At 67.7% G+C, this 57,499-nt stretch carries 53 protein-coding genes and 1 pseudogene (2 of these 54 only partly in view); 30 read left to right on the forward strand and 24 right to left on the reverse strand.

Features of this window, described 5'->3' with window-relative positions; genetic code table 11:
- The 8 genes and pseudogenes from SBI80_RS24470 to SBI80_RS24505 all read right to left on the reverse strand — a co-directional run.
- Positions 1 to 24: the 5' end (the start) of a TIGR03085 family metal-binding protein gene (locus SBI80_RS24470; protein ID WP_318977444.1), read on the reverse strand. It extends 600 nt beyond the left edge of the window; only the first 24 of its 624 coding nucleotides appear in the window; its start codon is at positions 22 to 24; its stop codon lies beyond the left edge, outside the window.
- Between the two features lie 8 nt (positions 25 to 32).
- Positions 33 to 1,853 carry a glycoside hydrolase family 15 protein gene (locus SBI80_RS24475; protein WP_318977445.1) on the reverse strand — a complete coding sequence of 607 codons (1,821 nt, stop codon included), beginning with the start codon at positions 1,851 to 1,853 and terminating at the stop codon, positions 33 to 35.
- Entirely contained in the window at positions 1,846 to 3,258 is a 1,413-nt protein-coding gene (gene zwf, locus SBI80_RS24480; protein ID WP_318977446.1) for a glucose-6-phosphate dehydrogenase, read from the reverse strand. The genes SBI80_RS24475 and zwf overlap by 8 nt, the downstream gene beginning before the upstream one ends.
- The gene (locus tag SBI80_RS24485) at positions 3,255 to 4,634 is read right to left on the reverse strand and encodes a mycothione reductase (protein ID WP_318977447.1); all 1,380 of its coding nucleotides are present in this window, start codon (positions 4,632 to 4,634) and stop codon (positions 3,255 to 3,257) included. The genes zwf and SBI80_RS24485 overlap by 4 nt, the downstream gene beginning before the upstream one ends.
- A gap of 38 nt (positions 4,635 to 4,672) precedes the next feature.
- On the reverse strand, positions 4,673 to 5,218 hold the full coding sequence (locus SBI80_RS24490; RefSeq protein WP_318977448.1) for a hypothetical protein: 546 nt from the start codon (positions 5,216 to 5,218) through the stop codon (positions 4,673 to 4,675).
- 62 nt (positions 5,219 to 5,280) lie between these two features.
- On the reverse strand, positions 5,281 to 6,081 hold the full coding sequence (locus tag SBI80_RS24495) for a class II aldolase/adducin family protein (protein WP_318977449.1): 801 nt from the start codon (positions 6,079 to 6,081) through the stop codon (positions 5,281 to 5,283).
- 153 nt (positions 6,082 to 6,234) lie between these two features.
- Positions 6,235 to 6,977, reverse strand: a pseudogene (locus SBI80_RS24500) (methionine ABC transporter permease).
- On the reverse strand, positions 6,974 to 7,990 hold the full coding sequence (locus SBI80_RS24505) for a methionine ABC transporter ATP-binding protein (protein ID WP_318977450.1): 1,017 nt from the start codon (positions 7,988 to 7,990) through the stop codon (positions 6,974 to 6,976). Before SBI80_RS24505 ends, SBI80_RS24500 begins: the two are co-directional and overlap by 4 nt.
- A gap of 130 nt (positions 7,991 to 8,120) precedes the next feature.
- Here SBI80_RS24505 and SBI80_RS24510 point away from each other — a divergent pair, with 130 nt between their 5' ends.
- The 3 genes from SBI80_RS24510 to SBI80_RS24520 all read left to right on the forward strand — a co-directional run bounded on the left by SBI80_RS24510 (position 8,121) and on the right by SBI80_RS24520 (position 11,359).
- Positions 8,121 to 9,032: a MetQ/NlpA family ABC transporter substrate-binding protein gene (locus SBI80_RS24510; RefSeq protein ID WP_318977451.1), complete on the forward strand. Its 912-nt coding sequence runs from the start codon at positions 8,121 to 8,123 to the stop codon at positions 9,030 to 9,032.
- Positions 9,029 to 10,387 (forward strand): LLM class flavin-dependent oxidoreductase, encoded by a 1,359-nt coding sequence (locus SBI80_RS24515; protein ID WP_318977452.1) that lies wholly within the window; start codon positions 9,029 to 9,031, stop codon positions 10,385 to 10,387. Before SBI80_RS24510 ends, SBI80_RS24515 begins: the two co-directional genes overlap by 4 nt.
- 129 nt (positions 10,388 to 10,516) lie before the next feature.
- Entirely contained in the window at positions 10,517 to 11,359 is an 843-nt protein-coding gene (locus SBI80_RS24520; protein WP_318977453.1) for an alpha/beta hydrolase family protein, read from the forward strand.
- Here SBI80_RS24520 and SBI80_RS24525 read toward each other — a convergent pair whose 3' ends face one another.
- The 4 genes from SBI80_RS24525 to SBI80_RS24540 all read right to left on the reverse strand — a co-directional run bounded on the left by SBI80_RS24525 (position 11,360) and on the right by SBI80_RS24540 (position 14,048).
- A complete protein-coding gene (locus SBI80_RS24525; RefSeq protein WP_318977454.1) occupies positions 11,360 to 11,710 on the reverse strand; it encodes an ArsR/SmtB family transcription factor in 351 nt (116 codons plus the stop codon).
- Between the two features lie 2 nt (positions 11,711 to 11,712).
- On the reverse strand, positions 11,713 to 12,960 hold the full coding sequence (locus tag SBI80_RS24530; protein ID WP_318977455.1) for an MFS transporter: 1,248 nt from the start codon (positions 12,958 to 12,960) through the stop codon (positions 11,713 to 11,715).
- A 122-nt stretch (positions 12,961 to 13,082) separates the two neighbouring features.
- Positions 13,083 to 13,298 carry a hypothetical protein gene (locus SBI80_RS24535; RefSeq protein ID WP_318977456.1) on the reverse strand — a complete coding sequence of 72 codons (216 nt, stop codon included), beginning with the start codon at positions 13,296 to 13,298 and terminating at the stop codon, positions 13,083 to 13,085.
- Between the two features lie 189 nt (positions 13,299 to 13,487).
- Positions 13,488 to 14,048, reverse strand: a complete 561-nt coding sequence (locus tag SBI80_RS24540; protein ID WP_318977457.1) for a TetR/AcrR family transcriptional regulator — start codon at positions 14,046 to 14,048, stop codon at positions 13,488 to 13,490.
- A 119-nt stretch (positions 14,049 to 14,167) separates the two neighbouring features.
- On the opposite strand from SBI80_RS24540, the gene SBI80_RS24545 reads away from it, so the two are divergent.
- Positions 14,168 to 15,175 (forward strand): amidohydrolase family protein, encoded by a 1,008-nt coding sequence (locus tag SBI80_RS24545; protein ID WP_318977458.1) that lies wholly within the window; start codon positions 14,168 to 14,170, stop codon positions 15,173 to 15,175.
- A 62-nt stretch (positions 15,176 to 15,237) separates the two neighbouring features.
- The gene (locus SBI80_RS24550) at positions 15,238 to 15,585 is read left to right on the forward strand and encodes a DoxX family protein (RefSeq protein ID WP_318977459.1); all 348 of its coding nucleotides are present in this window, start codon (positions 15,238 to 15,240) and stop codon (positions 15,583 to 15,585) included.
- On the opposite strand, the gene SBI80_RS24555 is transcribed toward SBI80_RS24550, so the two are convergent.
- Together SBI80_RS24555 and SBI80_RS24560 are read right to left on the reverse strand one after the other, a co-directional pair.
- Positions 15,582 to 16,766, reverse strand: coding sequence for a MalY/PatB family protein (locus SBI80_RS24555; RefSeq protein WP_318977460.1), 1,185 nt, complete (start codon positions 16,764 to 16,766; stop codon positions 15,582 to 15,584). The genes SBI80_RS24550 and SBI80_RS24555 overlap by 4 nt on opposite strands.
- Before the next feature lie 134 nt (positions 16,767 to 16,900).
- On the reverse strand, positions 16,901 to 17,557 hold the full coding sequence (locus SBI80_RS24560; protein ID WP_318977461.1) for a TetR/AcrR family transcriptional regulator: 657 nt from the start codon (positions 17,555 to 17,557) through the stop codon (positions 16,901 to 16,903).
- A 336-nt stretch (positions 17,558 to 17,893) separates the two neighbouring features.
- Here SBI80_RS24560 and SBI80_RS24565 point away from each other — a divergent pair, with 336 nt between their 5' ends.
- From SBI80_RS24565 to SBI80_RS24600, 8 genes are all read left to right on the forward strand, one after another.
- Positions 17,894 to 18,748, forward strand: coding sequence for an NmrA/HSCARG family protein (locus tag SBI80_RS24565; RefSeq protein WP_318977462.1), 855 nt, complete (start codon positions 17,894 to 17,896; stop codon positions 18,746 to 18,748).
- A 176-nt stretch (positions 18,749 to 18,924) separates the two neighbouring features.
- Positions 18,925 to 20,784: a molecular chaperone DnaK gene (gene dnaK, locus SBI80_RS24570; protein WP_318977463.1), complete on the forward strand. Its 1,860-nt coding sequence runs from the start codon at positions 18,925 to 18,927 to the stop codon at positions 20,782 to 20,784.
- Positions 20,781 to 21,401: a nucleotide exchange factor GrpE gene (gene grpE / locus SBI80_RS24575; protein WP_318977464.1), complete on the forward strand. Its 621-nt coding sequence runs from the start codon at positions 20,781 to 20,783 to the stop codon at positions 21,399 to 21,401. Before dnaK ends, grpE begins: the two co-directional genes overlap by 4 nt.
- 36 nt (positions 21,402 to 21,437) lie before the next feature.
- Positions 21,438 to 22,616, forward strand: coding sequence for a molecular chaperone DnaJ (gene dnaJ / locus SBI80_RS24580; RefSeq protein WP_318977465.1), 1,179 nt, complete (start codon positions 21,438 to 21,440; stop codon positions 22,614 to 22,616).
- A 27-nt stretch (positions 22,617 to 22,643) separates the two neighbouring features.
- Complete coding sequence (locus tag SBI80_RS24585; protein ID WP_318977466.1) at positions 22,644 to 23,030, forward strand: heat shock protein transcriptional repressor HspR; 387 nt, start codon at positions 22,644 to 22,646, stop codon at positions 23,028 to 23,030.
- Positions 23,031 to 23,060: 30 nt separating this feature from the next.
- Positions 23,061 to 23,795 carry a GAP family protein gene (locus SBI80_RS24590; protein ID WP_318977467.1) on the forward strand — a complete coding sequence of 245 codons (735 nt, stop codon included), beginning with the start codon at positions 23,061 to 23,063 and terminating at the stop codon, positions 23,793 to 23,795.
- A gap of 262 nt (positions 23,796 to 24,057) precedes the next feature.
- Positions 24,058 to 25,470, forward strand: coding sequence for a mannosyltransferase (locus SBI80_RS24595; RefSeq protein WP_318977468.1), 1,413 nt, complete (start codon positions 24,058 to 24,060; stop codon positions 25,468 to 25,470).
- Positions 25,471 to 26,086: 616 nt separating this feature from the next.
- Entirely contained in the window at positions 26,087 to 27,382 is a 1,296-nt protein-coding gene (locus SBI80_RS24600) for a mannosyltransferase (RefSeq protein ID WP_318977469.1), read from the forward strand.
- A gap of 59 nt (positions 27,383 to 27,441) precedes the next feature.
- Here SBI80_RS24600 and SBI80_RS24605 read toward each other — a convergent pair whose 3' ends face one another.
- On the reverse strand, positions 27,442 to 29,547 hold the full coding sequence (locus SBI80_RS24605) for an acyltransferase family protein (protein ID WP_318977470.1): 2,106 nt from the start codon (positions 29,545 to 29,547) through the stop codon (positions 27,442 to 27,444).
- 205 nt (positions 29,548 to 29,752) lie between these two features.
- Between SBI80_RS24605 and SBI80_RS24610 the strand changes: the two genes are divergently transcribed.
- Positions 29,753 to 31,018 carry a mannosyltransferase gene (locus SBI80_RS24610; RefSeq protein WP_413232804.1) on the forward strand — a complete coding sequence of 422 codons (1,266 nt, stop codon included), beginning with the start codon at positions 29,753 to 29,755 and terminating at the stop codon, positions 31,016 to 31,018.
- Entirely contained in the window at positions 31,011 to 32,228 is a 1,218-nt protein-coding gene (locus tag SBI80_RS24615) for a mannosyltransferase (RefSeq protein ID WP_318977472.1), read from the forward strand. Before SBI80_RS24610 ends, SBI80_RS24615 begins: the two co-directional genes overlap by 8 nt.
- On the opposite strand, the gene SBI80_RS24620 is transcribed toward SBI80_RS24615, so the two are convergent.
- Genes SBI80_RS24620 through SBI80_RS24630 form a run of 3 tightly spaced genes read right to left on the reverse strand, consistent with a single transcriptional unit; the run spans position 32,215 to position 34,972 of the window.
- Complete coding sequence (locus SBI80_RS24620) at positions 32,215 to 33,117, reverse strand: aldose 1-epimerase (RefSeq protein ID WP_318977473.1); 903 nt, start codon at positions 33,115 to 33,117, stop codon at positions 32,215 to 32,217. The two genes, SBI80_RS24615 and SBI80_RS24620, sit on opposite strands and share 14 nt — an antisense overlap.
- Before the next feature lie 18 nt (positions 33,118 to 33,135).
- Positions 33,136 to 34,302 (reverse strand): FAD-binding oxidoreductase, encoded by a 1,167-nt coding sequence (locus SBI80_RS24625; protein WP_318977474.1) that lies wholly within the window; start codon positions 34,300 to 34,302, stop codon positions 33,136 to 33,138.
- Between the two features lie 16 nt (positions 34,303 to 34,318).
- A complete protein-coding gene (locus SBI80_RS24630; protein WP_318977475.1) occupies positions 34,319 to 34,972 on the reverse strand; it encodes a GAP family protein in 654 nt (217 codons plus the stop codon).
- Between the two features lie 242 nt (positions 34,973 to 35,214).
- Between SBI80_RS24630 and SBI80_RS24635 the strand changes: the two genes are divergently transcribed.
- Complete coding sequence (locus tag SBI80_RS24635; protein WP_318977476.1) at positions 35,215 to 36,204, forward strand: antibiotic biosynthesis monooxygenase; 990 nt, start codon at positions 35,215 to 35,217, stop codon at positions 36,202 to 36,204.
- 100 nt (positions 36,205 to 36,304) lie between these two features.
- Entirely contained in the window at positions 36,305 to 37,702 is a 1,398-nt protein-coding gene (locus SBI80_RS24640) for an amidohydrolase family protein (protein ID WP_318977477.1), read from the forward strand.
- 7 nt (positions 37,703 to 37,709) lie between these two features.
- On the opposite strand, the gene SBI80_RS24645 is transcribed toward SBI80_RS24640, so the two are convergent.
- Positions 37,710 to 37,994: a YggT family protein gene (locus SBI80_RS24645; RefSeq protein ID WP_318977478.1), complete on the reverse strand. Its 285-nt coding sequence runs from the start codon at positions 37,992 to 37,994 to the stop codon at positions 37,710 to 37,712.
- 248 nt (positions 37,995 to 38,242) lie between these two features.
- On the opposite strand from SBI80_RS24645, the gene clpB reads away from it, so the two are divergent.
- On the forward strand, positions 38,243 to 40,789 hold the full coding sequence (gene clpB, locus SBI80_RS24650; protein ID WP_318977479.1) for an ATP-dependent chaperone ClpB: 2,547 nt from the start codon (positions 38,243 to 38,245) through the stop codon (positions 40,787 to 40,789).
- A 73-nt stretch (positions 40,790 to 40,862) separates the two neighbouring features.
- Here the strand turns inward: clpB and SBI80_RS24655 are convergent, their stop codons facing one another.
- Positions 40,863 to 41,537: an SDR family NAD(P)-dependent oxidoreductase gene (locus tag SBI80_RS24655; RefSeq protein WP_318977480.1), complete on the reverse strand. Its 675-nt coding sequence runs from the start codon at positions 41,535 to 41,537 to the stop codon at positions 40,863 to 40,865.
- Positions 41,538 to 41,646: 109 nt separating this feature from the next.
- On the opposite strand from SBI80_RS24655, the gene ttfA reads away from it, so the two are divergent.
- Genes ttfA through SBI80_RS24690 form a run of 7 tightly spaced genes read left to right on the forward strand, consistent with a single transcriptional unit; the run spans position 41,647 to position 49,173 of the window.
- The gene (gene ttfA / locus SBI80_RS24660; RefSeq protein WP_318977481.1) at positions 41,647 to 42,453 is read left to right on the forward strand and encodes a trehalose monomycolate transport factor TtfA; all 807 of its coding nucleotides are present in this window, start codon (positions 41,647 to 41,649) and stop codon (positions 42,451 to 42,453) included.
- A 47-nt stretch (positions 42,454 to 42,500) separates the two neighbouring features.
- Positions 42,501 to 43,277, forward strand: a complete 777-nt coding sequence (locus tag SBI80_RS24665; protein ID WP_318977482.1) for an SDR family NAD(P)-dependent oxidoreductase — start codon at positions 42,501 to 42,503, stop codon at positions 43,275 to 43,277.
- Complete coding sequence (locus SBI80_RS24670; RefSeq protein WP_318977483.1) at positions 43,278 to 44,177, forward strand: hypothetical protein; 900 nt, start codon at positions 43,278 to 43,280, stop codon at positions 44,175 to 44,177.
- Positions 44,170 to 44,820, forward strand: coding sequence for a TrmH family RNA methyltransferase (locus SBI80_RS24675; RefSeq protein ID WP_413232805.1), 651 nt, complete (start codon positions 44,170 to 44,172; stop codon positions 44,818 to 44,820). Before SBI80_RS24670 ends, SBI80_RS24675 begins: the two co-directional genes overlap by 8 nt.
- 45 nt (positions 44,821 to 44,865) lie before the next feature.
- Positions 44,866 to 46,029: a glycoside hydrolase family 76 protein gene (locus tag SBI80_RS24680; protein WP_318977484.1), complete on the forward strand. Its 1,164-nt coding sequence runs from the start codon at positions 44,866 to 44,868 to the stop codon at positions 46,027 to 46,029.
- Entirely contained in the window at positions 46,026 to 48,005 is a 1,980-nt protein-coding gene (locus tag SBI80_RS24685; protein WP_318977485.1) for an acetoacetate--CoA ligase, read from the forward strand. Before SBI80_RS24680 ends, SBI80_RS24685 begins: the two co-directional genes overlap by 4 nt.
- Positions 48,006 to 48,057: 52 nt before the next feature.
- Positions 48,058 to 49,173 carry an XdhC family protein gene (locus SBI80_RS24690; protein WP_318977486.1) on the forward strand — a complete coding sequence of 372 codons (1,116 nt, stop codon included), beginning with the start codon at positions 48,058 to 48,060 and terminating at the stop codon, positions 49,171 to 49,173.
- 3 nt (positions 49,174 to 49,176) lie between these two features.
- Here SBI80_RS24690 and SBI80_RS24695 read toward each other — a convergent pair whose 3' ends face one another.
- Positions 49,177 to 51,144, reverse strand: coding sequence for a C39 family peptidase (locus tag SBI80_RS24695; protein ID WP_318977487.1), 1,968 nt, complete (start codon positions 51,142 to 51,144; stop codon positions 49,177 to 49,179).
- An 88-nt stretch (positions 51,145 to 51,232) separates the two neighbouring features.
- Here SBI80_RS24695 and SBI80_RS24700 point away from each other — a divergent pair, with 88 nt between their 5' ends.
- The gene (locus SBI80_RS24700) at positions 51,233 to 51,433 is read left to right on the forward strand and encodes a hypothetical protein (protein ID WP_318977488.1); all 201 of its coding nucleotides are present in this window, start codon (positions 51,233 to 51,235) and stop codon (positions 51,431 to 51,433) included.
- 226 nt (positions 51,434 to 51,659) lie between these two features.
- Positions 51,660 to 52,568, forward strand: coding sequence for an LLM class F420-dependent oxidoreductase (locus tag SBI80_RS24705; protein ID WP_318977489.1), 909 nt, complete (start codon positions 51,660 to 51,662; stop codon positions 52,566 to 52,568).
- Here the strand turns inward: SBI80_RS24705 and SBI80_RS24710 are convergent.
- Positions 52,565 to 53,266: a DedA family protein gene (locus SBI80_RS24710; RefSeq protein ID WP_318977490.1), complete on the reverse strand. Its 702-nt coding sequence runs from the start codon at positions 53,264 to 53,266 to the stop codon at positions 52,565 to 52,567. The genes SBI80_RS24705 and SBI80_RS24710 overlap by 4 nt on opposite strands.
- Positions 53,267 to 53,345: 79 nt before the next feature.
- Here SBI80_RS24710 and SBI80_RS24715 point away from each other — a divergent pair, with 79 nt between their 5' ends.
- Complete coding sequence (locus SBI80_RS24715) at positions 53,346 to 54,359, forward strand: alcohol dehydrogenase catalytic domain-containing protein (RefSeq protein WP_318977491.1); 1,014 nt, start codon at positions 53,346 to 53,348, stop codon at positions 54,357 to 54,359.
- 81 nt (positions 54,360 to 54,440) lie between these two features.
- Positions 54,441 to 55,478: a class II fructose-bisphosphate aldolase gene (gene fbaA / locus SBI80_RS24720; protein WP_318977492.1), complete on the forward strand. Its 1,038-nt coding sequence runs from the start codon at positions 54,441 to 54,443 to the stop codon at positions 55,476 to 55,478.
- Between the two features lie 56 nt (positions 55,479 to 55,534).
- On the opposite strand, the gene SBI80_RS24725 is transcribed toward fbaA, so the two are convergent.
- On the reverse strand, positions 55,535 to 56,257 hold the full coding sequence (locus SBI80_RS24725; RefSeq protein WP_318977493.1) for an Rv0361 family membrane protein: 723 nt from the start codon (positions 56,255 to 56,257) through the stop codon (positions 55,535 to 55,537).
- 103 nt (positions 56,258 to 56,360) lie between these two features.
- Between SBI80_RS24725 and SBI80_RS24730 the strand changes: the two genes are divergently transcribed.
- The gene (locus tag SBI80_RS24730) at positions 56,361 to 56,777 is read left to right on the forward strand and encodes a DUF3151 domain-containing protein (RefSeq protein ID WP_318977494.1); all 417 of its coding nucleotides are present in this window, start codon (positions 56,361 to 56,363) and stop codon (positions 56,775 to 56,777) included.
- Here the strand turns inward: SBI80_RS24730 and SBI80_RS24735 are convergent.
- On the reverse strand, positions 56,774 to 57,499 hold the end of the coding sequence (locus SBI80_RS24735) for an FUSC family protein (RefSeq protein ID WP_318977495.1). The gene runs 1,023 nt beyond the window's last position; only the last 726 of its 1,749 coding nucleotides appear in the window; its start codon lies beyond the right edge, outside the window — the gene reads right to left on this strand; the stop codon is at positions 56,774 to 56,776. The two genes, SBI80_RS24730 and SBI80_RS24735, sit on opposite strands and share 4 nt — an antisense overlap.

Here is a 57,499-nt window from a genome sequence, read left to right on the forward strand (position 1 = left end):
GCGTTCCCGTTGGGCAACGGTCATGTTCGGTCCTATTCGTCGAGTGCGCGGTCGAGGTTGATGGCCGCGCTGATCAATGCGAAGTGGGTGAAGGCCTGCGGGAAGTTGCCGACCTGGTCGCCGGTGGCGCTGACCTGTTCGGCATACAGCCCGACATGGTTGGCGTAGGTGAACATCTTCTCCAGAGCCAATTGTGCGTCGTCGTGGCGGCCTGCGCGAGTGAGTGCCTCGACGTACCAGAACGAACACAGCGAGAACGTACCCTCCTCGCCATCCAGACCGTCCGACTCCGGGCTGTACCGGAAGACCAGGCTGTCGGTGACCAGTTCCTGCTCCACCGCCTCGAGGGTGGACAGGAACTTCGGGTCGGCGGGGGACAGGAACTTCACCATCGGCATCAGCAGCACGCCCGCGTCGAGCTCGCTACCGCCCTCGGTCTGCGTGAAGGCCTGTAGCTCCTCGTTCCAGCAGCGGGTCATGATCCGCTCGTATATCTCGTCGCGCACCCGGGACCAGCCGGCGAGGTCACCGGGCAGTCCGCGCTGCCGGGCCACCCGGATGGCTCGTTCCAGCGCGACCCAGCAGAACAGCCGGGAGGTGGTGTACGCCTGGTCTTCTCCGCGGACCTCCCACATCCCGCGGTCGCGGCGGTCCCAGTTGTCCATCACCCAGTCGACGACTTCGACGACGTCACGCCACGCGTCGCTGCTGATGCCCGCACCGTACTTGTTGAACAGATAGACCGAGTCGATCAGCTCGCCGTAGATGTCGAGCTGCAGCTGATCGACCGCCGCGTTGCCGACACGCACCGGCTTGGAATCCCGGTAGCCGCCCAGGTGATCGAGTTCGACCTCCTCGGTGGGACGGTTGCCGTCGATGTCGTAGAGCACCCGAAGCGGGCCGAGGCCGTTCTTCTCCCGGCGTTCCTCGCCGAGGCGCTCGGACAGCCAGCCGATGAAGGCCTTGGCCTCGTCGGTGAACCCGAGGCGCAACAGGGCGTAGAGACTGAAGCCGGCGTCGCGCACCCATACGTATCGATAGTCCCAATTGCGGCTTCCCCCAATGAATTCGGGAATGCTGGTGGTGGGTGCGGCCACGACGGCCCCGGTGGGCTCGTGGGTGAGCAGCTTGAGCGTGATCGCCGAACGGTGCACCATCTCACGCCATCGGCCGACGTACCGGGACTGGCTCAGCCAGGAGCGCCAGTACGACGTCGTGGCGTCAAGCAGCGAATCGGTCAGGTCGACGGTGTTGCACGACGGCAGGTCCTCGCCGTCGAGGATCTCGAGCACGAACAGCGCGGTGTCGCCCTTGGTGAGTTCGACGTCAGCGGTGACCGTGGTGTTGTCGTCCTCCTCCTCGATGGTGAGGTCCACCGACGCGATGAGGCCGAGACGCACGCCGTCACCGGTGATCAGCACGCCGTCGCCGCTGTCCTCGGCGTGGCAACGCTGCCGGCCGTAGTCCGGTCTGGCGTCCACCCGCATTCGCAGCTGGATCTTGCCGCGCACCCCGCTGACCCGGCGTACGACGCGCTGGCGGTGCTGAGGATCGCCGACTCCGAGCACGGGCATGAAGTCGTGCACCTCGGCGACCCCGTCCGGGGTCAGGAAGCGGGTGATGAGGACGGCGGTGTCCGGGAAGTAGAACTGCTGAGTGCGCGAGACCTCGCCGATGGGGGAGAGCTGCCAGCACCCTCCGCGTTCCTCGTCGAGGATGGCGCCGAAGACACTCGGTGAATCGAAGCGTGGTGAGCAGAACCAGTCGATGGTGCCGTTGGTGCCGACCAGCGCGCAGGTGCGCAGATCGCCGATCAATCCGTGATCGGCGATCGCGGGCCAACCGTCAGGCATCGGGCAGCCGCCAGCCCCGAGGACCTGCCAGGGCGATCGCGTCGTCCGGCCCCCAGGAGCCGCGCGCGTAGGGCTGCGTGGCAGGCGGGGCGTCGAGCACCGGTTGGCAGATCTGCCACAGCCGGTCGACCTCGTCGGCCCGGGTGAACAGCGTCTGGTCCCCGCGCATCACGTCGAGCAGCAGCCGCTCGTAGGCCTCCAGCGGGGTGTCCTCCGGGTCCTCGTCGGCCAGGTCGAGTTGAAGCTGCAGTGGCATCAGTTCGAGGTCCGGTCCCGGCCGCTTCGCCATCAGTTCGACGTCGAAACGCGGTGAGTCGCTCAGCTCGAGCACCAGCTGGTTGGGTCCGAAGCCGGGCTCGCCGAAGCGGCCCGTCGGCGGGGTGCGGAACGTCAGGGTGACGGTTCGGCGGGTGGCGCCGAGTGCCTTGCCGGTGCGCAGCAGGAACGGAACGCCCTGCCATCGTTCGGTGTCGACGAACGCCTCGAGGGCGACGAACGTCTCAACCGTCGAGTCGTCGGCCACCCCCTCCTCGTCGCGGTAGCCCTCGTACTGCCCGAACACCACCCGCTCGGGGTTCAACGGCTTCATGGCGGCGAAGACCTTGGACTTCTCGTTGCGCAGCGACGTCTCGTCGAGGTGCACCGGCGGTTCCATCGCCACGAAGCCGAGCACTTGGCACAGGTGTGTCGAGATCATGTCGCGAAAGCAGCCGGTGGACTCGTAGAAGGAGCCACGGCCCTCGATCGTCAACTCCTCGGGTACGTCGATCTGCACCGAGGCGAGATGCTCGCGGTTCCAGGCGGGTTCGATCAGTCCATTGGCGAAGCGCAGCGCCAGGATGTTCTGCACCGCTTCCTTTCCGAGGAAGTGGTCGATGCGGTACACCTGATCTTCGGCGATCACCTTCTTCAGCGCGGCGTCCAGTTCGCGGGAGGACTGCAGGTCGGTGCCAAACGGCTTCTCCACCACCACGCGCGCGCCGTCGGTGAGGTGTTCGCGGCCGAGCATGCCGATCATCGACTCCATGGCGGTCGGGGGCACCGACAGGTAGATCAGCGTGCGGCCGTCCTCGCCGAAGCGCGAATGCGCCTCGCGGACGGCGGCCGCCAGGTCCGCACCGTCGTCGGCATCGGAGACCTGAAAGCGCAAGCGCCCCAGGAGATCGTCGACGACGGTGGAATCGAGGTCCTCGACGGACTCCTGCAGGCTGCTGCGGACCTGCTGGCGGAACTCGTCGTCGGAGCCGGGTGAGTGCCGCCCCGAGCCGATCACGGCGTACTCCTCCGGCAGACGCGCGGCCGCGGCCAGCCGGTACAGGCCGGGAAACAGCTTGCGCTTGGCCAGATCTCCCGTGGCGCCGAAGAGCACGAAGACGTGCGGGCCCGGGCGCTGCTGGCCGCTCATGCGGCGGCCGGGGTGTCGAGGAGGGCGTTCTCGACGACTTCGGTGAGCGCGGGATGTATCCAGTACGGGCGATTGGCGAGATCGCTTGCCGTAATCCGGAATTCGATGGCCACGACGAACACTTGGATGAGCGTCGAAGCCTGCGGGCCGATCACGTGCGCACCGACGATCAGGTCGGTGGCGTCGTCGACCAGCACCTTGCAGAATCCGTCGGACTCTTGCATCGCCCAGCCGTAGGCCACGTCGGAGTAGGGGGTTCGGCCGACCCGGTAGTCGAGATGGCGCTCGCGACACTGCTGCTCGGTCAGGCCCACCGAAGCCATCTGCGGGGCGGTGAAGACCGCCGACGGCACGTTGTCGTGGCTGATGGAGCGCAACCGGTCCGGGTGCACGAGGTTGTGGGCGACCACCTCGGCCTCGCGATTCGCGACGTGCTTGAGCGGGACGCCGACGCTGACGTCACCAAGGGCGAAGACTCCCTCGGCGCTGGTGCGGCAGAACTCGTCGACCTCGATCCTGCCGCGCTCGTCGACGTCGATGCCACCGGCGGTCACGTGCAGGCGATCGCCGTTCGGCGTCCGTCCGACGGCCACCAGCAGCAGGTTCGCGGCTACCGTGCTGCCGTCGGCCAGTGTGAGCAGGAGGTCACCGGGGGTCCCCTCCAGGCGCGTCACCTCCGTGCCGAGACGCAGGTCGTAGCGCTCGCGCATCAGCTCGGTGAAGGTCTTGCGGACCTCGTCGTCCTGCGGCCCGCCGAGCAGGACGTCTGACTGGTCGATGACGGTGATCTGGCTGCCCGCGGCGGAGAAGACGTGGGCCAACTCGGCCGCGATGTAACCGCCGCCGAGCACTGCCAGCCGGCGCGGGACGGCGTCGATGCGCATGATGGTGTCCGAAGTCTCGTACGGCAGACCGGAATCCGCGACCACTGGGGGAATGACGGGGCGCCCGCCCGCGGCGACGACGATCCGGTCGGCCGTCAACTCCTGGACCTCGCCTTCCCGATCGGTGACGGTGAGCCGACGGGGGCCGGTGAAGGTGGCGTGGCCGTCGTAGTAGGTGACGTTGGGAGAGTCCTGACGGTCCTTGCGTCCCTCATTCGAGGTGGCATCGGTGCGGCCGAACACGCGATCGCGGACGTCGGTCCACCGCATGCCGTCGAGGCGGGCCGAGACGTCGAATTCGGGTGCCGCATTCACGGTGTCGACGACGTCGGCGGTATGGGCGAGCATCTTCGACGGGATGCAACCGTAGTTCAGGCACGTACCGCCGGCGCGGCGTTCCTCGATGATGGCGATGTCCCACTCGGACATCGCCGCGTTGATGACGGTGTTGCCGGAGCCGGTGCCGATGATTGCCAGATCGTGATGCTTCACCGGGCCTAACTTCCCGGCGGGGGGCATCGGCTAAACCCTTAGAACGCCTCGACTCCCTGGATGGCCACGGTCATGCCGTGCCGGGTCGCGTCGTTGGTGAAGCGGGTGCCGTTCTCGGACGCCGCGATGGTCCACCCCACGGCGGAGTAGGTGCGGTAGTCCAGGGTGACGACGGGGATGTCGCCGAGGTTGCCGACGATCCAGCGCAACTGACCGTCGGCAGTGACCTGGACGCCGTTGGCCGGTGAGCCGTCGACCGCGGGCGGATTGGTGAACGGCGCTTCACAGCCGACGCTGGAGGCGCTGAGCTGACAGCGCGTCTGGCCGGACTTCGTGGTGATGAAGACGTAGCCGTTCTGTGGTGCGAGCGCCTCGGCGGGTGGCGGCGCGGCCCTCGGTGACGGGACGGGCGGTGGGCTCGGTGAGGCGGAGGTGGGTGTGGTGCGCGAGGGCAGCGAGGTCGGAAAGCTGGGCTCGGTGGGGTTGCCGCCGTTGCTCTGGGGATTGCCGGTGAGCGTGGTCTGGCAACCGGCCAGCAGCGTTCCCACCGCCAGCGCGCTCGCCGCGATCAGCCGTGCCTTCATCGTCACCAGGCTACGCAGGTTGGGGCGCGAGTTACTGCAGTGACTCGCGCCGAATCGCGGGGTCAGTCGAACAGGTCGGGCTGTTCGCGGGTGATCTTGGCGAACAGCGGCTGGAAGCTGAACCAGCCGGCGAAGTGGCTGCCGACCTGACCCCGCGTCAGCGCGGCCATCTCGTCGTCGATCAGCACGGGGGCGCCGGCCGCCTCCGCCATCAACTGCGCCTGGCAGGACCGCTCCATGGTGATGAACCACCAGGCAGCCTCCTCGACGGAGTGGCCGACGGTCAGCAGGCCGTGGTTGCGCAGGATGGCCGCCTTGCCGTCGCCGAGCGCATGCGCGATGCGCTTGCCCTCCTCGGTGTCGAGGACCACCCCGGAGTAGGCGTCGAACAGCGCGTGGTCGCCGTAGAAGGCGCACGCATCCTGCGTGATCGGATCGAGCAGCCGACCCAGGGTGGACCACGTCTTGCCGTACACCGAGTGCGAGTGCGCGGCCCCGATCACGTCGGGGCGAGCGGCGTGCACCTGCGAGTGGATGGCGAACGCCGCTTGGTTGACGGGGCGGTCCCCGTGCACGATCTCGCCGTCGTGGCGGACCAGCAACAGGTCGCTCACCCTGATGTGCCCGAAGTGCATGCCGAACGGGTTGACCCAGAAGTGGTCCGTGAACTCGGGGTCGCGGGCCGTGATGTGCCCGGCCACGCCCTCGTCGAAGCCGAATCTGCTGAACAGCCGGAAGGCGGCGGCGAGGTTCTGCTTGCGGTGCAGCCGCTCCTCCTCCACCGTGCGGTCGGTGCGGGGCAGCAGGGCCGCGGTGTTGCCGCCGGCAAGCCTCTTGGCGTCTTCGACTCCGTCGTCGGTCATGGCGTCGATCGTACGGCCGTCAGCGCAGCGGCAGCAGGATGTCCTTCACGCTGGGGTCGGTGGCCAGGTACTGCTGAACCGCCGGATCCCCAGCGGAACACCGGCGTTGCGGCGGTCTCGCGGATGTCGCATCCCTGGCGACGGCCTTTCGTCTCAGACGGCGGTGGCGCGTCTGCGGGGGATGCGGACGGCGCCGGCGGCGAGTCTGCGATGTGGGGTGGTGAAGCGGACCAGCGCGTCGCCGATGAGCTGGACCGCGGCGACGGTGACGACGAGGATGACGATGGTGGCGAGCATGACCCCTTGGTCGAACCGCTGGTAGCCGTATGTGACTGCCACGTAACCGATTCCACCCGCACCGATGGTGCCTGCGATGGCGGAGTACTCGATCATCGCGATGACGTTGATGGTCAGTCCGCCGAGAATGGACGGGACGGCCTCGTTGAGTTGCGCGGTGCGGATGATCTGCAACCGGGAGGCACCCGAGGCGCGCGCCACCTGGACGACGGCGGGCGGCACCGAGCGCAGCGAGTTCTCGACGATCCGGGTGAAGAAGGCGATGCCAGCCAACGACATCGGCACCACCGCGGCGGCGATGCCGATGTTGGTGCCGGTGATGAAGCGCGTGAACGGCATGATCGCCGCCATCAGGATCAGGAAGGGCAGGGATCGGCCGATGCTGATGTGATCCAGCTCAACGTGGTGTGCAAGGGCTGGTTCTCGAAGAGGCCACCGGGTGCGAGGTTGTGCACCGCCGCTCCCAGCGGCACGCCGACGACCACCACGATGGCCATGACGATGCCCACCATGATCAGGGTGTCCAGCAGCGCGGGCAGCAGCAGTGCGGGTAGCTCGCCGACGGGTACCTTGGCGTTGGCCAGGAGCGTCTCGGTCATGCCACTCCCTCAAGTCGCGTCGGTACCGACTGCACGCGGTCGGTGTCCGCGGACAATCCGTAGCGGACCAGGACGTCGCGCACCCGATCGCCCAGCTCGGCGGAGGCGCCGAGGGTGACGCCGCCGATGCTGGTGCCGCCGACCACCTGCACCGACGCGCCCAGCACCGACAGGGGAACGCCGAGGTCCTGACTCGCCCTGCTGATCCAGTCCGGCGGGACGTCGGGTGCATCGTAGATGACATGCCAGACCCGTTGTCCTGCAGCCGGATCAGCGTCCACGCGATGGGGTCGCAGTTCGGCGCCCAGCGAGGATGCCGGATCGGTCAGCAGATCGACCAGGCGTCCGGACTCCACGATCGTGCCGTGATCCAAGCGGGCCACCGAGTCGGCGATCTTGAGCACCGTGTCCATCTCGTGGGTGATGAAGACGATGGACAGATCGAGGTCGTCGCGCAGCTCCCTGATCAGCTCGACGACGGAGTCCGTGGTCGTCGGATCCAGACCCGCCGTCGCCTCGTCGGACAGCAGGACCGACGGCCGCAGGGCCAGTGCGCGAGCGATGCCGACGCGCTGCCGCTGCCCACCGGAGAGCTGGAAGGGGTAGTGCCCCGCCCGCTCCGAGAGTCCCACCCGGTCCAGCAGCTCGGCGACGCGCCTGGCGATCTCGGCCTTGGTGACGCCCAGGTACTCCAGTGGCAGAGCGACGTTCTCGGCCGCGCTGCGGCGTTCCATCAGACCGGCAGCCTGGAAGACGGTGCCGATGCGTCTGCGAGCGACCCGCAACTTGCTGGTCGACAGCGTGGTCAGGTCCTCGCCGTTGACCACCACCGAACCGGAGGTGGGTGGCGTCAGGAGGTTGATGCATTGCGCGAGCGTGCTCTTGCCCGCCCCGCTAGGCCCCACGACAGCGAGGATCTCTCCGGCATCGACGTCGAAGGTGATGTCGTCGAGCACCACGGTGTGCTGCTCACCGTGACCGTAAACCTTGGTCAGATTGGTCAGTTGGATCACCGGGGAAGGCTCCCAGGGCTGCTCGGGATGAGACAGTGTTGCGATCAGCACGAGTGCAGCACCGAGTGATTGGCGCCAGGCTGAGCGAAAACCTGTTGACTCCCGCGTCGTCCTGGTGAGCTGTTCGACGATGAGCATCGATGAATCGACGACCGACGCCGGCACGCACGGCTTCACCATCGCCAGACGGCGCCGCTGGCCATACCTCTTGGTTGCCATCGTCGTAATCGTGGCGGCAGCAACCTATTTCCTGTTCTTCCGATCCGGCGGCTCGACGTCGGCCAATGAAACGGCCGGGGCCACCCTCGAGGTGGTGTACCTCGACTCCAACCCGGCCGAGAAGCGCATCATCGAATACATCGCCAAGGAGATCGCACCCTCCTACGACGTGAAGGTCGCGGCGGTCGGGCTCGGTGACAGCACCCAGATCAACAGTGCGATCAGCGATGGGCGCTACGCGGGCACCATCTTCCAGCACCGGCACTGGTTGCAGCAGGTGCTCGACGCCAATCCGAGCTTCAAGGAGCAGGCCGCGACCGGGCCGTTCTTCCACTGGGTCTTCGGCATCTGGTCGGACAAGTACCGCACGCCGCAAGAGATCCCCGACGGGGCGAGCGTGTCGCTGCTCGCCGATCCGGCGAACAATGCCCAGGGGATCTGGTATCTGGCGCAGGCGGGGTTGATCACTCTCAAGCCGGGCGCCGACATCACCGCTCTCACACAGAACGACATCGCGACCAATCCCAAGCATCTCAAGTTCACGCTGTTGGACTTCGGAGCCCAGCCGCGTGCCCTTCCCGACCTGGATGCGATCGTCGGCTATGCCGAATCGTTCCTCGCCGCAGGTGTTTCCGAGGACAAGCTGATCTTCGCGCCAAAGTCTCCCGACGAGTTCGCCTCGGTCCTGACCGTTGGCTCCAACTACGTCGACACGGCCAATGTGCAGAATCTGATCAAGGCGTTCAAGGATCCGCGGGTGCAGACGTTCATCGCCCAGGACCCCGAGGTCAAGAAGCTCGCGCTGCCGGGTCAACCGGGATGACCGGCGGCCGGGAACTGCATCTCGGGGTCAACGTGCTGTCCGACGGCATGCACCCGGCGGCGTGGCAGCACCCGAGTGCCGACCCGACGTGGTTCACCGACCCGGCGTATTGGATCGACGTCGCCAGGACCGCCGAACGCGGCACCCTGGACGCGCTCTTCCTGGCCGACAGCCCGTCGCTGTTCCAGGAACCCGAGAAGCCTTTGGTAGCACCCCCGCTGGCGCTGGACCCGATCGTCCTGCTGTCCACCCTGGCTTCGGTCACCACCCACCTCGGGCTGATCGGCACGGTGTCCACCTCGTTCGAGGAGCCCTACAACGTCGCGCGTAGGTTCGCCTCGCTGGACCATTTGAGCCGCGGCCGGGTGGCGTGGAACGTGGTGACCAGTAGCGACCCGTTCGCCTGGAACAACTTCGGCCGGGCCGACCGCCCGTCCGAGCAACCGAATCGGCGCGAGAGATACCGCCGCGCCGGTGAATTCATCGACGTGGTGCGGGCGCTGTGGGATTCGTGGGACGACGACGCCGTGATCGGTGACAAGGCGACCGGAGCGTTCAGCCGGGTCGGCGCGATCGGCACGATCGGACATCGCGGTGAGTACTTCAGCGTCGACGGGCCTCTCACGCTGCCTCGCTCACCGCAGGGCCATCTCGTGCTGTTCCAGGCGGGTGGCTCCAGCGGTGGCCTCGACCTGGCGGCGCGCTATGCCGACGGGGTCTTCGCGGCGCAGGCGTCGCTGCCGGATGCGCTGCGCAACGCCGACGACCTGCGGGCCCGCACCGTCGCCTACGGCAGGCCGCGCAACGCGATCCGGATCATGCCCGGCCTGTCCTTCGTGCTGGGCAGTACGGAGGAGGAGGCGCAGCGGCGCAACCGCGAACTCAACGAGCTGGCGGGTGAGCGCAGGCTGGCGCACCTGGCCGGCCAGATCAGCGTCGACGTCTCCGAACTGGAATGGGACGAGCCGCTGCCGTCGTGGCTGCTCGACGGTGCCGAGGCCACCGGGGGATCGCAGGGCGCCCGCGACGTCGTGGTCAACCTGGCACGTCGGGAGAACCTCACCGTTCGGCAGATCCTCGACCGCGTGATCACCTGGCACCGGTTGGTGGTCGGCTCGCCCGAACGCCTCGCCGATGCCATCGAGGAGTGGTTCACCGCCGGCGCGGTCGACGGTTTCAACCTGATGCCGGACGTGTTCCCCTCGGGGCTGGAGCTCTTCGTGGACCACGTGATCCCCATCCTGCGGGACCGCGGGTTGTTCCGCCGCGAGTACACCCACACCACGCTGCGCGGCCACCTCGGCTTGGCCAGGGTTCCCGATCGCCGCGACCGCGAGGCGTCGCGCGCGGGTTGACCGTCCTGGTCTGGATGGAGACCTTTGGGTTAGGCCACCTCCGGTGTGGAGCCGACGGTTCAAGACGTCCATGCGAACCGCGGGTGGGGGCGTCCAGAACCCGCACACTCGGCGTGCTTGCATGGGTGCATGACAACGCCCCGCTGCAATCGTCGCAGTGCGCTCGGTCTGGCCGCGGGTGTGGCTGCGGCGCTGGCCGGGTGCTCGACGGGCGCGCCGCGGGCGCGGGGCGACGATGATCGTCTGGTGCGCTTCACCTACGGCGAGCATCCCAGTCAATACGCCGAACTGACGCGGCCGGAGGGACCGGCGCCGGCACCGGTGGTGGTGATCATCCACGGTGGTTACTGGTCGGCGAACTACGGCGCCGAGCTCGGCCGTCCGCTGGCCACCGACCTGGTGAACCGGGGGTACGCCACGTGCAACGTCGAGTACCGCCGCATGGGCGACGGGGGCGGATGGCCTGCGACGGGGCAGGACGTGGCGGCCGCCGTCGACGCGCTGCACGGCCGGTCGGACGGACTCGACTTGAAAAACGTGATTGCACTTGGTCATTCGGCGGGAGGTCAGCTGGCGGGCTGGTTGGCGGCCCGTCGCGACGGCGCCGTTCGGCTGCGTGGCGCCGTGCTCCAGGCAGGTGTGCTCGACCTGGTCCGCGGTTCGGCGGAGAGGCTAGGAGGGGGCGCCGTGGACGGCTATCTGGGTGGCTCACCCCAGGAGGAACCACGGGCCTACGCCGAGGCGTCGCCGATCGCACTGCTGCCCTTCGGCGTCGCCTCGGTTTGCGTCCACGGCACCGCCGACACCCTGGTGCCGCTGACCCAGTCCCGGGACTTCGTCGCGGCTGCGCGCCAGGCGGGGGACACCGCGGAACTGCACACCTTCGACGGCGATCACTTCGCACCGATCACCGTGGGCACCGAGGCCTGGGGCCTGTGCGTGGACGGCGTGCGGCGGTTGACCGGGCGCTGACTAGGGGTGCGGCGTGGCACCCGTGACGACGTGGTCGGCGTGGTTCATACCCTCGCGAACCAGGCGCGCGAGGTGCCCGTCGCGGATCTGGTAGATCACCCGTCTGCCGTCCTTGCGGGCATCGACCAGACCAGTGAGCCGCAGCTTGGCCAGGTGTTGGCTGACGGCGGTGCGGGAGGCGCCGCAGGCCGCGGTCAGGGCGGTGACGTCGGCCTCGGCGTCGGCCAGCAGCCACAGGATGTGCAACCGGGTGGGATCGGCCAGCATGCGGAAGGTGTTGGTCGCGGCCTCGAGGTGATCGGGGTCCGGCGCCAGGACGTGCGCCGGCGCGCTGCCGTCACCGACCCCCATCGTCAACCCCTCCCGGTGAACACCAACTCCCGATTCTGCGGCGCGCGCGACGGCCACGCCCGGGCTGCCGCGACGGCTGCCATCGTAGCGAGCGCCGTCAGGGTGGCTGCCGCGGTGACCTGACCGACTGTCGCGCCCACCCAGCCGGCGATCGGATACGTCAGCAGGAAGCACGCGTGCGAGGTGGCGAACTGTGCGGTGAACACCGAGTTACTCGTCGCCGAATTCGACTCGGCGCGAAGCAGTCTCGCCGAAGGCGTGGTGATCAGTGAGCAGCCCGCACCCAGCACCGCCCAGCTGACGGCCAGCAGCGGCCACCCGATCGCCGGGCTCGGTCCGGCGCCCAATAGCGCGGTCGTGGCGACCAGACCGGCCGGGACGACGACGCAGCCGGTCAGCATCACCGTGCGGTCGGTGACCGTGTTCAGCACGCGGGGCAGCACCAGAGCCACTGCCATGGAGCCGGCCCCGTAACACGCCAGCGCCGCTGCCACGTCGGTGCTCGCACCGCCGAGGAGGCCGTGGACGTAGACCACGGTGTCGACGACGACGAGGCCCGTCGCCGCCGCGACGACGAGGTTCATCGCGAGCAGACTGCGCAGCACCGGGCTCGCGGACATGATGGCAACTCCGCCGGTGATGCGTTGGCGCACCGTCGCCGTCGCGGCAGTCGGCGTCAGGTGCGGCAGCCGGGTGCCCAGCACCAGCACGGCGGATGCGACGAAACCCGCTGCGGTGCCGAGGAACAGCAGGTGGTAGCTGATCACCGTCAGCAGCACGGCCGCGAGGGCCGGGCTGACGAGTGCCTCGAGGTCGTACGCGAGCCGGGAGAGGGACAGCCCCCTGGTGTAGTCGGCGACGTCGGTCAGGATGGCGGGCAGTACCGACTGGAACGTCGGCGTGAAGGTTGCCGACGCGGCCTGCAGCAGGAAGATCAGCACGTAGATCTGCCAGGTCTGATCGACGAACGGCAGCAGCAGGGCGATGGCCGCCCGGATCGCGTCGGCCGACATCAGGAGCGTCTTGCGGGCCACCCGATGCGTCAGCGCGGTGATCACCGGGGCGACGGCGACGTAGGCGACCATCTTGATCGCGAGCGCCGTGCCGAGCACGGCACCAGCGTCGGATCCGGCGATCCCGTAAGCCAGCAGCCCGAGCGCGACCGTGAGCAGACCGGTCCCGACGAGGGCCACGACCTGCGCCGCGAACAGGCGCCGGTAGGCGAGGTGACGCAGGACGGCGATCGGCATCGTCACACTCTAGCAATCAGGTGCGCACACGTGCACATGTAGTGGTCCGTGACGAACACCAGGCCCTCCCCCGGGGATTGGTTGGGGAGGGCCTGGTGGGTTCGTGGACGCTGACCTGCGGGTTACCTTCCGGTCAGGTGGGCGATGTAAGCGGGGCCGTGGTTGCCGTACCAGCCGGGGCCGACGGTCGGAGCCGGGGTGGCGTAGGTGCCGGGGCTGAAGCTGTTGCCCGGGCCCTGGGGGTTGGTGTTGGTGGCGGCGCTGGCGGCGCCGGCCAGGCCGAGGGCGGCGGCACCGGCGATGGCGGTGGCGGCCAGGGTGCGGGTGATGATGTTCATGTCGAACTCCTTTGATCGAGTGGGTGTTTCGGCGTTGAGATGACTATCCCGCGGTTTCGTGGGCTGGTCTGTCGGGCAGGCGGTGGATGACGGGGTGGAAACCCGTGTCCCCCGATCGGGGGAACGTCGAAGCGCCGGTGACATCTGGTCAGCACGCCGAGGCGGGTGGGCGCCGACGAGGGGTGGTCGTCATCGAAGGCTCGCCAGGAAGGCCTGCGCCGCGTCGTGCACCCGGTCGTGCTCGCCCGTGGCCAGCAGGTCGAGCAGGAGCCCACGGATCGTGGCGATCACCAGGGTGGCTCTTCGTGCCGCGGTGGCGGGTTCGATGTCGGGACCTTGCACCTCGCACAGTGAGCTCATCCAGTCGGCCACCACCTGATCGAGAAACTCCGCGAACTGTCGCGGTGCTTGCAAGGCGCGACCGTAGACAGCGAAGAAGAGTCGAAACTCCGAACTCCGCTCGGGGTCGGAGGTCCACTCCCAGGCGGTGCGCGCCGCTGTCGCGAGATCCGCCGGGCCGGCCAGCATCTCGTCGATGCCCGCGACGAGGCGTCCCCGCAAGCGCTGCAAGACCGCCTGGAACATCTGTTCCTTGGTGCCGAAGTGGTGGACGAGCGTGTTGGGCGTCACCCCCAGGGCGGCGGCAACGGGCCGCCAGGTCAATTCCGAGAACCCGTGTTCGGCCGCATAGTCGGTGATGGCGTCCAGCAGCTCCGCCCGTCGATGCAGGTCTACCGGTCGTCCGGTCATGGGGGGCCTCCTGGGCGTTGCGGTTGCGCATTCCTTGTACGAGCGTATAACTAAGTGGGAGGCCGGCGACTTCCCCGGCTGTTCCGGCCATCCGGCCACCTCGAGATGAAGGAGGCGCCATGGCACCACACGTCGGCGGCAGCATGAATGTCGTTGGCCTCGAGGAACACATTGCCACGGCCGACCTGTTCGCGGCCTGGCGACGGCATGGCGCCCGTGACCTGGCGATGCAGCTGACCGAACGAGTTGCGCAACCGTTGATGGATCTCGGCGAGGGGCGGCTGACCGCGATGGACACCGCCGGCATCGATACCGCGGTGCTGTCCATCACCACACCCGGGTTGCAGCAGCTGCCTCCAGCCGAGGCGCTCGCCTTGCAAGCTCCGACCAACGACGTCATCGCCGATGCGGTAGGCCGTCACCCCGACCGCTTTCAAGGCTTCGCCACGTTGGCGACGTCCTCGCCGGATCGGGCGGCACGCGAAGTCGAACGCTGCATCGTCGACCTCGGGCTGCACGGGGTGATGCTGCACAGTCTTGGTGGCAGCGATTTCCTTGATGCACGGCGGTATTGGGGCATCTTCGAAGCAGCAGCGTACTACGGTGCGCCGCTCTACCTGCACCCCAGCTCGCCGCCCTCCGCCGTGGCGGGCACCTACTACCGCGGCCTCGGTGACGCCGTCGGCGGACTCCTGCAGACTGGCGCGCCCGGTTGGCACTACCAGACCGGCATCGCGCTATTGCGCCTGATCCTGGCCGGGCTCTTCGACCGTTATCCAGACCTGCACGTCATCGTGGGGCACTGGGGCGAGATGGTCCTGTTCTATCTCGACCGCTTGGCCCTGCTGGACGGCTTCGCCAGCCTGGACCGCCCGCTCCGCGACTATTTCCGATCCAACGTGTTCATCACCCCGGGCGGCATCGCCAGCCACCAGTACCTTCGCTGGGCCGTCGAAGTCGTCGGTGTCGACCGCATCATGCATGCCACCGACTACCCGTTCAACGGCCCAACGGACTTCTCCGCGCGCGACTTCCTCACCGCGGCCGCCCTCGGCGCAGACGATCAGCGGAAGATCTCGTCGGAGAACTGGAACACCGTCCTACGGCAGATCCGCCGGAAGCCCTGAAAACCGTTGGGCAACAGACTGTGCGGCTGTGACGTCGCCGGAAGTGGAGAAAGGAAGTGGTCATGCACATCGCGGCCCTCGTGCTATCCCTCGTGCTTGCGCTCGCCATGCTGGCATCGGGGGTGATGAAGCTCATCCGCGCACCGAGGATCGTCGCCCTGATGGCGGCGGTCAACGTCACCCCACCGCAGCTCACCATTCTTGGAGGGCTGCAGGTCGCCTCGACCATCGGCCTGATCGCCGGCATCTGGTTCCCGCCGCTGGCGATCGCCGCCGCCATCGGCCTGGTGCTCTACTTCAGCGGCGCGATCGTCGCCCATGTGCGTGCCGGTGATCGCGCCATGCAGGGAGCGATCTTCTTCCTCGTACTGGCGGTCGCCACCCTGGCCACGCTCTTCCTGGACGCCTAGGGTCTCGCCCGGCGCTGCTCGGCCGCCGCGTTCGCCATGGCATCGACTGCGGCAGCGAGGATTGTGCCACTGGTTGCGAAGTTCAGCCTGACGAACCCGCCTCCGGATTTGCCGAAGCGAAGGCCGGGTTCCAGGGCTACCCGGCCCTCGTCGAGGAAGACGTCGCGCGTCACGTCTGCCTCGCCGAGTGCGGTGCAGTCGAGCCAGGCGAGGTACGTCGCCTGCGGCGGCGACCAGGTGATCTCGGGCAAGGCGGTGTGCAAGAGCATCCCGAGCTGGGTGCGCCGGGCGTCCAGCGTTCGCAGCAGGAGGTCCAGCCACGGCTCACCGTCGGTCCATGCTGCGACTGCAGCGATGACGCCGAAATGCCCCACGCGCCAGCGCGTATCGGGAGGAAGCTCGGCCACGATCGACGCCATGGCCGGGTCGGCGGTGACGATGCAGGCACATTTGAGAGCGGCCAGGTTCCAGGCCTTGCTGGCCGAGAGGACGGAGATGGCGACCTCGGCCGCTCCGGGAACGGTGAGCAGCGGGGTGAACGTCGCACCGGGCAGGGCCAGCGGTGCGTGGATCTCGTCGCTGATGACGACGACGCCGTACCGGTGTGCCAGCTCGACGAGTCCGGCGAGCTCCTGCGGGGTGTGTACCCGGCCGACGGGATTGTGGGGGTTGCACAGCACGTAAGCAACTGCGCCGGCGGTGAATTCGCGTTCGATCAAGTCGAGGTCCAAGGCCCAGCCGTGCTCGCCGCGCCGAAGCGGCGCCTCGATCAGCCGCGCGCCACTTTCGGCGATCCAGTCGAAGAACGGCGGGTAAACCGGCGGACTGATCACCACCGATCCACCACCAGCTGTCACGACGCGGAGGAGCTCGCTGACCCCCACCCCTACGTCGGTCACGGCGGTGACCTGAGCGGGATCGATCTGCCAGGACCACCTCCGCGCCGAGAATCCGGCCAGTGCTACCCCGAGATCGGGTGCCGCGTAGGCGTACCCGGTATCGGACCGGTTCACCGCATCGCGCAACTGATCGGCGATGACCGGTGCCAGCGGATAGTCCATCTCCGCGACGGTCAGCGGCAAGACGTCGCGTGGGTAGGTGCGCCACTTGGCGCTACGCCGCTGCCGCAGCACCGGCAGCGGATCGACGTCGAGCTCGAGCAACGGGTGCGGGTCGGGCATCACGTCTCCCAGGTTGCCGTGATCACGGTGACCAACGCCGGCCGACTCGACAGCCTCCCTCGGTAGCCACGCCTGCCGCCTCTCTTTTCCGGACGAAATAGTCCGTTTAAGTGTATGCCGATCTCGGGGCAATGTCAGTCGAGGTGAGCGCCGAAGGCGGCTTCGACGTCGTCGCGGGTGACGGCCGGCGCCGGCAGGTCGCGGGCATCGGTCGCCTGCAGGCCATGCACGAACAGGGTGACGTGGCGGTGGGCGATGTTGGCCGAGAAGGGGCCGTGCGGCAGCGGTTGGGTGATCATCGCGCCGCAGGCGATGACGTCGGTGGCGTTGACGTCGGCGCGCACGGTTCCCTCGGTGCGCCCATCGGCCAGAAACCGCTCCAGGGCCTGGTTGATGCGTCGTCGGGCGGCGATGGAGGTGGGGTCGCTCAAGGGTGGTGCCCCGCGCAGGGGGAGTACCAGTTGATCTCCCAGGCGCAGGCATTCCTCCAGATAGGCCTGCACCGCAGGGGCGCCGGTGCGCCCGGATTCGGCGATGCGGTCGAGTGCGGCGATGAGCAGCCCGTAGGCGCGGTGCTCGAGGGCATGCAGCAGGGCGGTCCGGTCGCGATACCCCCGATAGAAGGTGCCGACGCCGACGCCGGCCGCCTCGGCGATGTCCGCGAGCGGAACGTTGCGCCCGCGGCGGCCCATCAACTCGGCAGCGACCATGAGAATGCGTTCCCGATTGACGAGAGCGTCCTGGCGTACCGCGCGCCGGCGCGCCGCCTCGCCCGTGCGCCCGTCGGTCATCCGTCGAGTGTCGCACTACCCCCGGACGCCAGAAGTCGCGACGCAGCGATGCGGTGACCGGGGCCGACGGTTGCCCGGGTCTCGGCAAGACGCATCAGATCCGGCGCGCCGCGTTGTCGAGCTCGATAGCGATTCGTGCACCCGCAGTTGCGCTCACCGCAACCGCGCGTGCACGAATCGCCCTCAGGGCACTCATGACGACTCGCATTCACGGCTTCCATTGCCCGAATGCCGGAGGCGACCTAGCCTACCGTTATGCGGAATATTTCGTCCGCTAAATCGCGTCGCCGCAATTGCCGCGACGTCCGGTGCCGTATCTCGCGAGTGGAGTAGAACGTGGTGCTATCTGGAGTGGTCGCCGTCGTCGGAGCAACCGGACAGCAGGGCGGCGCGACCGCGCGGGCCCTGCTCGACGCCGGGGTGACGGTACGGGCGCTGGTCCGCGACCCGGACAAACCGGCCGCGCGGGATCTGGAGGCTGCCGGGGCACGGCTGGCCCTCGCCGACTTCGACGACGCCGCGAGTCTGCGCGCGGCCTTCGACGGCGTCGCCCGTGTCTTCGCGATGACCACGATGTCGTCGGGCCGGGGCACGACGGGTGAGGTCGACGACGGCATCCTCATCGCGGACGCCGCCAGGTCCGCCGGCGTCGAGCATCTCGTCTACAGCTCGGTGGGCGGCGCGGCGCGCCACACCGGCATCCCGCACTTCGAGAGCAAGCGCCGCGTCGAGGAGTACATCGAAAGCCTCGGCATCCCAGCCACATTCGTGCGACCGACGTTCTTCTACGACAACCTGGCGAGCCAGTCGTCGGCGCCCGAGGACGGCGCCATCGTCGTGCGCCTGCCCATACCCGACGGCGTTCCGCTGCAAATGGTGGCCGTCGACGACATCGGCGCCGTCGCCGCCGCGGTGCTCGTCGACCCGTCCCGCGTACCCGCGGGTGCGGTCGAGATCGCCGGCGACGAGTTGACCGGCTCGCAGATCGCCGACGCCTTCGGCCGCCGCGCCGGGCTTCCGGCCCGCTTCGAGGCGCTGCCGGCCGCGGCCGCCGGCGACGACGACCTTCGCGCGATGTTCACGTGGTTCGCCACGCCGCCGTCCTATCAGGCAGATCGGGCGCTCACCGCCGAACTCGACCCGGGACTGCAATCGTTCGAACGATGGCTCGATCGGCACTGGGCCCCCTAGCGCTCACTGGTCGTCGAGACCGCACCAGGAACAAAGTCTGCCCCCGCGTCCGTTGGGCCTTACGACAACTTGAGTGAGGCTGACTCAACTCTGGCTTGACATCCGCACGTTTGGGGGAGCAAGCTTGAGCGTGGTCCACTCAGACCCGTAATACTTCTATACAGGAGGCAGTAACTATGGCTCGTGCGGTCGGTATCGACCTCGGGACCACGAACTCCGTCGTCTCGGTACTCGAAGGCGGAGAACCCGTCGTCGTCGCTAACTCCGAGGGCTCGCGCACCACGCCCTCCGTCGTCGCGTTCGCTCGCAACGGCGAGGTGCTGGTCGGTCAGCCCGCCAAGAACCAGGCAGTGACCAACGTCGACCGGACGATCCGTTCGGTCAAGCGCCACATCGGCACCGATTGGTCCGTCGAGATCGACGGCAAGGACTACACCCCCCAGGAAATCAGCGCGCGCATCTTGATGAAGCTCAAGCGCGACGCCGAGAGCTACCTGGGTGAGGACATCACCGACGCGGTGATCACCGTGCCCGCGTACTTCAACGACGCCCAGCGCCAAGCCACCAAGGAAGCCGGCCAGATCGCCGGCCTCGAGGTGCAGCGCATCGTCAACGAGCCCACCGCGGCGGCGTTGGCCTATGGCCTGGACAAGGCCGACAAGGACCAGACCATCCTGGTCTTCGACCTCGGTGGTGGCACGTTCGACGTCTCGCTTCTCGACATCGGCGACGGTGTCGTCGAGGTCCGCGCGACCTCCGGCGACAACCACCTCGGTGGCGACGACTGGGACGACCGGATCGTCACCTGGCTCGTCGACAAGTTCAAGGCCTCGGCCGGCATCGACCTGACCAAGGACAAGATGGCCATGCAGCGGCTCCGTGAGGCGGCCGAGAAGGCCAAGATCGAGCTGTCCAGCTCGCAGAGCACCTCGATCAACCTGCCCTACATCACGGTCGACGCGGACAAGAACCCGCTGTTCCTCGACGAGCAGCTCAGCCGCGCCGAGTTCCAGAAGATCACCCAGGACCTGCTGGACCGCACCCGCAAGCCGTTCCAGTCGGTCGTCTCCGACGCCGGCATCTCGGTCTCCGAGATCGACCACGTGGTGCTCGTCGGTGGTTCCACCCGCATGCCCGCGGTGACCGATCTGGTCAAGGAGCTCACCGGTGGCAAGGAGCCCAACAAGGGCGTCAACCCCGACGAGGTCGTCGCGGTCGGCGCAGCCCTGCAGGCCGGCGTGCTGGCCGGTGAGGTCAAGGACGTGCTGCTGCTCGACGTCACGCCGCTGAGCCTCGGCATCGAGACCAAGGGTGGCGTGATGACCAAGCTCATCGAGCGCAACACCACGATCCCCACCAAGCGGTCGGAGACCTTCACCACCGCCGACGACAACCAGCCGTCGGTGCAGATCCAGGTCTTCCAGGGTGAGCGCGAGATCGCGTCGGCCAACAAGCTGCTCGGCAGCTTCGAGCTGACCGGCATCCCGCCCGCCCCGCGTGGCACGCCGCAGATCGAGGTCACCTTCGACATCGACGTCAACGGCATCGTGCACGTGACGGCCAAGGACAAGGGCACCGGCAAGGAGAACACGATCAAGATCCAGGAGGGCTCCGGCCTCTCCCAGGAGGACATCGATCGGATGATCAAAGACGCCGAGGCGCACGCCGAGGAGGACCGCAAGCGTCGCGAGGAGGCAACCGCCCGCAACGACGCCGAGGCGCTGGTCTACCAGACGGAGAAGTTCGTCAAGGAGCAGCGTGAGGCCGAAGGTGGATCCAAGGTCCCCGAGGAGACGCTCGGCAAGGTCGAGTCCGCCATCGCCGACGCCAAGTCCGCGCTGGAGGGCAACGACATCACGGCCATCAAGTCCGCGATGGAGAAGCTCGGCGTCGAGTCCCAGGCCCTCGGCCAGGCGATCTACGAGGCCACTCAGGCCGAGCAGGCCGGCGGCCAGGGCGGCAGTGGTTCTTCCAACGCTGACGACAACGTGGTGGACGCGGAGGTCGTCGACGACGACGAGCAGGAGCGCAAGTGACCCAGGAGAACGATCCGCACGAGCCGGTGACCGTCACCGACAAACGGCGCGTCGATCCCGTCACGGGTGAAGTTCGAGAAGCCGCAGGCGCGGCGCCGGCCCCTGGTGGGTCGGCGCCGGAGCCGGCGGTGGAGTCGGACGAGGCCGCCGAACTGAAGGCGACGTTGCAACGGGTCAAGGCGGAGTACGACAACTACCGCAAGCGCGCGGTGCGCCAAGAGCAGGCGGCCGCCGAACGCGGCAAGGCCTTCGCGGCCACCCAGCTGTTGCCCGTGCTCGACGATCTCGAGCGGGCGCGCCAGCACGGTGACCTGGAGGCCGGGCCGCTGAAGTCGGTGGCCGACAAGCTCACTGCGGCGCTGCAGGCCATCGGGCTGGTGCCCTTCGGTGCGGAGGGCGACGCGTTCGACCCGTCGCTGCACGAGGCCGTTCAGCACGAGGGTGACGGCACCAACCCGGTGATCGGCACCGTCATGCGGCAGGGCTACCGCCTCGGCGATGGACCGGTCTTGCGGCACGCGATGGTCGGGGTCGTCGACTCGGTCGGCGACACGACCGACGTTGGGGCCGCCGATGGCGTCCAGGACGACGGCGAGAACTCAGAATCAGAACGATAAGTCGACGACGAGCGGCTGGTGAGGAGGTGACGCAGCATGGTCCAGCGAGAGTGGGTTGAGAAGGACTTCTACAAAGAACTCGGCGTCTCCTCCGACGCCACCGAGGACGAGATCAAGCGGGTCGCCCGGAAGTTGATGGCCGAGAACCATCCCGATCGCAACCCGAACAACCCCAAGGCCGAGGAGCGCTACAAGGCCGTCGGTGAAGCCAAGGACGTTCTCACCGACAAGGCCAAGAGGGCCGAGTACGACGAGACCCGTCGGTTGTTCGCCAACGGTGGCGGTCGGCGCTTCGGTGGCGGCGCCCCCGGGGGCAACTTCGGTGGATTCAGCGGCGACGGAGTCGAATTCAACCTCGGCGACCTGTTCGACGCGGCTCCGCAGACGGGCGGCGCCAACATCGGCGACCTGTTCGGCGGGTTGTTCGGCCGCGGTGCGCAACAACCGCGGCCCAGCCGCCCGCGGCGGGGCAACGACCTGGAGACCGAGACGGAACTGTCGTTCCTCGAGGCCACCAAGGGCGTGGCGATGCCGCTGCGGCTGACCAGCCCGGCGCCGTGCACCAATTGCCATGGCAGCGGCGCGCGCCCGGGCACCAGCCCCAAGGTGTGCCCGAACTGCAACGGCGCGGGTGTGATCAATCGCAACCAGGGTGCCTTCGGGTTCTCCGAACCGTGCACCGAGTGCCGGGGCAGCGGCTCGATCATCGAAGAGCCGTGCGACGAGTGCAAGGGCACGGGGGTGACCACGCGGACCCGCACCATCAACGTGCGGATCCCGCCGGGCGTCGAGGACGGCCAGCGCATCCGGCTCGCCGGACAGGGCGAGGCCGGCCTGCGGGGAGCGCCCTCGGGCGATCTGTTCGTCACCGTGCACGTGCGGGCGGACAAGGTCTTCGGCCGAAGCGGTGACGACCTCACCGTGACGGTTCCCGTCAGCTTCCACGAACTTGCGCTGGGCACAACGCTTTCCGTGCCGACGCTGGAGGGCAAGGTCGGTGTGCGGGTGCCCAAGGGAACCTCCGACGGCCGGATCCTTCGGGTGCGTGGGCGCGGCGTGCCCAAGCGGTCGGGCGGTCACGGCGACCTGCTGGTCACCGTGAAGGTCGCGGTGCCGCCGAACCTCGAAGGGGAGGCGGCCGAAGCGCTGGAGGCCTACGCCAAGGCCGAGCGGGCGAGCGGTTTCGACCCGCGGGCCGGATGGGCTGGTGCGTAATGGATTGGGCACGCGAGGAGCAGTGACATGGCCAAGCGCAACAACGACGAGGCCCGCACGTTCCTGATCTCGGTGGCCGCTGAGCTGGCGGGCATGCACGCCCAGACGCTGCGGACCTACGACCGGCTCGGCCTGGTCAGTCCGCAGCGCAGCTCGGGCGGCGGCCGGCGGTACTCCCAGCACGACGTCGACCTACTGCGGGAAGTCCAGCGACTGTCGCAGGACGAAGGCGTCAACCTGGCAGGCATCAAGCGGATCATCGAGCTGACCAATCAAGTGGAAGCGTTGCGCTCCCGGGTCAGCGAGATGGCCGAGGAGCTGGACCGGCTGCGGGCCAACCAGCGCCGCGATCTGGCCGTCGTGCCGAAGAGCACGGCGCTGGTGGTCTGGCAGCCGCGCCGCGGCGCCAAGTAGCAACCCCAGCCGCCGGGTAGGGTTTCGGCGGTGTGGGCCGCGGTGTTTGTATTCGCCGTCATGGCGATGTGGGATCCGGTCCGAGTCGGCGTCGCGGTGTTCGTCGTGGCGAGGTCGCGGCCGGTCGCCAGCCTGTTCGTCTTCTGCATCGGCGGGATCGCCTCGAGCCTCGCCATCGGCCTGGCGGCGGTCTTCCTGCTGCGCAGCACCACCGAGCGATTGATCCGGGACGCCTCGGCGTCCACCAATGCGGTCGACCAGGCACACGTCAAGATCGGGCTCGGGGTCCTCGCGCTGGTGTTCGCAGCGGGTTTGTTCATCCGGCAGCGGACCCGACGGCCGGTGCATCACGTCGCCAAGCCGGTGAGCGAGGCTCCCATTTCGGAACGGCCATCGGACCCGACACTGGTGGCCCGGCTCTCGGCGAGGGGGCGCTCGCTGCTGCGCAAGCAGTCGCTGTGGGTGGCGTTCCTCGCCGGCCTGTGGGCCGGACCCGGCCCGCACGTCGAATTGATCGGCGCCCTCGGCGTCATCCTGGCCTCCGGGGCAGCCGCGCAAACGCAGGCGGCCGCGGTGGTCGTGTACACGATCGTGTCGTTCGCCTTCGCCGAAATCCCGCTCGTCAGTTATCTGGTGGCGCCGGAGCGGACGTCGATGTTTCTGAACCGGGTGCCGGAATGGTTGCGGGCCCGCCGCGCCGGGGTGGTCGCCGTCGCGTTGAGCGTGCTGGGGACCTACCTGGTGGTCAGTGGCGCGCTCGGTTAGCGTTTGAGCGCGCGGTCGCGCCATGACTGCAGATCAGACCACCGTCTCCCGGCAGCCGTAGATGAGGTCCGGAAGAGTGCGATCGTCCGACCTGCGGCAGCTCTCGGTAACGGACTTTCACACTCGTGATTCAGCGGCGGCGTGTTCGCTATTCTCTTCGCGTTCATCCGCGATTTCTTTGCATTCGAAAAGTCGGTTTGAAGAGCCGTTGTTTGCCACGATGAAGCGATCTTGAATTCTCAGGCTGGATGATCATCCACCGATGAAAAATCAAGCAGCCAAGCATGTTTGCGATCGGGTGGACGACCTGCGCGAAATGCGTCGTGCGATTAAATTAGTGGAATATCGTGCAGGGGCGCGGGAGACCAATTTGCGTGGTGGGGAAATGTCGAATGACAGTCGAGGGTCGAACGTCGCCGATGGGAGCGTTGTGAGGCGTTGGGGCGAGCGCGCAATGCGTTGGGCGCCATGGTTGTTGGGGATCAGCGCAGTCCTGTCCGTTGCGGTGAGCACGGCCACCGATCCGATCGACCTACACATCTATGTGCTCGGCGGAGCCGCGCTGGACCATCCTGCTTCCTTGTACGACGCGGCCTACCTGGATCCGGCGCACAACGAGACCATGCCCTTCGTCTACCCGCCGTTCGCGGCGATGGTGTTCTACCCGATGCACCTGGTGCCGTTTTGGTTGGTGGCGTTGTGTTGGCGCATCGGCGTCGTCGCCGCGATTTACGCCGTCGTCCGGATGAGTCAGAAGATGATCGACGCAGACGACAGGCGCGTCGCGATGCTGTGGACGGCTGGCGCACTTTGGCTCGAACCGATAGTCGGCAACGTCAAGCACGCCACGATAGGTGTCTTCCTCATGCTTGCGGTCGTGTACGCCGCGTACAGTTCCCGCTGGTGGCTTGCGGGTTTGCTGGTCGGACTTGGGGCCGGGGTGAAGCTGACTCCTGCAATTACCGGGCTGTACTTCCTCGGCATGCGGCGCTGGGCAGCAGCAGTGTTCTCGGGAGTGGTCTTCCTCGCAACGCTCGGTGTGTCGTACCTCGTAACCGGGGACAGAGTCCGCTTCTTCTTCGAGGACTGGATAGGGCGCGACAAGCTGTTCACGATCGGTAACGACTACAACCAGTCCTGGCGTGGCGGTATCGCACGCATCCTGGGCTACGACGCCGGCACGAGTCCGCTGTTGATTGCGGTGATTGCGGCGACCGGACTCCTGACCCTGGCGGCTTGGTGGGCGTTGGGGCGCTCGCCCGGACAGCGCGACCGACTGGGTTCGCTTCTAGTCGTGTCGGTGTTCGGTCTGCTTGCGTCACCGGTGTCGTGGACGGCCCATTGGGTGTGGGTCGTTCCGCTGATGGTGTGGCTGCTCCACGGACCATGGCATGATCGGCCGGGCGCCCGGGTGCTGTGGTGGACGTGGCTCGTCGTGACACTTGCCGCAATACCAAATGCACTGGCGCAACTGCAGGTAAGCCGTTGGGAGATCAGCCGTCCGTGGTACGAGGCGTGGGCGGGCTTGGTCTACCCGATGGTGACGCTGGCGACGTTGGGTTGGATCATCGCCACCGGGTTGGCCATGAGAGCCCCGGGAGCGTCGTCTGGGTCGAAGTCTGACTCCGGGTCCGATAGCCGCGAAGCCGTTGACGCGTCGCAACTCACATCCTGAGATTCGAGAGATCGGTCGGACGCCGTTCATGGCCGGCGGTTCACACTGCATTGGCGCGGGGCCACTGCAATGGATTGGCGAATTCAGCGTCAAGACCGTGTCCCCTCCGGGCGCCCGCTTGAAAGGCCATCGTCCCGCAACGGATGAATATGCCCTGCCGATTTCGGCGAAGATGCGATAGGCGCTGCGGCAAGGTGGAGACTGCTCAAAGAGTCTCGCTTCACCATATACTTTGGCAACCGATCGCCGATCGAATGCACATTTGGCAAATCCATTCCGCCGCCCATCTTCGCCGTTCCAAGCTCGAAGAACGTTCGCGCCTGCATCGACTGCAGCCGACTGGTCTGGTTCCAGCGAATAATGGTCCGATGAACGGAGAGTGGGTCTCTCTGTAACGCTTTCCTTCATCCTCGTTTTGGCCTGCAGAATGGCCCCGCGGTAACTAAGTTGATCCCTGCGTCGGTCAAATCACCGGGGTGTCGTTGCCGGGGTTCGGGGATTCATTGGCGTGAATGACGTGCGAAATTCGACAGCCAACGTGGACTGTCATTGATTTCGTGCGGGGGCCGTGGTGTCGGCACGCGGAGGGGGAGGCCACTTGTCGTCGAATGTTTCGGTGTCCGATCATCTCGGTGCGGGAGCGACCTTGCACAACCGTCTGACGACTGCGGCCCCGTGGCTATTGGGCGTCAGTGTCGTCTTGCGATTGGCGGGATCGGCGGCTGTGTACAGGGATCTGTTCCCAGATCTACGGGTGTACGTCCTGGGTGGGTCCGCAGTCAGTCGACCGGGCACGCTGTACGACCCCGCCTTCGCCTTCGTCGATGGGCTCGGCCGTCACCTGGCTTTCCTATACCCGCCCTTTGCAGCACTGTTGTTCTACCCCCTGCACCACGTGCCGTTCGCTGTGGTTGCGATGTGTTGGATGGTGGCGACCATTGCTGCGTTGTACGGTGCCGTGCGGATCTGCCAGCGGATGACGGGCGGTGGCAGTCCCCGGTCTGCCATGCTGTGGACTTCTGCAGCGATGTGGTTCGAGCCGATCCGCAGCACCTTGGATCTCGGGCAGATCAACGTCTTTCTGATGCTGGCCGTGCTCTACGCGGCCCAGAGTTCGCGATGGTGGTTGTCGGGCCTGATCATCGGCCTTGCCGCGGGTGTGAAACTGACTCCAGCGATCACTGGCGTGTATCTGCTCGGGATGCGCCGGTGGGCAGCGGCGACGGCATCGGTGGTGGGCTTCGCTGCCACTGTCGGATTGGCGATCCTTGTCATACCGAGAGACACCAAGACTTACTTTACGGCTTCGATGGGCGAGGTGGGACGAGTCGGAACCGCAGGATATGCGGCCAACCAGTCATGGCTAGGTGTAATTTCACGGATTCTCGGTTACGACATCGGGCGCGGCGCACTACTGGGCGCAGCGATTCTCGGCACCGCCGTATTGGGCATCTTCGCTTGGCGCGCAATTGATTCCGGCGCCAAAGGTCATGACGGGCTAGGGGCGTTGCTCGTCGTTGAGCTGTTCAGCTTGACTGCATCACCCATTTCGTGGGCTCACCACTGGGTGTGGGTGGTTCCGCTGGTGATCTGGCTGTCCCAAGGCCCTTTGCACGAGGCGGCGGGTGCAACAGTCTTGAGATGGGTATGGCTCGCCGCGATCGTAGTTGGGCTGCCGACACTATTGTCGACGGTCCCGCAGGACTTCTCTAGGCCCTGGTACCTCGCCTGGTCGGAGGCTGTTTACGTTCCCCTGACTCTGGCAACGTTCTCCTGGATGACGATCGTTGCTCGAGTCCAAGCGCGTGTTGCCTCACCTGAAATGTCGCCTCGAGTCACGTTGCGCCACAACGCGATCTCAACGGCAAAACACTTCGCAGGCGTGGTAGGTGTGGTGCACAGGACCAACTAGGGGCGGGTGTTGCACCGCCATGTGACTTGCCGCGACAGCAGCTCAAAGAAGTATGGAGACTAGTGCGGAACCGCTGTGGGACTCGCGCTCAACAAGGTGTCAACCGTCGGCTCGATCTGATCTGACAGCATCTCTACGGCGGGGGCGCTCAGGTGATCGGTGTCGATGAAGTTGACGATCCCGTTGCGTTGAGCCCTGCACACCTCTTCGTCGCAGACCACGCCGAGCGGGTCGATGACCCGGGTCCGATCTCCGAGCGTGGCCCGCAATCCCTGGAACCACTCCGTGGTGCCGTGCCAGTACTCTTCCTCCGCGCTTCGGCTGACATCGCACGTGAACGCTCGCCAACGTCGCGTAACGCACTCGGGTCCCGGCCGATCCAATTCTGGAGACAGGCCGAACAGGTCGACCCCCACACCCGCCTGGTCCAAGCGCCTCAGTAACGCCGGCGTACCGGCCTCCATCAAGGGACCGTTGTTCACCATCAGGTTGTGGGTCTCCTGCGCCTGCATCGGGTACAACTCCGGACGCCCTTGATACGCAGGCCATCTGGCAACCAGAATGACGCGAACGGGGCCATGGTGCTTGGCTGCATCGAGTATCCATTCGAGCGCTGCGTCGTTGTGCTGCTGGCACAACCCGAGGCGGGTTCGCTCCAACCCGTATGGGATGTCTGGGAGTTTGGTGGCACTCGACAAGTACGGAGGACAGGTCGCCCTAGAGGCGACGACCACATTGACCGGCCGTCCGCGGACCGCCTTGACCACGCCAGGAACGAACGCTTGAGCGAAAGAGTCGCCCCACACCACGACGGACGGGCGTGCGGGATCGAATCCATCCAACGGGCATACCGGATCCTGCGGCTTCGACTGAAGTTCCATGACATGAAAGCATCGCCCTGGAAACGCAGTGTCGTACTTGGCATGCCACGCCGCCGACCACGCGTCGCTCTTGGCCCGATGGTCGGCGAATACGAGGCAGCCGAGTGCTAGCGCGCACGTTGCGGCGATGGCCAACAGCCCGGTCAATACCGTCTGACGGCCGTCGCGCGATCTGACGGCGGCACTGCCCCGCGCTGAGATGCGAAAGCGCGGCTCCCAATAGCGGTAGCTGGCCACTGCGATGCCCAGTGCGACGAGCACGGCGATCACCCGGATCCACACCGGAGGCTCTCGCAGATACCAGGTCGCGATGATCGACAGCAGGGGCCAGTGCCACAGATACCAGCCGTAGGACACCTTTCCGATGCCCAGCATCGGTGCAGACATCAGCTGGCGACCGCCCGGATCACCGGAAGTGACGTGCGCACAGATCATCCCAGCCGCCGCCAGGGTCGGGATCAAGGCCCAGGCGCCTGGATAGCCGTATTCCGGCAGACCGACGACGATGACACCCACCAGGACGAGCGCTGAGCACCACCACACGATCCGACGCAGCAGAGTGGAACCAAGGGTCGGGTTGATCACGGCCAACATTGCGCCGATTCCCAACTCGTATGCGCGACCGAACGGAAGATAGAAGGTCTGAGTCGGCGCGAAGCGCGCGAGAACTATTGCGGAAGCCAATGACGCCACGCACACCAGCAGGATCAACGCGATCATCACCCGCCGCCTGTCGCGAGTGCTTCGGCGACAGATGAAACCGGCAACCAGGAACAGCAACGGCACCCCGAGGTAGAACTGCTCCTCGACGGACAGCGACCAGGTGTGGATGAAGACCGTGGGTTGGTAGGACGGAGTGAAATAGTCTCCGGTGAACATGCTCAGGTACAGGTTCGACGTCGACGTGGCTGCCGCGATGGCGCCCTTGGCTACGGCCTGTTGCTCGCCGATGGGGTTGAACACCAGCATCCCGAGAACGAGCGAGACCACGATCATCAGCAGCCCGGCCGGAGCCAATCGTCGCACTCGCCGACCGTAGAACTCCCACCAGCTGACGCGTCCCGTCTTGGTCCGCTCGTCGGTCAGACTGCGAAGGATGACGAAGCCCGATATCACGAAGAAGACATCGACGCCGGTGAATCCACCGGCAAAACCTGGCACGCCGGCGTGAAATGCCACCACCATGAGGATCGCAATCGCGCGCAGTGCATCGATGTCCGGTCGGTATGTTGCCCGCGAGGCTGGCGGTGACGGCGCGAACGTGGTTGTTGCAGTCGGTTTCACCAACGTTTAGGCCTCGTCTCATGGGTCTGCGGCCCGGATCGTTCGACGGGCGAATCGCGGGCAGCAACAACTATAAGCAACTCTGTGGAAAGAGTATGAATGAATGGATTTGATATCGAAGGCAAATAATCTTGGTAAAGACAGCAAAACGTTATTGACCTCGGAAATATGCAATTGCGTTCAATTCGAGCAACGTCTGCACGAGGTGATTCACGTGGTGGTGGAAGCGCCGATTCCGCCCGGCGGGGCTATAGTCACCCCGGTGAACGCGGACCTGGCCTCGGAGGCGCGTCCCCGCCTCGCCCGCGTGGTGGCCTTTGCGCCGATCCTGTTGGCAGTCAGCGTGATCGTGCGGCTCGCGTCGACGATGATCTACTACTTCGTTGCTGGCGACGCCTTCTTCGACCTGCACGTGTACGTGATCGGCGGCGCGGCGCTCAATCATCCGGGCACCTTGTACGACGTCTTCTACGTCGACCCGCTCAAGGGCGAGCATCTCGCGTTCACCTACCCGACCTTCGCGGCCATGGTGTTCTACCCGCTGCATCTGCTGCCGTTCGGTCTGGTTGCGTTCGTGTGGCAGGTGGCCCAGATCGCCGCGGTATACGCCTCGGTGCGGCTGTGCCAGCGCCTGATCGGCGATGACGGCAGCCGGCACGTGGCGATGCTGTGGACGGCCGTGGCCATCTGGTTGGAACCCGTGGCCAGCAACATCCAATCCGGCCAGGTCGGCGTCTTCCTCATGCTCTCGGTGCTCTACGCCGCTTGCAGCGCGCGGTGGTGGGTGTCGGGCCTGCTCATTGGCATCGGCGCCGGGGTCAAGCTGACGCCGGCGGTGACGGGCCTGTACTTCGTCGGCATCCGGCGCTGGGGTGCCGCGGTGTTCTCGGCCGTCGTCTACTTCCTCACGGTGGGTTTGGCGTACCTCGTCCTGCCTGGCGACACCGGCCGCTACTTCCCCGGGCAGATGATCGAGGCGGGCCAGACGTTGCCGATCGGGTCGTCGTGGAACCAGTCCTGGCTCGGCGGCATCTCGCGGATCGTGGGCCACGACGCCGGCCCGCGGTTGCCCGTGTTCTTGGCGATCGCCGTCACCGCGGTTCTCGTCCTGCTCGCCTGGCGGGCGCTGGGCGCCGGTGAGAACGGACGGGACCAGCTGGGCTCACTACTAGTGGTACAGCTGTTCGGGTTGATGAGTGCTCCGGTGTCGTGGATCCATCACTGGGTGTGGGTGGTGCCCCTGATGGTGTGGCTGTTCCACGGCCGGTGGCGCGGTCAGCCGGGGGCGCGCATCTTGGGCTGGGGCTGGCTGGTGCTGATGGTGATCAGCGTTCCGAGTCTGCTATCGCTTGCCCAATCGAACATCATGGAGATCAGCCGCCCGTGGTATTTGGCCTGGGCCGGGTTGGTGTACATCGCGGCGTCGCTGACCACGCTGGTCTGGATCATCGTGACGGGTCGCCGTGACTGACACCGGGGTGCGGGCCGACCGCCGGCGACTGCTGCCTCCGCTGCTGTTGCTTCTCAGCGCCGGCATCCTGCTGGGCGTCACCATCGCCAATCCGCCCGACCTGGTGGACCTGCACGTCTACGTGCTGGGGGGATCGGCATTGGATCGACCCGACACCCTGTACACCTTCGTCTACGCCGATCAATCGCCCGACCAGCCTCTCCCGTTCGTCTATCCGCCGTTCGCCGCCATCGCGTTCTGGCCGCTGTCGCTGCTGCCGTTCGTGGTGGCAGGTCTGCTCTGGCAGGTGGCGACACTGGCGGCGGTCTACGGGATCGTCCGGATCAGCCAGCGTCTGGTGGGTGGTGGCACGCACCGCGCGGCCATGCTCTGGACCGCTGGCTTGATCTGGCTGGAGCCGGTGCGCGTATCCCTCGACCTCGGGCAGGTGGGTGTCTTCCTGACGCTGGTCGTGTTGTACGCGGTATACGACAGGCGGTGGTGGGTGTCGGGCCTGCTGGTCGGTCTGGCCGCTGGGATCAAGCTGACGCCGGCGATCACCGGCCTGTACTTCGTCGGCATGCGGCGCTGGGGCGCTGCGGTGTTCTCGGCGGTGGTCTTCTTCGCGACGGTCGGGCTATCGCTCCTGGTGGTAGGCGATCAGGTGCGCAATTACTTCACCCGCGTCATGGGCGACACCAGCGTCAACCCCATCGGCATCGCCATCAATCAATCATGGCGAGGCGGCATTTCGCGGATCGTGGGACACGACGCGGGCAGCGGTTCGCTGGTGCTCACCGCCATCGCCGGGACGGCGGTTCTGGCGTTCCTCGCGTGGCGGGCACTGGGTGGCGGCCCCGAGGACCGCGACCGGCTGGGCAGCGTGCTGATCGTCGAACTCTTCGGCCTGCTGGTCTCACCGATTTCGTGGGTGCACCACTGGGTGTGGGTGGTGCCGTTGGTGATCTGGCTGTTCTGCGGCCCTTGGCGAGGTCGGCCCGGTGCCCGCGTCGTCGGCTGGGGTTGGTTGGCCATCACGTTCCTCAGCGTGCCCAGCATGCTCGCCCTCGCCGAACCGAGCCTGTGGCAGATCAGCCGCCCCTGGTACCTGGCCTGGGCCGGCCTGGTTTACGTCGTCGCGGCGGTGGCCACACTCGCGTGGATCGTGGTGACCGGGCGCCGCGTCACGACGGAGGCGCCCGTGGCGTCGGGTGGGCTCAGCCAATCCTGATCGAGAACCGGGCGGTGTCCGGCTTGCCGGCGACGGCGAAGCGGTAACCGCCCCGGCGCAGCGCGTCGGTCGGCGCGGCCATCGGCTCGATGGCGACGACGTCGTCGTTGAGCGGGGCGAACAGCTGCGCGGCGGGGTATCCCTTGGCGAAGGTCACCTCGACGCTTCGATCTCCGCCGGACAGTGTGAACACCGAACCGTCGCGCACCTGGTCGAAGCCGTCGTCATAGGCGGTGCTCTGCAGCGGCTCCGACGATGCCGCCCACTGCTCGTGCGTTCCGGTCGGCAGGCCCCAGTTGTCCACCAGCACACGGCGCATGGCCGGCGTCTGGAGCACCCACTCGGAGCGGGGTACACCCGGGATTTGGAGATAGGGGTGGTAGCCGTAGCACAGCGGCACCGAGGCCGCCGTCGTCGGCATCACCGTGGTCTCGATCGTCAGGGTGCGGTCGGTCAGCGACACCCGCTGGGTCAGCACGTGAGGGAACGGGAACGACGCGAGCAACCGTGGCGTGCCGCCGTAGTCGAGGACGGCCGTGACCGAGTCGTCCGAGCGCTCGGTGACCAGCCACCCGGGGTAGGCCGCCAGCACGCCGTGAATCGGCGCGCCATGCTCGTCGGTCCGCACGCCACCGGTACCCGGGGTCAGTGCGACGACGGCGCCGTTGATTCCATACTTGCTGGCGCTCAAGCGATTCGCCCACGGATACAGGATCGGGATGCCCATCGTCTTGCCCGCGGTGACGTAGGCGTCCAGCCCGCGCCGCTGCCCGAGGAACTCGGCGTCACCGTCGGCGAGCGAACTCACGACCATGCCCGCCAGCGGCACGACGTGCGCCTCGACCGACGACGACGGGTCCTTCAGCGTGACTACCTCGAACTCGGACATTCGGCGATTCTGTCATGCTCAACTGGCCAACGGATCGTGCTGGATGCCAGCCGGGTCCGCGCCCTTGGCGATCAACGCCGCCGTGGTCGCCTGCACCATCTGCGGGCTGCCGCACACCAGGATCTGCCGGTCCCCCCAGCCGCCGTAGCTCGTCACGACGTCGGGCAGCGTCCCGGTCTGACGGACGTGCAGCCCGCGCGGCGGTTCGACGTCCGGGTAGTCCGACGCCCACGGCGGATTGGTGGAGTACTCCGACACGGGCGTCACCGACAGCCACGGATTGGTCGACGCGACCTGCCACAGTGTCTTGAGGTCGTAGAGGTCGCACGGATAGCGAGCCCCGAAGAACAGATGCACCCGCGGGTTCACCGCCCAGCGCGACAGATCCATGATGATCGAGCGCAGTGGCGCCAAACCCGTACCGCCCGCGACCATCAGGACGTCACCGCCGTCGCGGTCGACGCGCAGGCCGCCGTGTGGGTTGGACATCCGCCACCGGTCACCGGGGCGCGTCTCGCCGACGATGGCGGGGCTGACCATGCCCCCGGTGACCGATCGCACGTGGAACTCGATGGCGCCGCTGCGATCGGCCGGGATCGACGGGCTCAAATGGCGCCAGCGGCGCGGCCACTGCGGAACCTGCACCGTCACGTACTGGCCGGCGTGAAAGAACAGTGGATCGTCGAGCTGCAGCCGGATGACCGACACGTCGCGCGTGACCCGTAGGTGTTCGACCACCGTGCCGTCGCGGAACGGCGGACCCTTCTCGGCGTCGGCCGCACCGCGCATGATGCCGATGATGAGGTCGACGGCCTGCTCGGCGGCACCGGCCAACCGGTCGTCCCACCGGTCGATGAGATGGCTGCGCAGCGTGGTGAGCAGCGCATCTCGCATGCTGTCGTAATGTCGTTGCAGGACACCGTATTTGCGGTGATCGCGACCGAGCTGGGCCAGGAAGGCGACGGGCTCCTCGGCGCGGCGTTCGATGAGCTCGCCCAGCAGCCAGGTCATGGCCTGGGCGAACACCGCGCGCTGGCGGCTCATGTCCGGCGGGAACAGGTCGCGAACCGCCGTGTCGATGGCGAACCACCGGGTGTAGAAGCGACGGATCAGCTCGTCGGAATCGGCTCCCGGGTCGACCGCGGCGCGCAGCGTCGCCAGCGCTTCGCGATCGTCGAGTCCCACGCCTTCGGAGTGTAAGTCAGACGCCGTGGATGCCCTTGTAGAGGACCATGAGGCCGAGTACGACCAGGATGCCCGCGACCAGCGTGGCGTGCTGGGCCTCCATCCACTCCTTGAGGCGGACCAGCGCAGCGTCGAGACGGTCGCCGGACACCGCGTAGGCCAGGATCGGCAGCGCGACCGTCGACCCGGCGATCGCGACGTAGTACAGCACACCGAGCGCCGCACCCGAGCGGCCGAGCCCCTCGGTGCCGATCGCCAAACCCGCTGCGGCACACATGAACAACACCTTGGGGTTGACGACCACCAGGACCACTGCGGTGATCGCCGCCCGGGGTGGGGTGATCTTGGCGAAACCGTTCATCCACTTCGGCGAGTGCTCCGAGCGTCGGCGGGTCAGCCACTTGTAGAGCCCGAAGGCGATCAACGCGGCGCCGACGGCGATCCGCGCTCGCGCCGCCCACGGGGGTGGCTGCCTACCCAACCCGCCGCCGAGGAGGCTCGACGCCTCCACGAAGATCTGGGTCAGCGCGGCGAGCCCGACGAGCCAGCCGATCATGAACGCCAGACCGGTGGGTCGCGGACGCGGCGAGTGCAGCACCAGCACCGCCGGAATGATCGAGAGTGGCGACAGCGCGACCACCAGCGCCAGGGGGACGAGTTCGGCGAGCACCGCGTGAAGATAGCGCGGCGCGGGCGCCACGCCGACCGGATGTGACGAAATACGTTGCCGCCGCCGTGGATCTAGGTGGGCTCTGGCGCGGGCTTGGCAAGCGCCGATCGATCGACGGCGGCATCGATTTCTGGCTAGAGTGGGGCCGCCGGCGGCCGTCGGACGTCGCTTCACGAGGTGTCCCTGCCCGATGGCTCCCGGCGTCGCCCTCGGCGGTCGTGCACCCCTCCAGGAAGGTCTAGATGACCGACGACACCGGCAGCGTGGCCGGCCCGGCGACGGCGCCGCCCGCTGGTGCCGCAACGCTTCTCATCGGACAGCGGATCCACCCCGGACGCGAGGACGACTACGTCGAGTGGCAGAAGAAGCTCAGCGTGGCATCGGCGCGCTACCCGGGGTTTCGCGGCGTCGAGGTGCGCCCGCCGAGTGGCGAGCAAACCGACTGGGTGGCGGTGTACCAGTTCGATTCGGTGGCGACCATGCAAAAGTGGCTCAACAGTGCCACCCGCCAGGACTTCCTGGACCGTGGCGCCGACCTGTTCGACGGCCCCGGCACCCAGCAGGTGATCGCTCAGGACAGCAAGGTCGACGACACGCTGGTCACCGTCGTCGTGAGTCACCGGGTCGCTCCCGATCAGGTCGAGGACTTCCTGGCGTGGCAGGCCGCGGTCGACGACGAGGAGAGCAGGTTCACCGGGTTCCGCGGCTCGGAGATCTTCCGCCCCGTCGAGGGCGTCCAGGACGAGTGGACCATCTCCTACAAGTTCGACACCGCCGAGCACCTCGATGCATGGCTCACGTCCGACGCGCGTCAGAAGTTGCTGTCCGACGACCGGTTCGCCGACTTCACGCTGCGAAGGATCGACCACTCGTTCGGCAATTGGTTCGACTACGGAGACTCGGCAGCACCACCCCCGTCGGACTTCAAGACCTCGATCGCGGTGTGGATGGGGCTCTATCCGACGGTGGTCTTGCTGACCCTGCTCACTGCCCCGCTTGGCATGCCGTTGTGGTTGGGGATGCTGGTGGGCAACCTGCTGTCCAGCTTCGTCATGAGCTACGTCACGATGCCCTTCTACGGCAACCCGATCCTGCGATTCTGGATGTCACCGGCGAAGAACGCGCGCCAACCCGTCACCAACGTCAAGGGTTTCGCGCTGGTACTGGCCATCAACGCGGTGTGGGCGCTGATCTTCTACCTCGTCACGGTGAAGTTCTGGACCTTGCCGTGACCCCGCGCACCCTTTGCCGGGCGGGCCACCTCTTCGCGCCGCGCTGCGAATTGACCTGTCGGATAATCGGATTCATCACCACAACGAGGGAGATTGACTCATGACGCAGGTCCATCTCGGACACGTGTTCCACGTCGCCGGGCAGCCGCTGGTGACCGAGGCCGCCCAGGCGCTCGTCAGCATTCCCGACGGCGCGCTCGTCGTCGACGACGCGGGCACCATCGTGTACTGCGGTGAACGTGCCTCGTTGCCAAGCGAATACGACCCCGCACCGGTCGCAGATCACCGCGGCGGATACCTGCTGCCCGGTTTCGTCGACACCCATGTCCACTTTCCCCAAACCTATGCCGGGGATTCCTACGGCGGCGGCCAGCTGCTGGAGTGGCTGAACCTGTGCATCTTCCCCTCGGAGAGCAGGTTCGCCGATCCCGAGTTCGCCGCCCGGGCGGCGGTCGAGTTCTGCAATCGGCGCATCGCGGCGGGCACCACGGCGGCGATGGTGTTCGGATCGGCGTTTCCGCATGCGCAGGACTCGCTGTTCGAGCGGACGAAGGAGGCGGGGTTGCGGGTCGTCAGTGGCCGCGGCATCCAGACCGTCGGCGGACAGACCGCGCAGCCCCTCGTCACGTCGGAGGAGGACGCGATTCGACTCACCCGCGAGGAGATCGAGAAGTGGCACGCTGCCGACACCGGGGACGTCGACACCGCACTGCTGCACGTCGCGATCGTGCCGAGGTTCTCGCTGTCGGTGACCACGGAGACGCTGAAGAATCTGGGCGAGCTGTACGACGAGGTGAAGGACCGCGGGGTCTACGTGCACAGCCACCTCAACGAGAACGACCGCCCCGGCACCGGCGAGGTCGACACCACCAAGCAGACCTACCAGGTCGACTCGTACCTGGACACCTACGACGGCAAGTTCCTGCCGGGCTCTCGGGTCGGCGGCAAGAGCCTGCTGGGCAAGCGCACCATCCTGGCGCACTGCGTGCACTGCCAGGACGTCGAGCTGGAGCGGATGGCCGAGACCGGCACGTCGATCTCGCACTGCCCCGTCTCGCAGCTATTCCTCGGGTCCGGCACGATGCCGTGGAAGCGCACGGTCGCCGCCGGGGTGAACGTCTCCGCTGGAACCGACTTCGGCGGCGGTGACGAGTGGCTGATCCCGCGGGTGCTCGGCGACGCCTTCAAACAGCACATCACCGAGCCCGGTGACGCGGGAGTGTCCATGCACCCCGCGGAGATGCTCTTCATCGGCACGCTGGCCGGAGCGCGGGCGCTGGACATGGAGAACCGCTTCGGCAACTTCGACACGGGCAAGGAAGCCGACTTCGTCGTGGTCGAGCCGGCCGGTGCGCTCAAGGGTCTGCTGGACAACGCGCACCGTTCCGACGACGCCGACCTGGCCCGGGATCAGACGTTGTTCGCTCTGCTCATGGGCCTGCGGGAGGACTCGATCGCCCAGGTCTACGTGCGGGGCCGGCGGTTGGCCGCGCTGTGAGCCGACGTCAGAACGGCAGCGACGAGGCCACGACGGACCGCAGGATGACGACGGCGATGAAGACGGCGGTGAACGCAAGGTCGATCGACACCGAGCCGATTCGCACGGGTCGCAACACCCGCCGCACCGGGCCGAGCACCGGTTCGGTGATGGCGTAGGTGAACCGGCGCGCGCGTTGCAGGCCGCTGCCTCGGCCGTCCGGTGCCAGGACGCCCGTCCAGTCGACGATCATCCGCGCGATCAACGCAATTTCGAACAGTAGAAGGGCAAAGCCCAGCAAGCCCGCGACCATCGCACGCTCCTCTCCACCTGCACGACTTTGCACCCGCACCCCAAGAGAGGGCTGAGCGTGGACTGAAACGACGCCCAATGTCGGTTCGCCAGCGGCGATACGACCTCTGGACCGGACCGCTTGGGGCATCCGGGTCCAACGGCTCTATCCAGCCGGCGGAAAATGGCATAAGTTGAGCGGAACAGACTCAACCTTGACGACGTTGGACAACGCGAGAAACATTTTCCCAAGAATGGAATGGAGGTGTCGTGGACTCGTTCAACCCGACCACGAAGACCCAGGCGGCGCTGACCTCGGCGTTGCAGGCGGCTACTGCCGCAGGCAACCCGGAGATCCGGCCCGCGCATCTGTTGATGGCGCTGCTCACGCAGAACGAGGGCATCGCCGCGCCACTGCTTGAGGCGGTCGGAGTCGACCCTACGACCATCCGCAACGAGGCCGCCGGCCTCGTCGACCGGCTTCCCAAGGTCAGTGGGGCCAACTCGACGCCGAACCTGTCGCGTGAATCGCTGGCGGCGATCACCGCGGCCCAGCAGCTCGCCACCGAGATGGACGACGAATACGTCTCCACCGAGCACCTGCTCGTCGGCCTGGCCACCGGTGACTCCGACGTCGCCAAGCTGCTGAGCGGCCACGGCGCGTCTCCCCAGGCGCTGCGCGACGCGTTCACCAAGGTGCGCGGGAGCGCCCGCGTCACCAGCCCCGACCCCGAGGGCAGCTACCAGGCGCTGGAGAAGTACTCCACCGACCTGACCGCCGCCGCGCGGGAAGGCAAGCTCGACCCGGTCATCGGCCGTGACAACGAGATCCGTCGCGTCGTGCAGGTACTGAGCCGCCGCACCAAGAACAACCCGGTGCTCATCGGCGAGCCCGGTGTCGGCAAGACCGCCATCGTCGAGGGCTTGGCCCAGCGCATCATCGCCGGTGACGTCCCCGAGAGCCTGCGCGACAAGACCGTCGTCTCGCTCGACATGGGGTCGATGGTGGCCGGTGCCAAGTACCGCGGAGAGTTCGAGGAGCGCCTCAAGGCCGTCCTCGACGACATCAAGAACTCGGCCGGTCAGGTCATTACCTTCATCGACGAGCTGCACACCATCGTCGGGGCCGGCGCGAGCGGTGAGGGCGCGATGGACGCCGGCAACATGATCAAGCCGATGCTGGCTCGCGGCGAACTCCGCATGGTGGGTGCCACCACGCTCGAGGAGTACCGCAAGTACATCGAGAAGGACGCGGCCCTGGAGCGACGCTTCCAGCAGGTGATGGTCGGTGAACCCTCCGTCGAGGACACTGTCGGAATCCTGCGCGGTCTGAAGGATCGCTACGAGGTGCACCACGGCGTCCGGATCACCGACTCCGCCCTGGTGGCCGCGGCGACGCTGTCGGACCGCTACATCACCAGCCGCTTCCTGCCGGACAAGGCGATCGACCTGGTCGACGAGGCCGGTTCGCGGTTGCGCATGGAGATCGACTCCCGTCCCGTCGAGGTAGACGAGGTGGAACGCCTGGTGCGCCGCCTGGAGATCGAGGAGATGGCGTTGTCCAAGGAGGAGGACGCCGCCTCGAAGGAACGGCTGGAGAAGCTGCGCGCGGAGTTGGCCGACAAGAAGGAGCAGCTCGCCGAGCTGACGGCCAGGTGGCAGAACGAGAAGGGCGCCATCGACGTGGTCCGCGACCTCAAGGAGCAGCTGGACCACCTGCGCGGTGAGTCCGAGCGCGCCGAGCGCGACGGTGACCTGGCCAAGGCCGCCGAGCTGCGTTACGGCCGCATCCCGGAGATCGAGAAGAAGCTCGACGCCGCCCTGCCGCAGGCTCAGGCGCAGGAGAACGTCATGCTCAAGGAGGAGGTCGGGCCCGACGACATCGCCGACGTCGTGGCCGCCTGGACCGGGATTCCCGCTGGTCGGCTACTCGAGGGCGAGACCGCCAAGCTGCTGCGCATGGAGGACGAACTCGGCAAGCGGGTCGTCGGTCAGCGCAGGGCCGTGCAGGCCGTTTCCGACGCGGTTCGCCGCAGCCGGGCCGGCGTCGCCGACCCCAACCGTCCGACCGGATCCTTCTTGTTCCTGGGACCCACCGGCGTCGGCAAGACCGAGCTGGCCAAGGCGCTGGCGGACTTCCTGTTCGACGACGAGCGGGCCATGGTCCGCATCGATATGAGCGAGTACGGCGAGAAGCACTCGGTGGCTCGGTTGGTCGGTGCCCCTCCCGGCTACATCGGCTACGACCAGGGCGGGCAGCTCACCGAGGCGGTGCGCCGACGCCCGTACACAGTGGTGCTGTTCGACGAGGTCGAGAAGGCTCACCCGGACGTGTTCGACGTGCTGCTCGCGGTGCTCGACGAGGGCCGGCTGACCGACGGCCAGGGCCGCACGGTCGACTTCCGCAACACCATCCTCATCCTGACGTCCAATCTCGGGGCGGGCGGCAGCGAGGAGCAGGTGATGGCGGCGGTGCGGGCGGCGTTCAAGCCGGAGTTCATCAACCGTCTCGACGACGTGCTGATCTTCGACAGCCTGCAGCCCGACGAGCTGGTCCAGATCGTCGACATCCAGCTGCAGCAGCTGCAGAGGCGGCTCTCCCAGCGCCGGTTGCAGCTCGAGGTGTCGCTGCCCGCCAAGACCTGGCTGGCCGAGCGCGGCTTCGACCCGCTCTACGGGGCGCGTCCGCTGCGTCGGCTGGTGCAGCAGGCCATCGGCGACCAGCTCGCCAAGCTGCTGCTCGCCGGCGAGGTGCACGACGGTGACGTCGTGCCGGTCAACCTCAGCGCCGACGGGGAGAGCCTGATCCTGGGCTAGGTTCTCGAGCCGAATGTGGAGTTCTGTCACGCCTCCGTCGAGGGGCGCGTGGCAGAACTTCCACGTTCGCGTGTCAGAAGGCGGTGCTGGGCACGTCGGTCTCCGTGCCCACCAGGGCCTCGACGATGCGGGCCGCGACCACGTCGGGATCCAGGCCGGTCGGCAGCTTCGGGGGACTGCCCGCGATGGCCCGGTCGGCCAGCCCGGTCTCGGTGTGTGGCGGCCGGACGTCGACGACGCGGACCTTGCGTCGGCGGGCCTCGGCGCGCACCGCGGTCAACAGAGCCGCCATGGCGGCCTTGGCCGCCGAATAGGCGGCCATGTTGGCCATCGGCTTCTCGGCCACCACGGCGCTGATGCCGAGGATCACTCCGCCCGGCTCGAGCACGGGCAACGCGGCGCGGATCAGCCGCAGCGGCGCGAGGAAGTCGACGAGCAGCACATCGTCGACGGTGTCGTCGTCGACCTCGGTCAGCGGCCCGAAGGCCACCACGCCGGCCGCGATCACCAGCCCGTCGAGTCGGCCGTACCGTCGCGCCGCGGCCGTCACCACGGCGCGGGGCGCGTCCGGCTCGCGTAGGTCCGCCGCGACGCCGTGCGCGTCGAGGCCCAACCCGGCCAGCGTGTCGCCGGAGCGGCCGGTGATCGTCACGTCGGCCCCGCGGTCGGTCAGAAGGCGGGCGATGCGGGAACCGAGCGCGCCCGTCGCACCGACGACCAGGAAGGACTTGCCCGACAGCTCGTTCACTCGACCAGTGTGCGGGGCGATCGTGGCGAGCCGGCCCCACGAGCTGTGACGAGTTCGTGATCTGCTTCCGTTCTGGCGAAACCGGTACCAACCAGTAGGCTGGGTCGCAATGGTCCCGCTCTGGTTCACGCTGTCCGCACTCTGTTTCGTGGGTGCGGCGGTTCTGCTGTACGTGGACCTCGACAAACGACGTGGTCTCGGCCGGCGTCGCAAGTCGTGGGCCAAGTCACACGGCTTCGACTACGAGCACGAGTCGACCGAGATCGTGAAGCGCTGGAAGCGCGGCGTGATGTCCAGCGTCGGCGACGTCTCCGCCAAGAACGTGGTCCTCGGTCAGATTCGCGGCGAGGCCGTCTACATCTTCGACCTCGAGGACGTGGCGACGGTCATCGCGCTGCACCGCAAGGTGGGTACCAACGTGGTCGTCGACGTCCGGCTCAAGGACATCAAGGAGCCACGCGAGAGCGACATCTGGCTGCTCGGTGCCATCGGACCCCGGATGGTCTACTCCACCAACCTCGACGCCGCCCGTCGCGCCTGCGACCGGCGCATGGTGACGTTCGCCCACGCCGCACCGGACTGCGCCGAGATCATGTGGAACGAGCAGCATTGGACGCTCGTCAGCATGCCGATCACGAGCACGCGGGCGCAGTGGGACGAGGGTCTGCTCACCGTGCGGCAGTTCAACGATCTGCTGCGCGTGCTGCCGCCGATCCCGCAGCCCGGTCAGAACGGTGTCGCGGGTCAGGCGCTGGCCCGGCGTGGTGGTTCGCCGAGCCGCCCGGTGGCCTCCCGGCCCGCCGAACTGCCCGCCGGCCGAACCGACGCGCCCCCCACCCGCGGTGACGTCGGCCGCTACACCCAGCAGCGCCCGCCCGTGCGCAACGGTCGGCAGTCGCCGCACTACCAGCGCTGACTCCCAGCCCCTCCGGACGCGTGGCCGCCCCCGCGTAACCTGACGGCATGTCACGGCCCGTTGCACTGATCACTGGACCGACAGCCGGTCTCGGCATGGGCTTCGCCCGCCGCTATGCCGCCGACGGTCACGACCTCGTCCTCGTCGCGCGCGACGTCGAACGCCTGGAACGGCTGGCCGCCGAACTGCGCGACGAACTCGGTGTCGAGGTCGAGGTGCTTCCCGCGGACCTGGCCGTCGCCGCCGACCGCGCCAAGGTCGCCGACCGCCTCGCCGCGGGCGTGCGAATCCTGGTGAACAACGCCGGTTTTGGCACCTCGGGTGAATTCTGGACTGCCGACTTCGCCACGCTGCAGGCGCAGTTGGACGTCAACGTCACCGCCGTAATGCAGCTGACGCACGCCGCGCTGCCGCCCATGCTGGCCGCCGGCGCCGGCACCGTCGTGAACGTGGCCAGCGTCGCAGGACTGCTGCCGGGCCGGGGGTCGACGTACTCCGCGTCCAAGGCCTGGGTGATCGCGTTCTCCGAGGGACTGGCCAACGGTCTGGACGGCACTGGCGTCGGGGTGCACGCACTGTGCCCTGGCTTCGTCCGCACCGAGTTCCACGAGCGGGCCGGCATCGACATGTTGGGCACGCCGTCGTTCCTGTGGCTCGAGGTGGCCGACGTCGTGCGCGATTGCCTGGCCGACGTGGCGAAGGGGCGCGTGGTGATCGTGCCCGGGCTTCAGTACAAGGTGCTCACCACCGCCGGCCGCGTGGTGCCCCGAGGCCTGGTGCGCGCGGCCACGAAGGTCGTTGGCCGCGGCCGCGGGCGGACCTGAGTGCGCGCTGTCCTCGCACTGCTGCTGGCCCTTGTCACCGGTGCTGCCCTGGTCGGCTGTTCGGATGACCGGCAGGCGAGCCCGTACGCCACGCAGGGCGCCAAGATCGGCGAGTCGATCGCCGTGCTCGGCTGGAACGTCTCGGTGGCCAACCTGCGCTTCGAGGGGGATCACGTCCTGATCGACGTGGACGCCTCGGCGGCTCGACCGGGAGGCCAGCACGTCAAGGCCGACTCGCTGCGCTTCGGGCTGTACGGCGCGCTGGCCCATCCACTGGAGAGCACGGCCGTCGGCAGCTGCGCCAACGCCACCGACCTCGGCCTGCAGCCAGCGGCCTCGCCCAACCCCGACAAGCTGTCCGGGACGGTGTGTCTCGGACCGCTGCGCGACCAAACCCAGGTGCGCGGTGTGTACGCCTACTCGCCCCAGGACCGCATTCCCGGCACCATCGCCGCCTACGGAGCGTCCTTCCCGGTCGGGCTGAACCCGACCAGCGACACCGAGACCGGCCTGGTGCTCAAGTCCACCAGCGTGGACGCCTTCGATGCCAGCGGAGCGCAGCTGATGCCGACCGCGCTCGGCGAACCGAACGCCTTCACCGGCAACGGCTACATGTTGCTCGGGCTCGACGTCACCGGGCTGGCGTCGCGCTACCGCGAGGATTCGATCCGCCGCGGGGGTCCGCTGATGGTCCAGATCACGCCGACGCTTCCCGGCAAGGGACTCTCGTATGCCTGTGCGACCTACGGGTCCTCGATGCTGGTGCTGCCCGACTCGTCGCTGGACGCGGTCTCGGTGCGCGGGTCGCTGTGCTCGCAGGGGGAGATCAACCAGGCGCTGCTGTACGCCACGGTCGCCGTGATCGGCACCCATGCCGCCCTGTGGACGACCCGTGATTGACGAAGTGGTGCCTGGCCCGACGGAGTGGGGGAGCGGCCCCGGTGTCGGCCCATGGGAGGGCCCGCCGCCCGACGATCCGCGGTACGACCCCGAGCTCCTGCGCGACGGGGACACCCGCAACGTCGTCGACGCCTATCGGTACTGGACGCGGGCGGCGATCATCGCCGACATCGACCGGCGCAGGCACCCGCTGCACGTCGCGATCGAGAACTTCGGCAACGACGCCAACATCGGTGCCGTCGTCCGCACCGCCAACGCGTTCGCCGTCGACACCGTGCACATCGTTGGCCGGCGCCGGTGGAATCGGCGCGGGGCCATGGTGACCGACCGCTATCAACGGCTGCGCCACCACGACTCGACCGCCGAGCTACTGGCGTTCGCAGCCGAGCACGGTCTCGAGGTGGTGGCGGTGGACAACGTTCCAGGTGCCGTGCGGCTCGAGCACACCCGCCTGCCGAGGAACTGCCTGATGATCTTTGGCCAGGAAGGGCCCGGCATCACCGAGGACGCGCGACGGGGAGCAACCATGACGGTGTCGATCGCGCAGTTCGGTTCGACGCGAAGCGTCAACGCCGCGGTTGCGGCAGGCATCGCGATGCATGCCTGGATCACCACGCATGCCGACACATCGCGCGCCTGGTAGGGCAGGATCATCCCCACCAGGCGAGCGTAGCGACGGGAAGAATCAATGGATCAGCTGTGGGCCAACCGCGCGGCCAGCGCCGAAGCGGCGATCACCAAGCGGCACTTCCGCAAGTTGTGGCGGCTGCCGGGCACCCAATTGGGCGTCGTCGCCTGGCCGCCCACCAAGAAGTACCTGTCGTTCGGGACATGGCATTACTGGTGGCAGGCGCATCTGCTGGACTGCCTGGTCGACGCGCAGCTGCGTGATCCCCGGCCCGAGCGCAAGGCGAGCATCGAGCGCCAGATCCGGGGCCATCACTGGCGCAACACCGGCCGCTGGACCAACGACTACTACGACGACATGGCATGGCTGGCACTGGCCCTGGAGCGGGCGGGCAGCCAGGCCAGCGTCGAGCGCCCCAACGCACTGGCCAAGCTCGCCGACCAGTTCCTCGGCGCCTGGGTGCCCGAGGACGGAGGCGGCATCCCGTGGCGCAAGCAGGACCAGTTCTTCAACGCCCCGGCCAACGGACCCGCGGGCATCTTCCTGGCCCGGTACGACCGGCTGCGACGAGCCCAGCAGATGGCCGACTGGATCGACGACACCCTGATCGACCCGGACACCGGGCTGGTGTTCGACGGCATCAAGGGCGGTTCGCTGGTGCGCGCGCAGTACACCTACTGCCAGGGCGTCGTCCTCGGGCTGGAGGTGGAGCTGGCCGCCCGCACCCAGGACGACCGGCATGCCGCGCGCGTGCACCGGCTGGCGCGGGCGGTGCGCGACCACATGGCGCCCGGCGGCGTCATCGCCGGAGCGGGCGGTGGTGACGGCGGGCTCTTCGACGGCATTCTGGCGCGCTACCTGGCACTGGTCGCGACGACGCTGCCCGGGACGTCGGCCGAGGACGTCGAAACTCGTTCCATCGCAACGGCGCTGGTGAGCACCTCGGCTGACTCGGCGTGGGAGAACCGGCAGACCGTGGACGGACTGCCGCTGTTCGCCGCCTTCTGGGATCGCGAGGCCGAGATCCCCGGTCTCGGCGGCAAGGACGCCCAGTTCGTCGAGGGTGCGGTCAATGCGTCCGAGACTCCGGAGCGGGACCTCTCGGTGCAACTGTCGGGCTGGATGCTGATGGAGGCGGCGCACGTCGTCGCCGACGAAGCCGGCATCGCGGAGCCTGCCGCCGACGAGGCTTCCACCGACGCCGGGGAGGATGGCACTCGATGACCGCCGCCGATCGGGAGCCGGGCGGCTGGACGCCGGATCGGCAGACCATCGAGGACGCCACCCTGACCCGCTTCATCGGGTGGCTCGCCGAGCGCGGGCGAGGGGAGTTCGCCGACTACCAGCAGCTGTGGGCGGCCTCCGTCGAGAACCTCGAGTGGTTCTGGGGCGCGGTGTGGGACTTCTTCGACATCCAGGCCGCGACACCGCCGACCGCAGTCCTCGGTAGCACCGACATGCCAGGCGCCCAATGGTTTCCGGGCGCCACGCTGAACTACGTCACGCAGACCTTCCGGCACGCGACCGACGACCGGCCGGCGATGGTGGTGGCCGGTGAGGACGGTTCGGTCGAGTGGTCGTGGGCGCGGTTGCGCAGCGAGACAGCAGCATTCGCGGCCTACCTTCGCGAGCTCGGCGTCGGCCCCGGTGACCGCGTGGTCGGTTACCTGCCCAACATCGGAGAGGCCGTCGTGGCCTTCCTCGGTGCGGCCAGCGTTGGGGCCACCTGGGCGGTCTGCAACCAGGACCTGGCCGTCGGCGGGGTCGTGGCCCGGCTGGGACAGCTCGAGCCGACGGTGCTGGTCGCCAGCGACGGGTCGGTGTACGCCGGCAAGCGGCGGGATCGCCGAGCCGAGTTGGCCGAGATCCGTTCGCAGCTCTCGACGGTGAAGGACGTGGTGCTGGTGCCGCGCCTCGGCGCCACCGTCGACGGCACCACCGCCTGGCGCGACGTTCTCGAGCGCGGGAAGGACGCGGAGCTCGACGTCACGTCCGTGCCATTCGAGCATCCCCTGTGGGTGCTGTTCTCCTCGGGGACCACGGGTACGCCAAAGGGCATCGTGCACGGACATGGCGGCGTGCTGCTCGAACACGTCAAGTACCTGAACCTGCAACTGGACCTCAAGCCCGAGGACCGCTTCCTGTGGCAGTCCTCCACCAGCTGGATGATGTGGAACCTGCTGGTGTCGGGTTTGCTCGTCGGGTCGACGATCGTGCTGTACGACGGCAGCCCCACCTTCGGCCGCACCGACTACCTGTGGCAGGTGGCGGCCGAGCACGACGTGACGGTGCTCGGCGCCGGCGCGGGATACTGGCTGGCCTGCGCCAAGGAGGCCGAGGCCAACGGCACCAGGGTCGGTGCGGACCATCGGCTGGAGTCATTGCGGGCGATCGGATCGACGGGCTCGCCATTGCCCGCCTCCGGGTTTCGCTGGTTGCAGGAGAGCATCGGCCGACCATTGCCGGTCATCTCGATGAGCGGTGGCACCGACGTCGTGACGGCCTTCGTCGGAGGTTCTCCGGTGGTGCCGATCCGGGCTGGCGAGCTCAACGCAATCTGCCTCGGCGCCGCCGTGCAGGCCTGGGTCGAGACCGGCGACGGCCACGGGCGGCCCGTCGTCGGGGAGGCCGGTGAGCTGGTGGTGACAAAGCCCATGCCCTCGATGCCGGTCTTCTTCTGGAACGACCCGGACGGAGAGAAGTACCGCAAGGCCTACTTCGACAAGTACCCGGGCGTCTGGTGCCACGGGGACTGGATCACCATCACCGAGCGGAATTCGATCGTGGTGCATGGCCGTTCGGACGCGACGCTGAACCGCGGCGGGGTGCGGATGGGCAGCGCCGAGATCTACGACGCCGTCGAGGGCATGGTCGAGATCCAGGACTGCCTGGTGGTGGGGGTCGAACTCGACGACGGTGGCTATTGGATGCCGCTGTTCGTGGCGTGCGCCGAGGGCGTGGAGCTGGACGAACGGTTGCGCACGCGAATCGTGCAGGCCGTCCGCGATGGCGCGTCTCCGCGGCACGTCCCCGACGACGTGATCGCGGTGGCGGGTATTCCGCGCACCATGACGGGTAAGCGGCTCGAGATTCCGATCAAGCGAATACTGTTGGGCGCCAACCCGTCCGATGTGCTCACGCCGTCGTCCATCGACCATCCGGACTGGCTGGGGGAGTTCGCGGAGCACGCGAGGACGTGACCGCGCCAGGACCCTCGCTGCAGCGCGGGTCTGGTGCGCCTACCGTGGTCACGTGCGCGACGTCCTCGATGAACTCCTGGCGATCTGGCGGTCCGGTGGGACGGCGGCCATCGGAACGGTGGTGCGCACCTACTCCTCGGCGCCTCGACCGCCGGGGGCATCGATGCTCGTCGGCCCGGGCGGCACGGTCAGCGGGTCGGTGTCCGGTGGTTGCGTCGAGGGCGCGGTGTACGAGCTGGCCACCGAGGTGTCCGGTTCGGGCCGTCCCGTCCTACGGCGTTACGGGGTCAGCGACGACGACGCCTTCGCGGTCGGACTGACCTGCGGCGGCATCATCGACGTATTCGTCGAATCCGTCTCCCAGAGCAGCTTTCCCGAGCTGGCCGACCTGGCCGACGACCTCGCCAGTCACCGGCCGGCGGCGATCGCGACCGTGATCGCCCACCCGCAGGCCGACTGGGTGGGCCGACGCCTGGTGCTTCGCGGTGACCAGGTCACCGGATCACTTGGCTCATCGCGCGCCGACGCGGCCGTCACCGACGATGCCCGCGGACTGCTCGCCGCGGGCCGCAACGACGTGCTGACCTACGGGCCGGACGGTCAGCGCCGCGGGGCCGGCATGGAGGTGTTCGTCGCCAGCCACTCGCCGCGTCCGCGCATGCTCGTCTTCGGTGCCATCGACTTCGCCGCGGCGGTCGCCCAGCTCGGCAGCTTCCTGCGCTACCGCGTGACGGTGTGCGATGCGCGACCGGTATTCGCCACGCCCGCAAGGTTTCCCAGTGCCGACGAAGTGGTCGTGGACTGGCCGCACCGCTACCTGGAGGCACAGGTGCGGGCCGGTGCGATCGACGCCCAGACAGTGATCTGCGTGTTGACCCACGATCCCAAGTTCGACGTGCCGCTGCTCGAGATCGCGCTGCGACTGCCCGAAGTCGGCTACGTCGGAGCGATGGGGTCCCGCCGGACCCACGACGACCGCCTCCGACGGCTGCGTGAGGCCGGGCTCACCGACGCCGAGCTGAGCCGGCTCTCCAGCCCCATCGGACTGGACCTGGGCGCCAGGACGCCGGAGGAGACCGCGGTGTCGATCGCGGCCGAGATCATCGCCGGGCGGTGGGGTGGCGGCGGTCGACCTCTGACCGAGGGCGACGGCCGCATCCACCGCTGACCGTCAGGTGGTGCGCAGCTCGGCGGTCACCGTGGCGTAGTCGCTGTACTGCCAGGCCTTCATGAATTGGTTCAGCGGCACCGCAAGCCCCTGCCCCTTCTGCCATCTGCTGTCGTTGATGTACGCGACGTTCTTGGTCAGATCCACTCCCAACACCACGACTGCGTGATTGGCCGCAGGCGGGCCCTCATCCCTGAACAGTTCGATTCCCTTCAGGGCCTCACCCAGGTACGTGTCGACGTAGGCGTTGTAGACGGTGTTGTTGTGAACTTGCACGATCACGCCCTGGCCCTGTGCCAGCGCCGCAGTCAAGCCTTGGAGAGCCTGATTGCCGTCGGTCTTGAGGTAGGTCACGTAATCGGCGTTGAGCCCCTTCATGTTCAACAGCGTGACGAGATCTTGGTTGAAGGTGCCGACGCCGTCGTACATCGGGCCACTTCTGACCCCACTGACCGTGTTCTGGGCGGTGTAGATGAGGTCTTGCCCCAATGCGGTGATGTCTACTGGCGCTCCTTGACCGGTGAGCTGAGCGATGACCGCGGCCCCCGCCCACAGTGCGCAGGTGTTGTAAGCGCCCTGGTAGTTCCAATACTGGTAGTTCTTGGCATAGTCCCCGTACTGGACGTCCGTCGGCGCGGGTGGTCCGATGTCGACGGGTTTCGAGACGCCGAAGGTGCGGGCCAGATCTGAGCTGAGGTCGGCGAAACTGTCTCCGATGCCATCGATCTGGTGCACGACGAGTTGGGCGATGCCGGTCACGGCGCTCTGCAGGGCCTGGCCGATCTGGTCTGGGCGGGGCAGTGACCACTGAAGCGTGGTCGTGCTTGGCGCCGGCGGCGGCGTGGGCGGGGAGCTGGCCAGCTGGGCGGTGACGAGCCGGTAGTTGGTCGAGCTCCAGGCATTCATGAAGTCGTCGAGGCTCATGGTCAGGCCTTGCCCGTCGGCCCGGGTCGGATCGTTGATGGTCACGGTGCGGTTGACGTTGTCGACACCGAGCACGACGACCGTCTTCTGGTTGTCCCCGGATTCATCGTCGACGGGACCACTGATCGGCACGATCATGACCTTGGTCGGATCCTGTAGTCCGGTCGCAAGGTCGTTGAAGGCCTTCGACCACTGATCGCTGCCGTAGGGGCGCATGATGATTCGAACGTTCTTGTCCTGCAACAGTTCGTAGCTGTCGATCCACTTGACGAACTGAGTAGAGCCGGGGCCAAGGTAGATCTTCTGCCCGGCGACGACCAGGCTGTCGGTGGTCTGCGCCTGGTTGGTGATGCCCTGGAGGTCCGGTGTCGTGCCGGTCAATTGCCCATAGGCCATCGCGACGGTCGCCAGTGCGGCCGAGTAGAAGTCGCCGGCGCGCACGTAGTACTGGATGGTGCTGGCCGGATTGCCGTAGGGCAACGGCGCAGTGACGACGACCTGGGAGATGCCGAAGACGTTCGCCAGGTCGTCGCGGAACTTCTCCAGGTTGAGTTGCAGACCGTAGAGCTGGTTCATCACGGTCAGGTAGACATTGGCGCCGAACTGCTGCAGGCCCGCCAGGACGGCCCCAGGAGTCGGCAGCGACCAACCCGTAACGGTTTGTGCCGCAACGGGTGTGGTGGGTGCACTGGTCGCCGCGGATGGGGCCGAGGCCGAGGTGGCGGCCACCGCATTCGCGGTGGTCTTGGTCGCCGTCGACACCGCTTCCGTTACGGTCTTGGTGGTGTCCTCGGTCGTCTTCTCGGTGGTCTTGGAGGTCGGCGAGGTGGTCGGCGAGGTGGTCTCGGTCGTCTGCGCTGGGTCGGCAGCAGGCGTGGTGACCGCGGTCTCCTCGGAGGTGGTGACCGGCTTCTCGGTGTCCTTGGTCGCCGTCTCGAACGTTCCGGTGGTGCTCTGCGCACTGACCGTCGTCGATACCTTGCCCGTCGGCGCCGTCGACTTGGTCGACGTGGTGCTCGATTCGACGGTTGCTGCGTCATCGGTCACCGCCGTCTTCACGGCTGGCGTCGAGGTCGATTCATCATTTGCAGCGGAGGTCGCTGTCGATTGAGCGTTCGTGCTGGCGGAGGCGGTGGTGGACGCACCCTCCGAACCCGTCGCTGCGGACGATTGCGATGCCGACGAAGTGGCATCGGAACCGGAACTGCTGCTCGACGACCCGTCCCCGCTGCCCGTATCGGCCGTGGCGACGGCGGCCCCGCCCAGCAGTGCCGCACCGATCCCCAGGGTCATGGCGCCGGCGCTCAACCACATTCGCACGCTGGGCCTGCGGTGATCGCACCGATCGACGTCGTCCATGCCGGTCATTTGGATAGCCCCCCACACTTTATTGACGCAAGCGATATAAATGCCGCGCGAAGCGAGGCTAATTGCTGGGGCAAGGATGCGCTACCGGTATCGGCAAATTCGGACCGACGTCTCGGGGAACGCCAAGCGGTGTCGCCGGGAGCTGGATCGATCCGCGTGCATGGCGCTGCGAGCACCGCCCTAGCATCGAGCGGGTGACCGAAACCGGACGTGCCCCCATCGACTTCCCCGCCACGATCGGCGTCTGGTGGGCCAGTGATACCTGGCCGATCACCCAGGCCCAGGAGGTCGCCCGCGAGATCGAGGCGCTCGGCTACGGCTCGCTGTTCCTGCCCGAGGTGACCGGCAAGGAGGCGTTGACCCAGTCCGCGGCATTCCTGGCGGCGACCGACCGACTGGTCGTCGGCACCGGCATCGCCAACATTCACGCCAGGGCGGCGTCGGCGGCCGAGTCGGGCGGGCGGCTGCTCACGGCACTGCATCCCGGCCGGTTCGTCCTCGGTCTCGGAGTCAGCCATGCGCCGCTGGTGCAGCATGGATTCGGCGGCGTGTACGACAAGCCGTTGGCGACGATGCGCGCCTACCTCGACAGGATGGCGTCGGTTCCCGAGGCGATCGAGCCCGGCGCGGGCCGGCCGGTTCGGCTACTGGCGGCCTTGGGCCCCAAGATGATCGAGCTCTCCGGCATCCATGCCGACGGTGCGCATCCGTACCTGGTGATGCCCGAGCAGTCCCGCAAGACGCGCGAGATCCTCGGCCCGGACAAGTGGATCGTCAGCGAGCAGGCCGTCGTGGTGGGTGGTCAGGCCGACGAGCAGCTGAGGTTCGCTCACGGGCACCTCGACGTCTACAGCGGGCTGCCCAACTACCGGAACTCCTGGCTGCGTCAGGGTTTCGAGGAATCCGATCTGGTGCGCGGCGGTTCGGACCGGTTGGCCAAGGGACTGGTCGGGATGGGCACGGTCGACGATGCGGCAGCCTCGGTGCGGGCGCATCTCGACGCTGGAGCCGACCACGTCGTCGTCCAGGTCCTCGGTGAGAACCCCACGGCGGACCCGCGGTCGGCGCTGCGGACGCTGGCCGAAGCCCTCGAGCTCGGTTAGGACGGCTCGGTGGCCGGTTCGCCGGAATCGGTCACGCCGTCGGCGCGCTTGGTCGCCTTCCGACGCTTGAGCCATTCCACGATCAGCGGGGTGATCGAGGCGAGCGCGATCACGATGAAGATCGGCTCCAGCAGCTTCTGGATGATCTCGAACTGGCCGAGCCAGTACCCGAGAAGGATCAGGCCGAGGCCCCACACCAGCGCGCCGATCACGTTGAACAGGGTGAACACCGCATAGTGCATTCGCGCGGCGCCCGCGGTGATGGGAGCCAGCGTGCGCACGATCGGCACGAAGCGGGCCAGCACGATGGCGAACGGGCCGCGCTGCTCGAAGAACGCGTGTGCCTCGTCGAGGTAGCGCTGTTTGAGCACCCGCGCGTTGGGCTTGAACATCGACGTGCCGATGAAGCGGCCGATCCAGTACCCGACCTGGCTGCCCGCGATGGCGGCAATCGGCACGAACACCAGCAGCTGCCACAGCTGAAAGTTGGCGTTGACCTCGCTGGCCTGGGCGGCGGTGCCGGCCGCCAGCATGCCGCCGACGAACAGCAGGGTGTCACCGGGCAGCACCGGGAACAGCACACCGGATTCGATGAAGACCACGACCAGCACTCCGACCAGGGCCCACGGCCCGAAGTACCCGATGAGCTTCACCGGATCGAGGAAGTCCGGCATGAGCGCAAGGGTGGTGGTCGTCATGGCTCACCAAGATACCGGCGGCACCTGTCCACCCCGAATTTCCGCGGTTCGCGGCCGTCGTGGCGACTATCTTCGGCCCATGGCCACTCACAAAGCAGTACACGTCGCGCAGGCCGGTGGGGCGCTCGTCCTCGCCGACGTCGAAACCACGTCGCCACCCAGCGACCACGTCCGCATCGCGGTTGCGGCGTGCGGCGTGTATGGCACCGATCGCGAGTTCTACGCCGGCCACTTCCCGGGGCTGCAGTGGCCACTCACCCTGGGACACGAGATCGCCGGCACCGTCGCCGAGGTCGGGGACGGGGTCGAGGACTTCGCCATCGGTGATCGTGTCGCCGTCGGGTGGTTCGGGGGCAACTGCAACCGCTGCGTACCGTGCCGTGGCGGGCACTTCATGCAATGCGAACGGATGCAGGTGCCGAGCTGGCACTACCCGGGTGGCTACGCGGAGTCGGTGACCGCACCCGCGACGGCACTCGCCCGCATCCCCGAGGGTTTGTCACTCGCCGAGGCCGCCCCGATGGGCTGCGCCGGGGTCACCACGTTCAACGGGCTGCGCAAGACGCGCGCCAAGGCCGGCGACCTCGTTGCGGTGCTCGGCATCGGCGGGCTCGGCCACCTTGGCGTCCAGTTCGCGCGGGCCATGGGGTTCGAGACCGTGGCCATCGCCCGCGGCGTGCAGCGGGAGGCGGCGGCCAAGGAGCTCGGCGCTCACCACTACATCGACTCGAACACCGCCGACGTCGCGGCCGAACTCAAGAGGCTCGGCGGGGCGGTCGTCGTGCTGGCGACGGCCGCGGCGTCGAAGGCGATGGCCGCCACCATCGGGGGCCTCGGACCCGAGGGGGAGTTGGTGACCGTCGGCGTCACGCCGGAACCGCTGCCGATCAGCCCGCTGGACCTCATCAACTCGGGGTTGTCGGTGACCGGACATCCGTCGGGCACCTCGCGCGACGTCGAGGAGACCATGCGCTTCGCGCTGCAGACCGGGGTGCGGGCGGTCATTCAGGAAGTACCACTGGCCCAGGCCGCCGACGCATTCGAGGCGATGGACTCCGGCAAGGCGCACTACCGGATGGTGCTCACCGTCTAGCCCTGGGGTGTCCCCGGGTTGCGGCTGCCTGAGATACTGCCTACGCATACGGACGACGCTGGAACCCCAGGAGGAATGCCCATGCCCATCGCCACGCCCGAGGTATACGCCGAGATGCTGGGCCGTGCCAAGGAGCACTCCTTCGCATTCCCGGCCATCAACTGCGTCGGTTCGGAATCGGTGAACGCCGCCATCAAGGGCTTCGCCGATGCGGGCAGCGACGGCATCATCCAATTCTCCACCGGCGGAGCCGAATTCGCCTCCGGTCTCGGTATCAAGGAGATGGTCACCGGTGCGGTGGCGCTGGCCGAGTTCGCCCACGTGGTCGCCGCGAAGTACGACGTCACCGTCGCGCTGCACACCGATCACTGCCCGAAGGACAAGCTGGACACCTACGTGCGGCCGCTGCTGGCCATCTCCGCCGAGCGCGTCGCCAAGGGGCAGAACCCGCTCTTCCAGTCGCACATGTGGGACGGCTCGGCCGTGCCGATCGACGAGAACCTCGAGATCGCCAAGGAGCTGCTCAAGCTTGCGGCCGAGGCGAAGATCATCCTCGAGATCGAGATTGGCGTCGTGGGTGGTGAAGAGGACGGCGTGGAGGCCGAGATCAACGACAAGCTCTACACGACGCCTGAGGACTTCGAGAAGACCATCGACGCGCTGGGCCACGGCGAGCACGGCAAGTACCTGCTCGCCGCGACGTTCGGGAACGTGCACGGCGTCTACAAGCCGGGCAACGTCAAGCTCCGTCCGGAGGTCCTCGCCGAGGGCCAGCGGGTCGCCGCCGCCAAGCTGGGTCTCGCCGAGGGCAGCAAGCCCTTCGACTTCGTCTTCCACGGCGGTTCCGGCTCGCTGAAGTCGGAGATCGAGGACTCGCTGAAGTACGGCGTGGTGAAGATGAACGTCGACACCGATACGCAGTACGCGTTCACCCGTCCGCTGGCCGGGCACATGTTCGCCAACTACGACGGCGTGCTGAAGATCGACGGCGAGGTCGGCAACAAGAAGGTCTACGACCCCCGCAGCTACCTCAAGAAGGCCGAGGCGTCGATGTCCGAGCGCGTCGTCGAGGCCTGCAACGACCTGCACAGCGCGGGCCGCAGCGTCTCTGCCAGCTAGCGATTTCGGCGCGGTTTCGTTCGCCCGCCCAACGAAACCGCGCCGAGATCAGCTCCCTACTGGGGGGCTTGGCAGATCTTCCACTGGTCGTCGCGGAACTCCAGATCGAGGCTGCGCGTCGAACGGGTCGATGGATCGAACGCCATGAAGGTCGTGACGTTGGCCTCGGCGTGCGTATCGTGCACGACCACCTGATCGATGCTGGCGACGACGGGGTACTGCCGTGCCGCGGCCACGCGTGAGTGGATGTCCTTCCACTGCTGGTCGTCGTAGCGGATGTAGGTATCGGCCGTCTCGCCGCACGTGATGGAGCGCAGCGTGGACAGGTCGCCCTTCTGGATCGCGCCGTCGAAGGTCTGGATGGTGGTGCGCACCATGTCCTCGCGCGACGCGGCGGCCTCGTCGTCGCGGGTCAGCAGGACGGTGCCGAGGATGGCGACGGCGGCCAGTGCGGCGATGACCAGGATCAGCGCGATGACCCAGCCCCAGCTGCGTCGGCGGCCCGGCGGTTTGGGCGTCTCGCCCCGACCCGGAATGACCTGGGGCGCAACCGCTCCCGCCTGTGACGCGGCGAAGATCTCGGTGGCCGGCTCCGGCGCGGTCTCGATGATCTGGGTGCGCCCGGCGTCCATGCCCGACGGCGCGGTGAACCTGCGCTCGGACGGTTCGGAATCCGCCGCCTTGGCAAGGGCGTTCGGATCGATCACCTCGGTCTCGGGTGAGGACCCGTCATCGAGTACTGGCTCGTCGTTTCCGTGCGTTCCCGATGGGTTCGACATGGGTGCCTCGGTCCTCCCTCGCAACTCTTCAAGAGCTTATCCACCCGCGCTCGGGTGCTGCCCTGCAGGCGGCGGCGTGGGATCGGCACGGCACAATGGGCCCATGACTCACATGGGCGATCTGCTGGGCCCCGACCCGGTCCGGCTTCCAGGCGATCCCGAAGCCGAGGCTGAACTCGCGGCCGGTGAGAATCCAGCGATCGTCGCGGCCACGCATCCGTCGGCATCGGTGGCATGGGCGACGCTGGCCGAGGAGGCCCTCGCCGACGACAAGGCGGTCACCGCCTACGCCTACGCCCGCACCGGATACCACCGCGGCCTGGATCAGCTCCGCCGCAACGGGTGGAAGGGCTTCGGTCCGGTGCCCTACGCCCACGAACCCAACCGCGGCTTCCTGCGCTGCGTGGCCGCCCTGGCGCATGCCGCGGACGCGATCGGCGAGACCGACGAGTACGCGCGGTGCCTCGATCTGCTCGACGACTGCGACCGCTCGGCGCGCGCCGAGCTCGGACTGGCCTAACCAGGCCCGGGCCGGACGGCGTCGCACAGCGCGTGCACGCCGGCGGCCAGGAATTCCGGGCAATCGTCGAACGACGGCGGTGCGGCGCCGGTGCGGACTGCGGCGGCCAGCCGTCGCAGCCGATCGGCCGACGCCCGTGCCTCGGCCGGTGCCAGCAGCGGCCCGCTCGCCCGGACGTCCATCTCCCAGCACGCCGCGATCGCGCGGTAGGCGAGTTGCTCGGCAGCCGCGATCGCGGGTTCCCAGCGTCGTCCCTCGGCGCGCAGGCGCACCGAGCCGGCTGCGGCCGCGTCGGCTGCGTCGCGTAGGTCGATGGCGGCCACCTGCAGGTCTCGGCGAGCGCCGCGGGCCGCCAGGGAGGCGGTATCGGCGGCGAGGTGGGGCAGGCTGTCGGCGACCGCCGCCACGACGACGGCGATCGCGTCGGGCAATCGGGTGGATTCCTGGAATCTGCTGGCGACGAGGTACACCGCGACCCCGACGGCGCAACCGATCAGGGTGTCACTGCCGCGGTCCAGCAGGAGCTCTCCGACGTCGACCCGGCGGGCGCCGGTGGAGATGGTCAGGGCCGCCGCGGTGATGAACACCGACGCCAGCCCGTAATGGCGAACGACGAGCATCTCGATGGCGAGCTGCAGCGCGGCCAGGACGACGGCCAACCACCACCCCTGCGGGTGCCACCACAGGATCCCCGCGGCGAGGATCAGACCCACCCACGTCCC

It is taken from the genome of Mycolicibacterium sichuanense (assembly GCF_033741125.1).
Classification (GTDB): Bacteria; Actinomycetota; Actinomycetes; order Mycobacteriales; family Mycobacteriaceae; genus Mycobacterium.

Bases quoted from the DNA above. Each gene is read 5' to 3' on its own strand.
- SBI80_RS24665 (WP_318977482.1), top strand. From the start codon at position 42,501: ATGTCACGGCCCGTTGCACTGATCACTGGACCGACAGCCGGTCTCGGC.
- SBI80_RS24685 (WP_318977485.1), top strand. From the start codon at position 46,026: ATGACCGCCGCCGATCGGGAGCCGGGCGGCTGGACGCCGGATCGGCAG.
- SBI80_RS24545 (WP_318977458.1), top strand. From the start codon at position 14,168: ATGGCACCACACGTCGGCGGCAGCATGAATGTCGTTGGCCTCGAGGAA.
- SBI80_RS24560 (WP_318977461.1), bottom strand. From the start codon at position 17,557: ATGACCGACGGGCGCACGGGCGAGGCGGCGCGCCGGCGCGCGGTACGC.
- SBI80_RS24510 (WP_318977451.1), top strand. From the start codon at position 8,121: ATGAGCATCGATGAATCGACGACCGACGCCGGCACGCACGGCTTCACC.
- SBI80_RS24645 (WP_318977478.1), bottom strand. From the start codon at position 37,994: ATGGTCGCGGGCTTGCTGGGCTTTGCCCTTCTACTGTTCGAAATTGCG.
- SBI80_RS24635 (WP_318977476.1), top strand. From the start codon at position 35,215: ATGACCGACGACACCGGCAGCGTGGCCGGCCCGGCGACGGCGCCGCCC.
- SBI80_RS24680 (WP_318977484.1), top strand. From the start codon at position 44,866: ATGGATCAGCTGTGGGCCAACCGCGCGGCCAGCGCCGAAGCGGCGATC.
- SBI80_RS24725 (WP_318977493.1), bottom strand. From the start codon at position 56,257: ATGTCGAACCCATCGGGAACGCACGGAAACGACGAGCCAGTACTCGAT.
- SBI80_RS24585 (WP_318977466.1), top strand. From the start codon at position 22,644: ATGGCCAAGCGCAACAACGACGAGGCCCGCACGTTCCTGATCTCGGTG.
- SBI80_RS24490 (WP_318977448.1), bottom strand. From the start codon at position 5,218: ATGAAGGCACGGCTGATCGCGGCGAGCGCGCTGGCGGTGGGAACGCTG.
- SBI80_RS24530 (WP_318977455.1), bottom strand. From the start codon at position 12,960: ATGCCGATCGCCGTCCTGCGTCACCTCGCCTACCGGCGCCTGTTCGCG.
- SBI80_RS24495 (WP_318977449.1), bottom strand. From the start codon at position 6,081: ATGACCGACGACGGAGTCGAAGACGCCAAGAGGCTTGCCGGCGGCAAC.
- SBI80_RS24520 (WP_318977453.1), top strand. From the start codon at position 10,517: ATGACAACGCCCCGCTGCAATCGTCGCAGTGCGCTCGGTCTGGCCGCG.
- SBI80_RS24540 (WP_318977457.1), bottom strand. From the start codon at position 14,048: ATGACCGGACGACCGGTAGACCTGCATCGACGGGCGGAGCTGCTGGAC.
- SBI80_RS24550 (WP_318977459.1), top strand. From the start codon at position 15,238: ATGCACATCGCGGCCCTCGTGCTATCCCTCGTGCTTGCGCTCGCCATG.
- dnaJ (WP_318977465.1), top strand. From the start codon at position 21,438: ATGGTCCAGCGAGAGTGGGTTGAGAAGGACTTCTACAAAGAACTCGGC.
- SBI80_RS24715 (WP_318977491.1), top strand. From the start codon at position 53,346: ATGGCCACTCACAAAGCAGTACACGTCGCGCAGGCCGGTGGGGCGCTC.
- SBI80_RS24710 (WP_318977490.1), bottom strand. From the start codon at position 53,266: ATGACGACCACCACCCTTGCGCTCATGCCGGACTTCCTCGATCCGGTG.
- ttfA (WP_318977481.1), top strand. From the start codon at position 41,647: ATGGTCCCGCTCTGGTTCACGCTGTCCGCACTCTGTTTCGTGGGTGCG.
- SBI80_RS24535 (WP_318977456.1), bottom strand. From the start codon at position 13,298: ATGAACATCATCACCCGCACCCTGGCCGCCACCGCCATCGCCGGTGCC.
- SBI80_RS24475 (WP_318977445.1), bottom strand. From the start codon at position 1,853: ATGCCTGACGGTTGGCCCGCGATCGCCGATCACGGATTGATCGGCGAT.
- SBI80_RS24595 (WP_318977468.1), top strand. From the start codon at position 24,058: ATGAAAAATCAAGCAGCCAAGCATGTTTGCGATCGGGTGGACGACCTG.
- SBI80_RS24730 (WP_318977494.1), top strand. From the start codon at position 56,361: ATGACTCACATGGGCGATCTGCTGGGCCCCGACCCGGTCCGGCTTCCA.
- fbaA (WP_318977492.1), top strand. From the start codon at position 54,441: ATGCCCATCGCCACGCCCGAGGTATACGCCGAGATGCTGGGCCGTGCC.
- SBI80_RS24515 (WP_318977452.1), top strand. From the start codon at position 9,029: ATGACCGGCGGCCGGGAACTGCATCTCGGGGTCAACGTGCTGTCCGAC.
- SBI80_RS24620 (WP_318977473.1), bottom strand. From the start codon at position 33,117: ATGTCCGAGTTCGAGGTAGTCACGCTGAAGGACCCGTCGTCGTCGGTC.
- SBI80_RS24640 (WP_318977477.1), top strand. From the start codon at position 36,305: ATGACGCAGGTCCATCTCGGACACGTGTTCCACGTCGCCGGGCAGCCG.
- SBI80_RS24555 (WP_318977460.1), bottom strand. From the start codon at position 16,766: ATGCCCGACCCGCACCCGTTGCTCGAGCTCGACGTCGATCCGCTGCCG.
- dnaK (WP_318977463.1), top strand. From the start codon at position 18,925: ATGGCTCGTGCGGTCGGTATCGACCTCGGGACCACGAACTCCGTCGTC.
- zwf (WP_318977446.1), bottom strand. From the start codon at position 3,258: ATGAGCGGCCAGCAGCGCCCGGGCCCGCACGTCTTCGTGCTCTTCGGC.
- SBI80_RS24525 (WP_318977454.1), bottom strand. From the start codon at position 11,710: ATGGGGGTCGGTGACGGCAGCGCGCCGGCGCACGTCCTGGCGCCGGAC.